Origin of the sequence: Mycobacterium sp. D16Q16 (assembly GCF_002013745.1) — a bacterium.
Classification (GTDB): Bacteria; Actinomycetota; Actinomycetes; order Mycobacteriales; family Mycobacteriaceae; genus Mycobacterium.
Genome location: NZ_MAEY01000001.1, coordinates 573,545 through 628,908, shown reverse-complemented (window position 1 = coordinate 628,908; position 55,364 = coordinate 573,545). Strand labels below are relative to the sequence as shown.

Genomic DNA, 55,364 nt, shown 5'->3' with positions numbered 1-55,364 from the left:
AATGGTCGACTCCGCGTGCCCAGAAGACGGGAATCCCGGTCATCGCGCTGGAGGCGTATGCCTACGCGGCCAAGGTTGCCGAGCAGGAGAACCCGCGCTGCAAGATCGCGTGGACGACACTGGCCGGAATTGGCACCGTCGAGAGCCACAACGGCACGTATCACGGCGCCCAGCTGCAACCCAATGGCGACGCACTGCCGCCGATCCGTGGAGTGCGCCTGGACGGATCCAATGGAAACCTGCGGCTACCGGACACCGACAAGGGTGCGTTGGACGGTGACGCGAACCAGGATCGCGCGATGGGACCCATGCAGTTCATCCCCGAGACCTGGCGTATCTACGGTGTCCGGGCCGCCGGTGAGGGCGACCCCAGCCCCGACAATATCGACGACGCCGCGCTGTCGGCGGCGGGTTACCTGTGCTCCCGCGGTGGTGACCTGAGTACCACCGAGGGCTGGATCAAGGCGCTGTGGGCCTACAACATGTCGGACGTGTACGCCGAGCAGGTACGGGACTGGGCCACGGCCTACGCCAAGGGCGGCTCGCTGTAGCACTAGTCTGTACCCGATGTTCTTCGCCCTGAGCGGCTCATCCCCGTACGACGTCGGAACCGCAGCACACCAAAGGAGAGACAGTGCCGATTCTTGAGCAGGTAGGCGCCCGCGAGATCCTCGATTCACGCGGCAATCCGACCGTCGAGGTCGAGGTTGCCTTGACTGACGGCACCTTCGCACGGGCGGCCGTCCCCTCGGGCGCCTCCACCGGTGAGCACGAGGCCGTAGAACTGCGCGACGGCGGCGCGCGTTACGGCGGCAAAGGCGTCACCAAGGCCGTGAACGCCGTGCTCGACGAGATCGCCCCGGCCATCATCGGCGAGAGCGCCGATGATCAGCGCCTCATCGATCAGGCTCTGCTCGACCTTGACGGCACCCCCGACAAGTCGCGCCTCGGCGCCAACGCCATCCTGGGTGTCTCGCTGGCCGTCGCGAAGGCCGCTGCCGACTCGGCCGGACTGGCACTGTTCCGGTACTTGGGCGGCCCGAACGCACACATCCTGCCGGTGCCGATGATGAACATCCTCAACGGTGGGGCGCACGCCGATACCGGGGTCGATGTCCAGGAGTTCATGGTCGCGCCCATCGGCGCGCCGAGCTTCAAGGAGTCGCTGCGCTGGGGCACCGAGGTCTACCACTCGCTCAAGTCCGTGCTGAAGAAGCAGGGCCTGTCCACCGGCCTCGGGGATGAGGGTGGATTCGCGCCCGATGTCGCCGGCACCCGGGCCGCGCTGGACTTGATCAGCATCGCGATCGAGGCGACCGGCCTCAAGCTGGGCTCGGATGTGGCGCTGGCGCTGGATGTCGCGGCCACCGAGTTCTACAGCGCCGCAGACGGTTACAGCTTCGAGAAGGAGAAGCGCACCGCTGAGCAGATGGGCGCGTTCTACGCCGAGCTGCTCGACGCCTATCCGCTGGTGTCCATCGAAGACCCGCTGTCCGAGGACGACTGGGACGGATGGGTGGCGCTCACCACGGCGATCGGTGACCGCGTTCAGCTGGTCGGCGACGACCTGTTTGTCACCAACCCCGAGCGCCTGGAAGAAGGCATCGAGCGCGGTGCCGCTAATGCCCTGCTGGTCAAGGTGAATCAGATCGGCACCCTCACCGAGACCCTCGACGCGGTGACATTGGCGCACAGCAGCGGTTACAAGACGATGATGAGCCACCGCAGCGGCGAGACCGAAGACACCACCATCGCGGACCTGGCGGTCGCGGTGGGTAGCGGTCAGATCAAGACCGGCGCCCCGGCGCGTAGCGAGCGGGTGGCCAAGTACAACCAGCTGCTGCGCATCGAAGAGACGCTCGGGGATGCCGCCCGCTTCGCGGGCGACTTGGCCTTCCCGCGTTTCTCGATCGAGACGTCCGACTAGCGGACAAGCTGGCGGGCTGAGGCCGAGCTATGGCTGAATCCAAACGCCGCCCCGCGTCCGGTAGGTCGCGGGGTCCGGCTCCGGCTGCCCGTAAGCGGACGCCGGTCAAACGGCCGGCGCAGAAGGTTGTCAGGGGTCCCGCGCGCAGCGGTCCGGCGGCACCGGCCAAGGCACCCAAGGCCGGCGGGGCCACCGGCTCGGTGGCCGCATCGATCGAACGCAGCGCGGAGCATCAGTCCGAGCAGCGCCTCGGGTCCACCGCGCGGCGAGCCGCCATCCTGGCCGCCGTGGTGTGTGCGCTGACCCTCACCGTGGCGGGTCCGGTCCGCACCTACTTCTCGCAGCAGGCCGAGCGGAATCAGCTCGCGGCCGCGGAAGCCCAGCTGCGGGACCAGATTGCCTTGCTCGAGGACAAGAAGCGCCGACTGGCGGATCCGGCCTATATCGCGGCCCAGGCGCGTGAGCGGCTGGGGTTCGTGATGCCGGGCGAAGTGCCGTTCCAGGTGCAGCTGCCGAACACCCCCGTCGATGCCAAGCCGCAGGGTCAGGGGCCGGTGGACAACGGTAATCCGTGGTACACCAATCTGTGGCACAACATCGCCGACTCTCCCACCGCCGTACCGACTGCGCCGTCGGCGTCACCGGCTCCGCTGCCGTGATCTCCGACGACGACATCGCCGCGGTCACAGGGCAATTGGGCCGCGCTCCGCGAGGAATGCTGGAGGTCTCCTACCGTTGCCCCAACGGTGAGCCGGCCGTCGTGAAGACCGCTCCGCGGCTACCCGACGGCACGCCGTTTCCCACGCTCTACTACTTGACGCACCCGGCCCTGACGGCGGCGGCGAGCCGCCTGGAATCCGGTGGGCTGATGCGCGACATGACCGATCGCCTTGCCTCCGATGAGGATCTGGCCGCCGCGTATCGGCGCGCCCACGAGAGCTACCTCGCCGAGCGTGATGCGATCGAACCGCTCGGCACCACGGTGACCGCGGGCGGAATGCCCGACAGGGTGAAGTGTTTGCATGTGCTGATCGGGCATTCGCTTGCCGTGGGACCGGGAGTCAATCCCTTGGGGGATGAGGCGATTCGAGAGTTGGCGGGCACCATGCCCGGCGTGCTGCCGGAGGTCTGGTGACCGCCGTTCGGGTGGGCGCCGTGGATTGCGGCACCAACTCGATCCGTCTGCTGATCTCGGATATCGATGACTCCGGGCGGTTGAGGGATGTGCATCGCGAGATGCGGATCGTGCGTCTGGGACAGGGCGTCGACGCGACGGGCGAGTTCGCGCCCGAGGCCATCGCGCGCACCCGGGTGGCACTCCGGGCGTATGCCGACCTGATGGAGTCTCGTGGAGTACAGCGGGTCCGCATGGTGGCCACCTCGGCCGCGCGGGACGTCTCGAACCGCGAGACATTTTTCGCGATGACGGCCGAGTTGCTCGGATCCGTCGTTCCGGGGGCGGTGGCAGAGGTCATCACGGGCACCGAGGAGGCCGCGCTGTCGTTCGCTGGCGCGGTGGGGGAGCTGGACTCGACGGCCGCGCCCTACGTGGTTGTGGACCTCGGCGGTGGGTCCACCGAGACGGTGATCGGTGATACCGGCGGGGTTAAGGCCAGCTTCTCGGCAGATATCGGTTGTGTGCGGCTCACCGAGCGGTGCCTGCACTCGGACCCGCCCACCGCAGCGGAAATCGCGGCGGCACGCGATGTGGTGCGGGCACAGTTGGCGCGGACATTCGCCGTGGTGCCGGTCGAGCAGGCGCGAACGTGGGTGGGGGTCGCGGGTACGTTCACCACGCTGGCGGCGCTGGCGCACCGGCTGGACGCGTACGACCCGGCCGCGATCCACCTGTCGCGGGTGCCGTTGGGGCGCCTTTCGGAGGTGACGTCCGAGTTGATCGCGATGCCCCGAGCGCAGCGGGCTGCCCTGGGGCCGATGCACGAGGGGCGTGTCGACGTCATCGGCGGTGGATCCATCGTCGTCCAGGAATTGGCGCGCGAGTTATCCGGCCGCGCCGGGATCACCGAGCTGGTGGTCAGCGAGCACGACATCCTCGACGGGATCGCGATGTCCTTACGCAGGTAACTGGGCCTTAACACGCGCCCCTGTGACCTGCGTAACAGTTGACAGTCTTGCCCCTCCTCCGGTTGACAAGTTGGTCAAATCAACTGACAGTTGATATATCAACACGGCTCGATAACGGACAGTTGAAGTCCGGTAAACGGTCAGTTGAGAGGCGCAGCGTCGCGCACGAGCCCGGATCAGCAGATGTTTGATGACGTGCGGAAGGTTTGGATTCCTAATGTCCGGATTGATGTCGAACGCCGAAGTACGCGAAATTGGGCTCTTGGAAACAGGTTTCGTGCGACGGCCCGACCCGGATGGTGCCGCGGTTGCCTACCGGACATATGGACGCGCCCGGCCTGGTGTCGCCGATGTGGTGCTGGTGCATGGCAGCCTGCAGAACTCGGCGGTGTGGTCCAAACACGGCTACATCGCGCAGCTGTCTCAGCAGTACCGGGTGACCACCATCGACGTGCGCGGGCACGGCGCGAGTGAGAAGCCCGACCACCCCGGTGGATATGCCATCGCCTCGTCGGTGCGGGATGTCTGCGCGGTACTGGATCACCTGGGCATCCATCGGACCCACTACATCGGCTACTCGCTCGGCGGGCGCATTGGGCTCACCCTCGCGGCCACGGCCCCGGAGCGGCTCACCTCGCTGGTGGTGGCGGGGTCCTCACACCGGCCGCAACGCGGCGCGGTGGACGTTCTCATCTTTCCCAACGCCGTTCGTGTGGTGGAGGAGTCCGGTCTGGAGGCATTCGTCGACGGCTGGGAGGCGCACCGCGGTCAGCAGATGGGCTCAGGATTTCGGGCGACCATCGAGGCCCTCGGCCAGCGTGGCCTGGCGGCGCTGCTGCGGCAGTGGGATGCCGAGCCGGGTGTCGCCGAAGACGCCTTGCTGCAAATCGAAACGCCCACACTGTTTTTCGCCGGGTCCGAAGACCCTATGCGGCTGGCCGAATCGCGGGAGGCGGCGGTCCGGATGCCGCGTGCCTACTTCGCCCTGCTGGACGGTTGCAACCACGGGCAGACGGTGACGATGCGCGAGCGCATTCTGGATCGCGCCGAGGCGTTCTTCCGCCTGTCGGAGTTCTCCGATATCGAGAAGCTGCGGGTGGCCGGGTGACCGGAGATTCTGGGCTGCGCCCAAGCACAGCGACACTTGCCCGCATCGGTGTGCTCGGCGGTATGTCGGGCGGGCTGTTAGGCGGTGGCACCGGGGTGATCACCGTGCCCTCGCTGGCACGGGCGACCACGCTGAGCCGGGCCGTTATTCACGGCACCTCGACGCTGCCGAACGTTTCCGCCGCGATCGCGGGCAGCACCGTCTACGCGCTGCACGGGGCGAAGGTGGATGTGGTGGCCGGCGCCGGACTGATGGCGGGCGGTGTGATCGGCGCGGTGGTGGGGGCCAAACTGGTGGCACGCATCCCGGAGTGGATCCTCAAGGCGCTGTTCGTATTTGTGCTGCTGGCCACGGCGCTCAAGCTGTTATTGAGTGCCGCCGGGATTGACCCCTCGGCGGGTGAGGCGTTGCTTCCCGACGGTGTGCTCGCCCATGTCCCATCGGTCGTCGCTATCGGGGCTGTGGTCGGTTTCGTGGTCGGCGCGTGGTCTGCCGCGCTGGGTCTCGGCGGTGGGCTGCTGACGGTTCCGGCGATGCTGGTGCTGTTCGGTTCCGACCTGCACGTGGCGGAGGGCACCTCGTTGATGGTGATGCTGCCCAACGCGTTGGTCGCGGCGACCACACACCTGCGCCAGGGCACCGCTGATGCTCCGATCGGCTTTCGGTTGGCGGCATTCGCGTTGCCGGGAACCGTGATCGGGGCGCTGTTGGCGCTCGCCCTGAACGCGCGATGGCTCGCGTTGGTGTTCGGCTCTTATCTGGTGTTCATCGCCGTGCGCGAGATCGTGCGGGTGTTTACGAGCTCGCCTGCCCGTACGACGACGAAACCAAGTCCGGCGCCGGCGTCGCAGGCGTGTGTTGGCGGTTGATCTTCTGCAGCTCTCGGGCGACGTCCAGGAGCCAGCTCAGTTCTTCCTTGCGATTGGCGCCCGTGCGTTCACCGATGATCTTGGTGCCGGAGGTCTTGTCGTTCTGCGGTGCGGTGCGCTGTTGTTCGATGGCCGAATGAATCTGGCGCGCTGCTGATGTGGTGGACGCGTCTTCGGTGAGGTAGGGGCGGATGGCGCTCAGACCGTCACGAATCTCGACGATTCTGCGGTAGAGCCGGTAATTGTGATCACCGATTGAGGCCTGCGGCGGTGCCAGCGCGATCTGGGTGTTGCCCTCGTACAGCGCGGTCCACAGCGGCTCGAGTTGACGGTGCTGCCGGTAGGCCTGGATGCGTTGGTGCGCCGATGTGACCAGCTGTGAGAAGGACGGTCCCGCAAGGCCCACCACGATGAGGATTTGCCCGATGGTGGCGGCCAGTGGGGCCAGACGCTGCCAGGAGAAGCTGTCGTTGGTGATCATGCCGTAGATGGCCGAGTGCGCCCGCATGAGGCAGAACAACAGGCACATGGCTGCTCCGGCGGCGGTGAGCAGCATGCTGCGTCGCAGCCAGGCCACATCATGAAAACGGGCGTACTGCAGGCATTTGACGGTGATCAGCAGCGCGCCCAGGCCGTAGGTGATCAGATAGATCAGCATGTAGAGCACCCAGGCGGGCTTGTTGCCGTGCGAGGCGTAGAAGTCCTGTGGCAGTTCGGAAGTCGGTGCCACAAACCAGCAGAGAACCAATGCACCGCCGATGGCTACTGCCATGCCGACCCAGAGCCGCGCGCGCTGCACCGCACGCGGACCGGATTCACCCCAGAAGGTGATGACCGTGAGGACGCATGCTGTCCACGCCATCCCGCCCGAGAGGTTCAAGACGAGCCGACCCATGTTGTGCACGCCGACCAAGTTGTCGAACTTCTCGTACAAGGGTGGAGTCGCCAGGGTGACGGCGATCCCCTTGAAGAGGAAGGACAACAACAGTGCCACCGAGGCGGGTGGGCGGACTCGAGAGCGCAGCATCGCTGCGGCGACAATCACCACGGCGGCAAAGCTGAAGACGGCCGCTACCGAATACGCGGCGGCGGAGTCTTCGAAAACTGAGGTCACGGCGCCGCCGGTGAGCCTTCCAGCACGAGTGATGCCAGGATGCGCCGGAGGTTGGCGTTCGTGACCGCGATGGGGCGATGACTATCGGGACTGACGCGCTGCCCCATCATCGAGGCGAGCATCTCTGCCTCGACTTCTTGATCGTCCAAGTAGCTTTCGCGGCACAGGATTTCGGCTAGCTCGCGGCTGCTTGCCCCGGTGTGTCCACACATCACATGGCTCAGTTCATGCAGGATGATGTGCTCGCGATGCATGGTGGTGGTGTCGCTGTCGTACACCACGTAGTCGGTGGCGTCGGTGCGGACCAGCAGGCCGTGAACGCCGCTGCCGGAGAGCGCGTAAGGCACGAGCTGGATATCGCGCTCGCTGAGCTCACTGGCCCGGGCGCGGATGTCCTCGACGGTGGTCAGCGTATCCAGGCCCAGATCCGCGAGCTTGCGGGTGCATTGCTTGTGGATCGCCTGAAGTTCGCGAGTGGACCGTAGATCTGTTGTGAGACAACGCATCTTCGGCATGTTTACTGCCCGTTATTGACCGAGTTGTCTACCGTGGGCAGGCCCTGCAGCGCGCGCACGTGATCGAGCACGGCGGCGACAGTTTCCAGGCTCTGCTTGTTCAGGCCGATCGCGCGCAACGCGATCAGCTCCACCTCGTCCCGGGTGGTCTCGTCCAGGGCGCCGAGGCGCTCATCGAGCGAGTAGGTGCGCTCGGGGTCGGTGAGTACCGAGAGCGGTACGCGGAAGAAGTCGGCCAACGCGCCGAGCAGGTCGATGGCGGGACGGGCGCGCTTACCGGTGCGCAGCGCCGAGAGGTAGGCACCGCCGACCTTGATGCCGGGATGGGCTTTCTTGATGCCGTTGGCGACCTCGTCATTGGTCCACATGCGCCCGTCGGGCCGGCGATGCGAATGGAAGAGCGCATTGATGCGATCAGCGAGATTCGCGTCGGCGGATTTGGCGTCCTGAAGGGACACCTGCGGCGGGCTCGTAGTGGCCATCTACTAAGTCAAACATCGATGTCGCGAGCCCTCAACGCGAGGGGGCAGACTCACAGTGTGATTCAACCCACAGTTGAGGCGTAAATTAGCCGTATACGCCAGCGAGGTACTCGGCCTGGCAGGCTCGGCGTGCGAGCTTTCCGCTGGTGGTGCGGGGAATCGCGCCGGCGGCAACCAGCCGGACGTCGGCGACTGGCAGGGCATGCGTGCGTGAGATGGCGGCACGGATGACTTCGGCTACCGGTGATTGCTCCACTCGGCCGGATCCGGGCGCGCGTTCGGCGACGATCACCAGCCGCTCGCTGGTGTCGGCGATGGCGGCCTCGGCGAGCTGATTGGCTGCGACGGAGAACGCCGCGACGTATCCGGAGCGGACGGCGGGCGAGGATGCCGAGGCGGTCGCCTCGATGTCCTGCGGGTAGTGGTTGCGTCCGTCGATGATGACGAGGTCTTTGATGCGGCCGGTGACGTACAGGCTGTCGTTGAGGTACACCCCGAGATCCCCGGTGCGCAGCCAATGGCTATCTGCCGAGGTTCCGGTGGCATGGCTGCGGTGTTCGAGCCGTGAGCGCAGCCTGTTGTGGAAGGTCGCCTCGGTCTCCTGGGTGCGGCCCCAGTACCCGCGGCCGATGTTGTCGCCGTGCAGCCAGATCTCACCGATTTCGCCCTCGGGGAGTTCGGCTCCGCTTCGTGGGTCGACGATCACCAGCCACTGGCTCGAGATCACCTGACCGCACGAGACGTGGGCTACCGCGGTCGGGGCGTCAGCGGACACGGGGACGGCACGGTCCTCGGCGAGCTGGGCGCGGTCCAGATAGATCATGCTGGGGCGTTCGTCGGGGGCGATGGTGGCCACGGAGAGCGTCGCCTCTGCCATGCCGTAGGACGGCTTGATGGCGGTGGGCGGAAATCCGTAGGGGGCGAAGGCCTCGTTGAATTTCTCGATCGCCGAGAGAGTGACCGGTTCGGATCCGTTGAGCAGGCCCGCGACATTGGACAGGTCCCAGGTTTCACCGGCCGGTGGGCGGCCGCGCTGCGCAGCGAGTTCGAAGGCGAAGTTGGGGGCGGCGGCGAACACCCGCCCGTACGCGGACTCGGTAGCGAGCTGTTTGATCCACCGCCGCGGGCGCCGCACGAAGGCCAATGGCGACATCAGGGTGATGTGACCGCCACACAGCGGGGGAAACAGGATCATGATCAGACCCATGTCGTGATACAGCGGCAGCCAGCTCACACTGCGGATGTTCTGATCCAGGCCGCCGGCCAGAATCATCTGAAGAACATTCGTACACGCCGCGCGGTGGGTGATTTCCACGCCTGCCGGGGTCCGTGTGGAACCCGAGGTGTACTGCAGGTAGGCGAGATCGTCGGTATCGAGCGCTGCGGGGATGAACGTTGCGCCCACCGAGTCCGGTACCGCGTCGATCGCGATGACCCGTGGTCGACGCTGACGAGGAAGCTTGCGCAGGAAGGCGTTCACCGATTCGGCGGCGGCATCGGTGGTCAGGATGACCGAAGGTGTTGCGTCCGCGAGTACCGCATCGAGGCGTTCGGTGTGTCCGGGCAGCTCGGGGGCGAAAAGGGGAACCGCGATGTTTCCGGCCTGGATGGCGGCGAAGAACCCGATGACGTAGTCAATGCCCTGCGGCGCCAGGATCGCGACACGATCACCCGGTTGCGTGACCTGCTGCAGCCGTGCGCCGATGGCCCGCATCCGGGCGCTGAGGGTGTTCCAGCTCAGTTCGATGGCCACACCGTCGTCGTCACGCGTGAAGTCCAGGTAGCGGTAGGCGGCGGTGGTGCCGAACTCGGCGATGTTGTGTTCGAAGTTTGAGAGCAGGGTGGTGCCGGGAGGAAGGTCGATCGCGCCATCGGCGTCGAGGTAATCCTCAATTCCGTTCTGGCGAATGGCCACTCCGTCTGACATATCTAACTCCCGACTCACGATGGAAAACACTACCTGCGCTAACTAAGCTATCTCTTGGTTCGCAGGTGACCCGTCGTGCGAGGAGCGGGCGGCAACTGTCAATGTCGGCGATCGCGCGATCTGGTGACGAATCACACCAGAGCTCAATCGAATTCCGGTGGTGTACAAGGGGTATCACTATCTGCCGGAAACATTCAATGTGACGCCGGGGTGTGTCGGGCAGGGGTGTGATTTTTGTCGTATGTGTGAGGGGGTGGGGCGGAAGTTGGCGCCAGGGGAAGCGCCGGGTAGAACTAGGGCTGATCTGCGAGGCCCCCATAGCCCAATTGGCAGAGGCAGCGGACTTAAAATCCGCCAAGTGTCGGTTCGAGTCCGACTGGGGGCACTCTGTTGGGGCGGCTAGATGGGCTGGCCGCATAGGGGAATGGTCGCGATAGGTCCGCTGTCTACGGTCGTGTTTCTGTCGATGCTTGCGGTATGGCTCATCTTGGGGCTGGCGGCGTACACCCTGGCACCAAAAGATCGTCCGTAGCATTTCTTCTGGGCGACGTTGCTACTGCTGGGGCCGCTCGGGCCCATCTTGGCTCTACGCCTTTGAATACCTGACAGCCTGATACCGAAATCTCGTGGCTGATACTCGACTGGTCCGAACCCCTGCGGCACCCGTCGTTCTACGAGGCCGTGTACCGGCCTGCTGTACTGCGGGCTAACCAGGCCGCTACCGCCAGCGAGAGCCGTTCGGCAGCCTGCGCTGAATTTCATGCGCTTAGACACACGTACGCGAGCTTGATTATTGCTGCGGGCCGACCGATGTTTGAGATTGCGCGATTCATGGGGCATTCCAGGCCGAGTACCACTGAAACCGTCTACACGCGCCTACTCGCAGATGACCATGCCGACGCTATGGCGGCCCTCGGTTCGATGGGTGCCGAACCTGACTACGGCCCGAATGTCGTGAAGTTACGGGGCTAAAACGGAGGTGTGTCCGCCGCAACTCGAGCCAGTATCTCTCCCACATCCCCGTGTGTAGCGAGATTGACGACGCGCTCAATATCCATGGACGTAACCGTCCGTTTGTCGGACAGGTCCCGGATCAACCTCGCCATAGCGAGTTGCGCTTCATAGCTTTGAGTTAGTTCCCGACGCATGTCGACTATTTTCTTGTCGGTTGCGGCCATGTTCTTCGGCGATCGGCGTTCCTCACGCAACGAACTAATTTCGGAGTTCAGTGTCTGGAGCGCAGCGGCTAATTGAGCAGTTTCGATTTTGTTCGGGTCGCCCGACTGTTCGAGGGTCCGCAGGTCAACGGCCGTCACGACGGGCGACTCAGGCTTGTTGCCGCTTTCGATGTCACGAACCATTTCCGTTAGGTCAGTCTTAGCTTTCGCGGCGCTTGCTAGGTCGCGATAGTCGAGATGGAGCGTTCGCATGTCGCGAACGTCGAACGGTATGACTTGCCCGTCCTCGATGAGCTGGACGTAGGGCTTGTCGAAGGCATGCCGTATCGCAAGTTCGTAGAAGACATTCGCGTTCTGATCGGTTAAATCAGCTATCAGAAGGTCGGCTTCGATGATGTTGGTGACGATCTGGGTTGTGATCCGGCCCGCCGAATTGATTCGGTCGGCACGCACCGTCTTGTACCCCAGCGGTGTCAGCGCCTCCTCGATGACATAGGTCATCACCCGGTCGCTTCTTTCGCGAGTCTCACTCCCGACAGCGCCTATGGGGCACGCGAGGAAGCAGATTTTTTCCTTCGGCGTTGCTACACCGTTTGAGCTGACGGCAGAGGCAACGGCTAGTTCTGGGTCGGCCGTCATGTGGGTTATGTTCCCACGCCCGAGCAAGCCTGTTGTCGGGATTACTCCGGTCCGCCAGACGTCGCGCAAGACCGCCGCTCCTCGCAAGGGCCCGTTAAGGGACGGACCCCGCCGCTGCGCCGACGTAGACAGCAACTGGCTACCGCGTATTGCTCGGCCCTGGCAGCGCTTCTACGTCAGCCCGATCTACTGCTGCGTCTCGGTGCAGACTGTGAACTTGCGTACCGGGTGTTTGTAGCCGCAGTCTGGGCATCAGTCGAACGTGGTGGTGTCCGGGACAATCTTGACCGGCTTAACGCGATTCGGCGCAGTGGTTTCAGTGCAGGCCACTTTGGATACAGGCTGGCCCAAGCTGATACACGACGAGCTGTCCCAGGCTAAGTCCGAAACATCTCCAGTACGAACCGACAATTTGGTGCCGTTATCCTGGCCGGGAGCCAGCAGGACGGTCACACCCTCGACGTGTACCGCGACTACATCTCCGAAGAGGATGGCGGTGCGCTGAACGCACTGTCTGAACCACCAGCCCCGGCCAAGCAAGCCGAGCTACCGAAGAATGTTGTCAGTCTTTTTGGGCGACAGGCGAATTAGTGGGAAAATGAGGCAGCCAGTGCTAGCACCAGCCGGTTCGAACGGCGTGTCTGAAGCTCCTTGATGGAGCTGACTAGAAAATTCGTCGCCTGTGTTGATGCCGCACCGACGAGACCCGCCGCCATGGGGCTGCCGGTAGCTATTCCTGCCGACATGGCACCGACCGCCCCGACCCCGAACTGAACGAAACCAGTCCTTGCCGCACTTGCCGCAGATGATTTCTCCGTCGATGCTTTTATTCCTGAAAGGGCGGACATCAGTTCGGTTTTGACGATAGATGATGCGTCGGCAAGATTGGCTGAGTCTGATAGTTGGCCTACATAACTTAGCGCACCACCCAGTGTCTGCCGCCAGGCGTTGAATTTTTCATCGTTGTTACGTAAGGAGATTAGGAGCTTGGGATCGGTGGTGAAATCCGGCACGCTCAATTGCGCGAGCGTGCTCACGGCCGCTTGTCGCTTTTGATCGACAGCTGAAATCAGTAGCGCACTTAGAAGTTTTCGCTCTGAATCGGACCGTATCAATGGATTGGCCCTCCCTCGTGCCATGCTTATCAGCCCCATCTTCAGTGAGGTGAAATAGTGCATCAGCAGGCCCCGTAACAGCAGTTCATCGATCTCATCGGTCGGGATGTCGAGGTCCGCCGCTAGATCCAGAGCCTGCTGACGAACATCGGCGTTTGCGAGAACGGCGCTCTCCCATCCCGAGGCGGCGGGGTGCCTGGCGGGTGAATGGACGTGTGTGAAGTGAAGTATGCCCTCGGATATGAAAGGGCGGAAGGCCGATAGTTGCGTTAGTACCTGCTGGGCTGTTCGTCGAGAGAGTTCATCGACTGGCGCATGGCGTACGGCCAGCATTGCGCCTATCGGCTCGGCCTGTATCGCTACCTCGTGAGAGTAGAGGAGCAAACGTAGTGCAACTGCGCCGCTTGAACTCCAACCGGTTGGATCGGCTGCGTTAGAGCTGACCAGGGGCCGAAGCGTGCCGCTTGTCATTCGGGGCAGCTGAGGGTTGCCCTTGTAGATCAATGACTCGTCGGCCAAGTCTTCGAGGAATCTTCGAAACTGGTAGTCGGGCATCTTGGATGCCTTCATTGCGAGACTTGGTGAGAGTTCTTCGCCCCACCATGCCTCGATGGTCTGGTACAGCGACTGAGTCCACGTATCCGGACAGTTGTATTCGTCCTTCACGGTTGAATTGTCGCAGGGAAAGTGCTTGGCCCCGGGTAAAACCCGTTACCCCGGCGACTCAGGGCGATATGGGGCCGTACCGGTACGCCTTCGGTACGGCCCCATATGTTCTCTTACAGCGTTTTTGCTGTCTTCTGCAACCCTGTTTCGCCTGTTCGCGCTAGGCGGCCCGTGCGGACTTAAATCCGCCAAGTGTCGGTTCGAGCCCGACTGGGGGCGCTGAGTAGTAAGCGGTAAAGGCACTGAACTGGCGGTCGTTTCGGTCCAGCCGCCGCGCTAGGCGCAAACCGTGTACGGGGATCTCCTCGCAGTCATACATTGAGCCGTGGAGCCAAAACGGCTCACGAGCCGACCCACGAAGCTGATGCCAGCAGCGCAGGCGCCGTCGTTGCGGGTCCTGGTGGTCGGCGCCGGTGTCGGCGGTATCTCCATCGCGCGGGGGCTATTGCGCGACGGCCATGACGTGACCGTCTACGAGCAGCGCTCGGACGTGCACGCCGGTGGCGGTGCGGTGACCATCTGGTCGAATGGCGCCACGGTGCTGCGGCAGCTGGGCGTGGACATGGACCGGGCCGGCCAGCAGCTGTCCACGGTGCGGGTCATGACATCGACGGGGCGCGCGCTGGCCACGTTGGACGTGGCCTCGATCGCCGACCGGCTGGGCGAGCCGGTGCGGATGGTCCCGCGTCATGTCCTGCTCGAGCGGCTGCTGAAAGACTTTCCGGCGGAACGTATTCGGTGTAATTCCCGGGCCGTCGGAGCGGTGGGCAACGGCGACGGGGCTCGGGTCGAGTTCGCGGATGGCAGCGTGGCCGAGGGAGACCTGGTGATCGGAGCCGACGGCAGGCATTCGATGGTTCGCGATGTTGTCGGTGCGGGGCGCGGGGAGCCGACCGGCTGGTGCAGTTGGCAGGGACTGGCAACCCTCCCGAACGGCGTCGATCAGCACGTCGCCTTCGTCGTCATCGGTGAGCACGGGAGCCTCGGCCTGTGGCCGGCCGGAGGCTCCGAGGTGCAGTGGTGGTTCGACCTGCCCTGGTCGTCTGGTTTTGTCCGGCCGGCACGCCCGATCGACATGATCCGGTCCACGTTCGCCGGGTGGTCGGAGCCCGTCGATCGGGTGCTCGCGACGCTCACCGACGACGATCTGGCGCATTCGCCCTATCCCCATTTCCGCCATCCCATTCCCCGGCCGGGCCACGGCGCGCTGACCCTGCTTGGCGATGCGGCTCACACCATGCCGCCCACCCTGGCGCAAGGGGCCAACCAGGCGCTGCTCGACACGATGGTGCTGTGCAAGGCGGTTTCGGAATTTCAGCGCGGCGCCAACACGGACCTGCCCGATGCGCTGCGCTGGTATGAGAAGACCCGCCGACGCCGTGCCGCGGCCGTGTCCCGGGTTGCCTCGCTGCAGGTTTCGCACGGTGAGGCCGTGCTGAGGACGGCGGCGATGGTCTCGGACCGTTTCATGACGTGGGCACTAGCGACGTTCTTGCAGTCGGTGAGTCATCGCCGGATGGCCGCTGACATCGACCGGGGCCATGCCGCCGACACAGCCTGCCGGCCGTGATGGCCGTGCCGGCCGGCGCCGTCCGTGTGCGAGGTGCGATCGACGCGCCCTCACGCTGGCTCTTTCTCGTCAAATGGTGCGTGCTGGCGGTTCCGCACTACCCCATATTGATCGTCCTTTATGTCATGTATCCGGTATTGACGGTCGTCGCCGGTATCGCGATCTTGTTCACCGGGCGATATCCGCGGATCATCTTCGACGTCAACGTCGGGGTGCTGCGCTGGTCCTGGCGGGTGATGAACTACCGGTTTCCGATGAACAGCACCGATAGGTACCCGCCTTTCACGCTCGCCGCGCGGCCCGACTATCCGGGCGAACTGGACGTCGACTATCCGGAACAACTTTCCCAGTGGGCGGTGCTGGTGAAGCTGATACTGGCACTGCCCCAGATCATCATCTGCTGGGCCATGGAGCCACTGCTGCAGGTTCTGGCCGTGATTTCCGCGGTGCGGTTGTTGGCCAGAGGCACGGTGTCGCCAGGCATGTTCGACCTCCTCATGGGAATCGTGCGGTGGCGTTACCGGGTGGCGGTGTACGTCTCGTTGATGTGCGACGAATATCCGCCATTCCGAATGGATTTGGGTGGTGGTGACACATGAAGCATCGTAATCCGTTGTTCCCCTACGTATATCGGCTCGGCATGCCGATATTCGACCGGCTGTTCTATCGCCGATACCGGCGTGAGGCGATGAGTCTCGCGATGGGCAGACTGCTGATCGTGGGCGTTGGCCCGGGAACCGACCTCATGTTTCTTCCGCCCGCGGTGACATCGGTCGCGGCGGTCGAGCCGGAGGCGGCGATGCGTCGGATGGCTGGCGCCCTTGCGCGCCGCCGCGGCCTGGACGTCGACATCCTGGACGGAGTCGGAGAGTCGATACCATTCCCGGACAACAGTTTCGACTCGGTGCATGTCGGCCTGGTGCTGTGCTCGGTGGACGATGTGGCCGCAACCCTCGGCGAGATCCGGCGGGTGCTCGTCCCGGGAGGCAGGTTGGTGGTCCTCGAGCATGTCCGCGGGGACGGCGTGATGGGGCGATTCCAGGATCTGATCGCCACGCCATGGTCGTGGCTTGCCTCCGGGTGCGAGCCGAACCGCCGGACCGTCGAAGCGATTGCCGCAGCCGGATTCGATACCAGGGGACTGCGCAACGTTCGGCGAACCCTGGTGCCGCCGCCGTGCACACCTCACCTGCAAGGCGTCGCCACTGTAGTCGAGTAGTGCTGTTCGACATCGTTATTCGACACTGACGGCCTCGATGATGTTGAGCCGTGCCGCGCGCCGTGCGGGTGGGACCGAGCCCAGCAGGCTGATCGCCAGCGCGCCTACGGTGAAGACCACCGCCATGGGGCTTGGCTGGAAGGTGACGGTGAAGTTCATGACGGTGCCGCTGACGAGGCTGAACAGCCACTGATCGACCAGACCGGCCAGCAGCCCCGAGACACCGCCGACGACGCCGATGGCCGCGGCCTCGGCAAGAACCATGCCCAAGGTGTACCGGCGGCTGGATCCCATCGCCCGCAGCACACCGATTTCCCGGCGTCGTTCGAGTACCGAAAGCGTCAACGTGTTCAGCAGCGCGACCGCGGCGACGAACACCACGATGATCCACACGGCGTTGGCGATCAGCATGCTCTGGTGCAGCGGGGCTTCCAAACCGGCCAACGCCGCGCGGCCGTCGTACACGTAGTTCGGTGCGGGCACCACAGCGCGAACGTCGGCCAGCAGCCGTCCCGGATCAGTGCCCTCGACGGCGGTGACTTGCAGTGTCGTCGTGCCCGGGCGGTCAAACCATGCCCGCATGCGTTCCAGGCTCATCCCGACGGTGCCGATGACCGTCGAGAAATAGGGAACCAGGGCCAGCACGGGCGTCCGCTGCGGGCCGTGGGGTGTTTGCAACTGCAATTCGTCGCCCACCCGGACGCCGAGAGTCTTGCCCAGGTTCTGGGAGAGCACCACGCCCCGGCCGGCGAGCACGTCATGACGTACCCGATCGTCGAGCGCACGGAAAAGCGGATCGTGGGTGCCGGCGGAGAATCCATTGAGCATCACGCGCGTGCCGCCGACCACGGCGAATCCAGAGGCGCCTTCGACGACATTCGCGACGCCAGGGACCGCAGCCACCTTCTCGGTAAGACGTTGCGGCAGAACGTCGGTGGGGTAGCGGTCGGGTGAGTTGGCGCTCACCCAGACATCGACATCGGCGACGGGCGCGAAGATGTCGCGCGCGGATCGGATCATGTCGTTGTTCGTCCCGGTGATGACCACGGTGGTGACCACGGCGATGAGCACGGTCATCACGGTGGCCCACACCCGCCGCGGCGCGCGCTGGACCGTCGGCGCCGCCAGCGCCCCGGGTGAACCGAACACTCGTGCCACCGTGGCTGTCGCGCGGACGATGGGTCCGGCGAGCGCGAAGCCCAAGGCGATCTCGGCGACGAATAGGGCGGCGATCGCGACGAAGGCGAGCGCCCCTGGTCGGTAGAGCACTGTCAGGAGCGACGCTGCCAACACTGCCACCGCCACGACTCCGCTGACGATACGCAGCCAACGCGGCACGTTGTCGGCCACGGAAACTCCGACGGGCGCCAGCGCCTCGATCGGTGACACTTTGTATACCTGCCGTGCGGCCATCGCCGACGCGGCAACGCTGGTGAGTACCGTCGCGGCGATGGCGGCCGGAATCGCGTAGTCGGGCAGCCAGTACTCGATACGGGCTTCGAGCCCCTGGGTTACCGTCGGCGGCAAACGGCCAATCGCTTTTCGTCCCAGCAGTATTCCGAGGGCCGAACCGATGGCGCCGCCGATCAGCCCGAGGATCGCAGCCTCGGCGAGCATGTCGCGAACGATCGTCACGCGGCCGCCGCCGATTGCGCGCAGCATCGAGATGACCGGGCGGCGTTGGGCAATCGCCATGGTCATCGTCGTGTAGATCAGGAAGGCCCCGACCACCAACGCGACGGCCGCGCCCATCAGGGCCATGTAGTTCATGAGCTTGACACCGTCGCCGGCCCGGACCGCCCGCAGGCTCGGATCGGCGACGATCGCCCGTCCGTTCACGGCGGCCGTGACCTCATCCCGGACTGCGGCGAGATCCGCACCCGGTGTCGTGGTGACCAAAATCGAATCGAGCTGACCTTGCCGTCCGGTGACCTCCTGCGCCAACGGCAGTGCGGCAAGCACGTAGTGCCCGCCGTTGAGATCCGCGAGTTGCTTGCCCTGGAGCACCTCGGCGACGGTCACCGAACCTGAGCCGAGCCGGAATGTATCGCCCTTCGCATGACCGACGGACGGTCCGATCTGGACACCGGCGGCCGTCCGCGATGGTGCGTCAACCTTGACTCCGACAGCATCTTTCAGGGCGCCTTCCAGTGCGGCGCTGCGGTCGTCGGCGCCGAACAGCAGGACCGGTTCGGAATCTGTGGGTGCGGACATCCGGATCATCGGTGCCGCGGTCGCCACTCCGGGAATCTTGGCGACATCGGCCAATACCGCTTCGGGGAACCCCGCATCGGTGATACCCGATACCTCGAGTGCTGCCACTCCGGCGACTCCGTCCGCCAACCGGTTGACCGATCCGGTGATCGACCCGAAGATGCCGAATATCGCGACGAGATACATTGCGGAAACTGCCATTACGGCGATCGAGGCGATGGTGCGCCGACGATGCACGGTCAATTCGCGCAGACTGAACACGCGTAGCCTGCTCGCTGCGGCGGCGATGGTGGCTCCGGGGCCGTGCTGCTCCTGGCGTCCGCGGCCACTCACCCTGGCGCCACCGACATCTCGTCGGAACCGAGCCGGCCGTCCTGCAGGGTGATGACCCGATCGGTTGCCGCGGCGGCGTCGGCGTTGTGGGTCACCATCACCACCAGGCGGCCGGAGCCTTCTTCATGGGCGACCTCGGCGAGCAGAGCCAGGATGGCAGTACCCGTATGGGAATCCAGGTTCCCGGTGGGCTCGTCGGCAAGGATCAGCGGTGGGTCCATCATCATGGCTCGCGCCACCGCGACGCGTTGCATCTCGCCGCCGGACAGTTCGGCCGGGCGGTGTTCGGTCCGCTTACCGAGGCCGACCCGGTCCAGCAGCCGAACCGCGTCCGCCTTCACCTTGCCGAGGCGGATGCCGTCGAGCAGCTTCGGCACCGCCACGTTCTCCCACGCCGAGAGCGTGGGCAGCAGGTTGAAGAACTGAAAGACGAACCCGACCCGATGATGGCGGAACTCCGACTGTTGCTCGTCGCGGAGCCTGCCGATCTCTTCACCGTCAAAGGTGATCGATCCCGAGTCGGGGGAGTCCAACGCCCCGAGCAGATGCAGCAGTGTGCTTTTCCCCGCCCCTGATGGCCCGACAATCGAGACGAACTGGCCGCCGGACAGGCGCAGGCTGATCTCGTCGAGGGCGCGCACCGTCTGCCCGCCAACCCTGTACTCGCGCACCACATTGCGCAGTTCGATGGCCAGTTCGCGCTGGGGTGTATCGGCGTTGTCCAGTTGTCTCAAGGTGGCCTCCCGCGAGACCGAGTTACCCGGCGCGCGGAGGCGCGGTCGGGATATGCGGAGCCTACTCCCGGCGTTCTCGCCACATATGGTCTTACGCGAGGTTCTTCGGTGAGCCCGGCAACCCCATTGGTCGAGCACCGCCCACCGGTTCATGCAAGATGGGTGCCATGCCGCAGGAGCTCACCGCCGAACAAGCCGCTGCACTGTTGAACCCCACCGATACGCTGGGAATCCCTCTTGGCCCTGGCCAGCCACCGGCCTTACTGCGTGCCCTCGGTGTGCGCACGGACTGGACGGATCTGCGGGTGTACGGCGCGCTACTTGCCGTCGGCACCGAGCTGTTCTCTCGCCAGGGTGTGCACTACCTGTCGGGCTTCTTCGGCCCGATTGAGCGCGCGCTACGAGACATGGGCGCCGATATCGAATTCGCCGCCGCGGACTTCCGCCGGTTCGGGCCATTACTTGAGCGCCAGTCGCCGCGGGTGATGACGACCGTCGCGACGCCACCGGATGCCGACGGCTGGTGTTCCCTGTCGCTACACGCGGGCGGGACCATCGGTGAGTTGCGCCGTGCGGGCGCCGATCCGGAGCGACTGCTCATTGTCGAAGTCTCCGAAGGGTATCCGCGCACATTCGGGTTCGGGGAGCAGCATCGCCACGCGCTGCACATTGATGAGATCGACATTCTGGTGCACTCGACGGATGCGCCGCTGGCGCTGCCCGGGGGCGATACGGCGCCGTCGGATGTCGACAGGGCCATCGCCCGGTACGCCGTGAGCTTCATCGGCTCGGGGGCGACATTGCAAACCGGAATCGGGGCTATTCCCAACCAGATTGCGACTCTGTTGGCCGAGGGGGACGGCGGCAGCTATGGGCTGCACAGTGAGATGTTCACCGACGGCTGCATGCGACTGCACCGCGCCGGCAAGGTCACCAACACCGGTAAGGGGCAGTACGACGGCGTGAGTGTGACGACCTTCGCCTTCGGGTCGCCGGATCTCTATGCGTGGCTAGACGACAATCCCGACGTCGCGTTCCTGCCCGTCGAGATTGTCAACGCGCCGGACGTTATCGGCGCCAACAACGACATGATCTCGATCAACGGTGCGCTCTCCATCGACATCCAGGGGCAGGTTGTCGCCGACACCATCAACGGAGGGCAGTTCAGCGGGATCGGTGGCGCCGAGGACTTCGTGGCCGGGGCCGGGCTGGAGCTGTCGGACCGCTCGCTGATCTGTCTGCCCTCAACCTTCGAAAAGGATGGTGTGGTGCAGTCGCGCATCGTGCCGTGGTTCGGTCCCGGTGTCGTGATCACCACACCGCGTCATCAGGTCGACGTGATCGTCACCGAGTACGGCGCCGCGGAGTTGGAGGGCAGAACGGTCCGTGAGCGCGGCGAGGCGCTGGCATCCATCGCCCACCCGCAGTTCCGGGATGACCTGTTGGCGGCTGCTGAGCGTGCGTCGAATGGCCGCTCACCGGTCAGCTGAGCTCAGCCCTGCTCGACGGTGTTGTTGTTACCGGACGTGGAGACTTCCGGTTCCCCGGAGTGGTACGTGACTTTGTTGTCGAAACCCGACGCGCCGATCGTGCGCGCCGCTTCCACGGTCACTGTGTTCTCGACACCCGATACCGTGAGGGCGTCGCAATTGCCCACGATGTCAACGGTATTGGACACTCCGCTAACGTTCACCGAGCAGTCGTCGCAGTTGACCGTTATCTGCTTGTGCGTACCAGAGACGCTGAAGGTTGAGCCGGGCGGCGCATACGTGGGGCCGGGGGTTGACGTGGTCGACGGTGTCGCACTGGTCCGAGTCGGGAGCCTGACGACGGTTGACCTCACGGGACGTGGGGTTGAGGGGCCCGAGCTCGTCGGAACATTGTGCGGGAGTGTGGGTTTGGCGGCGTAGAAGATAAGTCCGGCCACTCCCGCGGTGATGACGGCGAAGAACACCATGAATCGTCGGCGGAACTTGCGGAGGGGAGAACGGGGCGGATACGGCGTGCCGTACACCGGCGGTGGATACGGACTCGATACCTGCGGCGGATACGGGCTCGGGTTGGTGACGCCCAGTTCCGACCTCCGGGCCGTCTCGCTCAGTGAGCGTTCCAGCTCCCGGATTCGGGCTTCGGGGTCACCATCCGGCTCCACCTACAGATGGTCGCACACTGAGACTCACACGGCGATAGCCTTTGGCAATGACAGACGCGGGGGATGGCGCGAACAACGTTCGCTGCACGCAATGCGGCACCGAGGGTTCCGAGATTGGGTTCCTGGGACAAAATGGGCAAAACTCCGCCGGGCATGTGTGGTGGGTGGAAGGTCCTATCAAGATCGGGTTTTTTGGTGCCAGGCGCCGCGGTGCTCGTCGGGTGATTGATGCGTGGCGTTGCCCCAACTGTGGGCATCTGGAGTTGTTCGCGGGTACATGGTTGTAGCGTTTTGGTCATGGGTTCCACCGAGGTTGTGACTGCTGAACCACAACTCTTCGTCACCGACTTTGACCGCGCCGTTGGCTTCTACGTCGATACGCTCGGATTCGAGCTGGCCTTCACTTACGGTGAGCCAGCGTTCTATGGGCAGGTCCGTCGCGGCGGCGCGAGTCTGAATCTGCGCAAGGTCAAAGGACCGGTTTTTGACGGTAATTTCCTTGCTACTGAACGTGATCCGATTTCCGCCACGCTGACGACGTACAAGCTGGGCCCGCTCCACGATGAATACCAGGCGGCGGGTGTGTCCTTCCATCAGCCCCTGCAGACCGAGGAATGGGGCAGCGTCACTTTCATCGTGAAGGACCCCGACGGGAACCTGCTGTTGTTCTCGGGTGCGGAAGCCTGAAAAGAAGCTCTCGCCATCGGGGCGCTGAGCGATGACAATGAGGCATGCGATTGCCAACCTCATTTGAAGGACTTGTGACCGACGGCGGCAAGTCCATCGTCTATGGCGAGCCGTACACGACGGCCGACGGCACCCTGGTCATCACGGTTGCCAAGGTGCGCACCCGGGGCAGCGGCGCGGACGGCGCACCCATGGAAACGCGGGCGAGACCACTGGGCGTATTCGTCGTCAAGGACGGGAATGCTCAATGGCAGCCCGCCTTTAACGCCGACCGCGCCTCGACACTGGGCATACTGACCGGCTTGATCTCTGCGGTGTTGGGACTGACAGCCCTGATCCGGCGGCCACCGTGGCCGGATCTCACCTTGCCGGGTTGGTCGCCAGCGGAGAACCCGCACTGGTTCCGCGACAGGCGCTGACTGCTCAGCGCCCGTCGCGGTAGCCCATCCGCTACTTCGGGGTGACGGTTTCTTTGAAGGTTCCGTCGCCCTGGTTCAGCCAGGTGATGGTGCCCTTCTGGAATTCGCCGATCCAGCCGCCCTTGGCGACATCGGGTCCGCCGGCAGTCTCAGCTTCGTCGGCGGTGGGGAAGCCGAGCGTGCCGCCCGCTCCGCCCTGTTCGGTGTACACCTTCAGGATTTCGCCCTGTACCAGGTGTGCGCCGGTGGCCGGCGAACTGAAAATGGTGCCCTTGGCGAATGCCTGCACCGTGCCGTCGCCCACCTTTTCGGGCTGTCCGGTCGGCAGGCCGAGCTTGGCCTCGCCGCCGGCCTTGGTGTACGCCTCGGCAACCGGCGGCTCCAGCGTCACATCGCCGACACCCGGCACGTTGACGGTGGAAGGCGCCCCGGCGACGACGGAGGACACCGCACTGCTTGCCGACGATGCGGCACTCGATGCGGCGCTACCACCAGCGCTGATGGCCGACGATGCCGCACTGGTCGCGCTGGATAGCGACTCTTTGGCGGCGTTTCTGTCATCTTGAGAACACGCGACAACGACCGCCGCGGATAAGGCGACGATGGAAACCGCGCCTGCTGCTCGTTTCATCAGATTGGTATCCATGATCCGAACGTAACAACATAAACGCGCCATTTAGGTGAGTTTGTCGATGTTCACCTATTGGCCATTGAGTGATTTCGTTGCAAATACCGGTGCTATTCGCCCCGAAAATGCACCGAAATGGCGTGGCCGACTACGACGCCGGAGTCAGCTCGCAGACGTAATCGCCGACATCAATATGTACCTCGGCCGCATCCGGAACCGTGGGAGTGGGCACGACGTTCAGCTGAAACTGCTCGCGGCCGAAGTCGTCGGTGGTTCCCGGCCACTGTTCCTGCAGGATGTCACTGATCAGGCCCGCGACCGCCGGCTCGGTGACCCGGTAGGTCTCGGCCTGGCAGAACTTCGAGTACACCTCGGTGACCCGGATGCGCGCCTTCTCGATAGGCAGGGTGCCCAGGTCATCGCCGGTTTCGGGATCGCGGACAGCGGTGCCGGTGGCCCCGATGACCGAGAAGATCATCCCGACCTCGACGCCCGCGTCATCACCCTTGTTGACCAGCACGGAGTAGCGGTCGACGATATCGGCGACCTTTCCGATGATGGGGTCGACGGGCTCTGGCTCCAGATCACCAGCCGATTGCTCCACCGGTTTTGTCTCTTCAGGCATTGCCCACGCCGACCGTGTAGTTGTTGGGGCGCGCAGCGGTCTCGATCTTTTGCCGCTCCGGCTGTCCGGCGGTCTCGGCCGTGGCGAAATCAGTCTTGGCCTTGGCCACCGCGGTGCTCGAGACATTCTCCGACTCGCGCAGTGCCTGGAAGGCGTGGCGCAAAGTCAGACGGCTGATCGTCAGCGCGAGGTTCAGGGCGCTGGAGGCGGACTGCTTGTTGCCCTCGTTGAGATCGTTGGACGCGCTCGCGAGGTGCTTGTCCACGTCGATCATGCCCTGCAGCGTCACCATGGTGGAGTACGCCGACTGCCCGACATTGCGGTCAAGCTTGTTGCTCTGCTGAATGCGGTGATAGAGATCGGCAATCAAGATTCCGGAGACGAGGGCGAGCAGTGGCGTGACGATGCCCTGCACGAATCGGACGAGTTCGGTGTCACCCGCCGTAAAGCCGACAACCGCTGCGACGATGGTTGCGACAACTGCCGCTCCGACGATCGTCCAATGAACCAGCGTGGGCTTCGGAGGAAGCTGATCTGAATTTGCCAACGTCGTTACCGTCCGTTCGGTGAGTGGACACATTCGTTGCATCCGTGACCCCATGAGCACTGACCGGAGCATGCTAACACCGCGTGCGGGTTCGTCCAAGGTGAGGTTACGTGCATTACTCGATGTTTGCTGAGCGATGCGTTCGTGTCAGATTCTTCCGAATTCTGTTGAATCGCAAAGGAAATCGATGAGCGCCTTAGCGGGCTGTGCTTAGCACTGCTGCTCGGCGGCGGCATTCGTCGCCACGATCACCGCAGCTTGCCGGTCCGCGGGCAGCTCGTGCCAGGACTTGTGAAAGGTCCCTGGGCCCACGTTCCCATTGGTCTGAATGGATTGCAGGTATCCCTCGACGAGCTGGGCGGGGCCATCCTGCTTCCCGGTCATCCAGTCGGCCGCCGCGCGGCAGGCTTGGTAGTACTCCTCCTCCAGGGAGCTGGGCGCGGCGTCCACGGACGTCGTGACGCCCGCTGGGGACAGCCCAGAGCCGGAGGCGGGGGGTTGGGCGGCGGGTTTCTCGATGGGTGTGGTGGTGCCGCCGGTGGAGGCGGGAGTCACCTTGTCGTCGGATGTGGACGTACATGCCGCACCGATCAACGGGACGCAGAGGGCCATCAGGGTCGCGGCGATGCGGGTTGGGACGGTCACCACTCCAAAGTAGCAAGTGCCTACCAGCGACAACATTTACTCACTCAGAGCTTTTGCTCGGAGGGGAAAACCGCTGGAAAACGCCGGTACCATTTCAGCTGTGATGGGACACAGGGGTTTTCAGGGGTGGTGTTGCGGCTAGCCGCCACCATCCCTGCCCCTGCCATCGATTGAGCCTTCATGACCACTGCATCTGTCCTGGATCTGCGTCGCCCGTCCTCTGCCGGATCCTCACCCACCCGACTGCGACTGCCGGATCTGCTCCGCATCACCGATGAGGGTGCCGACGACGCCCTGCACGGCCGCTTCGACCATCTGCTGCCCGCGGGCGGGCTTCCTGCCGACGAGCGCTGGGCCACCCGCATTCATGCCGACGACGAGCTCGATGTCTGGCTGATCAGCTGGGTGCCCGATAAGTCCACCGAATTGCATGACCACTGCGGGTCGCTCGGCGCGCTGACTGTGCTCAGCGGTTCGCTGCACGAATATCGCTGGGACGGAAGTCAACTGGTGCGCCGTCGGCTCGACGCGGGGGATCAGGCCGGATTCCCGCTGGGCTGGGTGCACGACGTCATGCGGGCACCCTTGAGATCCATCGAAGCGCCGGTTCCTGCCGAGATCGGACCCACACTGAGTGTGCACGCGTACTCGCCGCCGCTGACCGCGATGTCGTACTACGAAGTGACCCAGGCCAAGACGCTGCGACGGAGCCGCACCATCCTCACCGATGAGCCCGAAGGGCCGGCGGCATGACGATCCATGATCTGCTGGCGACGGCGCGCGGCCGCCTGCGCCGTCTGCCCGCCGACGAGGTGCCGACCGCGCTGGGCCGCGGCGCATTCCTTGTCGACATTCGCCCCGCCGCGCAGCGTGCCGAGGAGGGCGAAGTGGTCAATGCCCTCGTCATTGAGCGCAATGTTCTGGAGTGGCGCCTGGACCCGGAAAGTGACGCCCGGATCCCGGAGGCGGGCAATCACGACGTGGAATGGGTCATCCTGTGCCAGGAGGGCTATACGTCCAGCCTGGCTGCCGCCTCTCTGCAGGAGATCGGCCTCTACCGCGCCACCGACGTCATCGGCGGATACAAGGCTCTCAAGGACAACGGCATCCTGATCTAGCCCGGATGCTTATCCGAAGTCACCGGCGTCGCGCCGCAGGTGCGTCAGCACCGACACCAGCGTGCGGGTACGCGCGGGCGAGAGCCCGATCTGTGCGAACACTTTCGCGTTCAGGTCGGCGGTCGCCACCGAACCGAGATCGCGTCCGGCGCGGGTGATCTCCACCAGCGTGCCGCGACCGTCGGCGGGGTTGGGAACCCGGCGCACCAGTCCCGCCTCCTCCAGGCGGTCCACCGTGTTGGTCACGGATGTGGGGTGAACCTGAAGGCGCGCACTGGCTTTGGCCATGGGCATGGAGCCGGCCCGGCTGAACGACAGCAGCATCAACAGCTCGTACCGTGAGAAGGTCAGTCCGTGTGGGCGCAGCACATCTTCGACGCGCGCCAGCATGATCTGGTGAGCCCGCATCACCGATGTGACGGCGGCCATCCCGTCGGCGACCTCACCCCAGCCGTTCTCAACCCAATGGCGATGGGCATCGTCGACGGGATCGAACGGCAGGGTCATGATCCGACGAGTCTCTACCGGTGAATGAAGTTGGCAGGACGCTTTTCGACGAATGCGGCCATACCCTCTGACTGGTCAGCGGTTCCGAACGCCGAGTGGAAGATCCTGCGCTCGAACAACAATCCTTCGGTCAGGCTGGACTCGAAGGCCCGGTTGACGGCTTCTTTGGCCATCATGGAGGCCGAGAGTGACATCTCCGAGATGGCCTTGGCGACGGCCTTGGCCTCGTCGAGCAGGCTTTCGGTGGGGACCACACGCGACACCAGACCGCTGCGCTCGGCCTCGGCGGCATCCATGTTGCGCCCGGTGAGAATCATGTCCATGGCCTTCGCCTTGCCGATGGCGCGAGTGAGCCGCTGCGATCCACCCATGCCGGGCAGCACGCCCAGCTTGATCTCGGGCTGGCCGAACTTGGCGTTTTCGGCGGCGATGATCAGGTCGCACATCATGGCCAGCTCACATCCGCCGCCCAGGGCGTACCCGCTCACGGCCGCGATGGTCGGGGTGCGTACGGCGCCCAACTTGCCCCAGGCGGCGAAGAAGTCGGAGCCGAACATGTCACTGAACGACTGGTCGGCCATTTCCTTGATATCCGCGCCCGCCGCGAATGCCTTCTCGCTACCGGTGATGATGATCGCTCCGATGCCGTGGTCGGCGTCGAATTCTGCTGCGGCGGTGGTGACCTCGTTCATCACCTGCGAGTTCAGCGCGTTGAGCGCCTTGGGCCGGTTCAGGGTGATGACGGCGACCCGATCGATCTGCTCGGTGAGGATGGTTTCGAAAGTCATGACACTCCTTGAATTCGCGTGAAGATCGCCGAGAAGTCTAGGGCCGAGCCGCCCGAGGTATTGAAGTCGTCGTAGATGTGGGCTGCGGCGAGGCCGAGCTGCGCGTCAACTCCGTTGGTGCGTACCGCGTTGGCAGCCAGTCCCAAGTCCTTGGCCATCAGGGCGACCGCGAAGCCGGGCGTGTAGTCGCGATTGGCGGGGCTGGTGGGCACCGGACCGGGCACGGGACAGTTCGACGTGAGCGCCCAACACTGGCCCGAGGCGTTGGCGGCGACATCGAAAAGAGCCTGATGGGTCAGGCCGAGCTTTTCGCCGAGCACGAACGCCTCACTGATCGCGATCATCGATACGCCGAGGATCATGTTGTTGCAGATCTTCGCGGCCTGACCCACGCCGGGGCCGCCGCAGTGCACGACGCGCTTGCCCATCACTGCCAGAATCGGTTCGGCGTCGGCGAATACGGCGTCATCGGCGCCCACCATGAACGTCAGGGTCGCTGCGGTGGCGCCGGGCACTCCGCCGGACACCGGAGCGTCTGCGAAGCGATGTCCCGCGGTGGTCGCCGCCTCATGTGCGGTGCGGGCATCGGCCACGTCGACGGTGGAGGAGTCGATGAACAGCGTGCCCGGACGTGCCGCGGGAAGCAGATCCTGGTACGCCGAGAGCACGTGCTCGCCCTTGGGCAGCATGGTGATCACCACATCGGCCGTCGCGGCGGCCACCGCGCCCGACTCCGCCAGCGGCACCCCTGCCTCGGTGGCGGCGGCGCGTGCCTGCTCGGACAGGTCGAAGGCGGCCACGGTGTGCCCGGCCTTCGTGAGATTGACCGCCATCGGTAACCCCATGTGGCCCAGGCCGATAAAGGCAACATTGGTCATGACCACTCCAAATCATCGCTGACTGGCTGGAAGAAGGCCTCAACATCGGCCTCGGTGACCGCGGCGAGTGTCTTCGGGTCCCACTGTGGGTTGCGATCCTTGTCGACCAGCTGCGCCCTGATGCCCTCGACCAGATCGTGGGAACTCACCGATTGGCTGGACACCCGATACTCCTGGGTGAGAACTGCTTCCAGCGAGGGCAATTCGCGGGCCCGTCGCACCGCGGCGAGTGTCACCGACAATGCGATGGGGGAGCGGGTCAGGATCTGATCGGCAGCCGCGCGGGCTCGCTCGTCGCCGTGCGATTGCAGCGCAGCCACGATATCGGAGACGGTTTCCCCGGCGTAGCACTCGTCGATCCAGCTGCGTTGGGCCACGAGGTCACTCGAAGGAGCTATGGCGCCGTGCACCGCGAGCGCGGTGGCCAGGTCGCTGTCGATGATGGCCTTGGTGAACTTTTCCAGCCGGTCATGGGGCACGTAGTGGTCGGCGAAGCCCAACGCGATGGCGTCGGCGCCGGAGAACGGGGCGCCGGTGAGTCCGGCGTGCAGTCCAAGCTGACCCGGGGCGCGGGAGAGCAGATAGGTTCCGCCCACATCCGGGATGAATCCGATCCCCACCTCGGGCATGCCGACCTTGGAGGTGTCCGTGACGATGCGGGTGTTGGCATGCCCGGCCACTCCCACGCCACCACCCATCACGATGCCATCCATCAGCGCCACATACGGTTTCGAGAACCTGCCGACCTGGGCATTGAGTTGGTATTCCTCGCGGAAGAACCGGCGGGCAACCACACCGTCGATCTTGGCGCTGTCGTGGATCTCTACCACGTCGCCACCCGCGCACAGGCCGCGTTCCCCGGCGCCGGAGAGCACCACCGCACGCACCGCGTCATCGGCCTCCCACTCGGACAGGGCCGCCGACATCGCGGTGATCATGTCGTTGGTCAGCGAGTTGATGGCCTTGGGGCGGTTGAGCGTCAGCAGGCCGACACCCTTTTCGACCCGCGTCTGGATCTGATCCGTCACCGGTGCTTGATGGTCTTCACCCAAGAGGCTCATCCGGCGAGCCCCTCTGTCATGAGCTTGCGGGACACAATGACTCGCATGATCTCGTTGGTTCCTTCCAGAATCTGGTGCACCCGTAGGTCACGCACGATCTTCTCGATACCGTATTCGGCCAGGTAGCCATAGCCGCCGTGGAGCTGCAACGCCTCGTTGGCCACCGTGAAACCTACGTCAGTGGCAATGCGTTTGGCCATGGCGCACAGCTCGGCCGCGCGTGGATCGCCCTCATGTACCGCCGAGGCCGCACGCCAGACCATGGTGCGGGCCGCCTCCAGCTCGGTGGCCATATCCGCGAGCCTGAACTGCAGCGCCTGGAACTTGATCAGCTCGTCGCCGAATGCCTTACGCGTGCGCAGGTACTCGATGGTCCTTTCCAGTGCCGAGCGGGCACCACCGAGCGAGCAGGACGCGATGTTGAGCCGGCCGCCGTTGAGGCCGCGCATCGCGATGGTGAATCCGATGCCTTCCTCGCCGATACGGTTGCCCACCGGAACCCGGACATCGTCGAAGACAACCTGTGCGGTGGGCTGAGCATGCCAACCCATCTTGCGTTCCGGGGGCCCGAAGGACAGTCCCGGCGTGTCCTTGGGCACCACGATGGTGGAGATGCCCCGTGGGCCGGGGCCCCCGGTGCGCGCCATCACCACGTAGAGGTCCGCGGCCCCGGCGCCCGAGATGAACTGCTTGACGCCGTTGAGCACATACTCGTCCCCCTGGCGAACCGCGCTGGTTCGCAAGGCCGATGCGTCACTTCCGCATTCGGGCTCGGTCAGGCAGTACGCCCCAAGCGTCTCCATGGTGCACATCGAGGGCAGCCACCGTTGCCGCTGCTCCTCGTCGCCGAATTCGTCGATCATCCAGGCGGCCATGTTGTGGATGGAGATGAACGCCGAGACGGCGGAGCATCCGGTGGCCATCGCCTCGAAGATCAACGAGGCATCCAGACGAGTGAGACCGGAGCCGCCGACATCGGGATCGATGTAGATGCCGCCCATGCCCAATGCCGCGGCCTTGGGAAACACCTCGACCGGGAAGTACTTGTCGCGGTCCCATTCCAGGGCGTGGGGCGCGATGTGGATATCGGCGAATTCCCGCGCCGTATTCCAGATTTCACGCTGCTCGTCGGTGAGATTGAACATGGATAGCCCACTCAGTCCATGGTCGGAATCACGAAGGAGGCGCCTTCTTTGGTGCCCGAAGGCCAACGCTGGGTCACCGTCTTGGTCTTGGTGTAGAACCGGATCGAGTCGGGCCCGTGCTGGTTGAGGTCGCCGAATCCGGATCGCTTCCAGCCGCCAAACGTGTGGTACGCCACCGGAACTGGAATCGGCACGTTTACTCCGACCATTCCGGTGTTGACCTTGGCGCAGAAGTCGCGCGCGGTGTCGCCGTCGCGGGTGAAGATCGCGACACCGTTGCCGAACTCGTGCTCCGAGGGCAGCCGCACTGCCTCGTCGTAATCCTTGGCACGCACCACCGACACCACCGGACCAAAGATCTCTTCCTTGTAGATGCGCATATCCGGCGTCACGTGGTCGAAAAGTGATGCACCGATGAAGAACCCATCCTCGTGGCCGTCGACCGTGAGGTCGCGGCCATCCAGAACCAGCTGCGCACCTTCCGCGATGCCGATGTCGATGTAGTCGCGCACCCGCTTGAGCGCGTCCGCGCCCACTAGCGGGCCGAAGTCCACACCATCGTCCAGCGACGGTCCGACCACCAGCTCGCGGGCGCGCTTGGTGAGGCCGTCCACGAGCCGTTCGGCGGTGGATTCACCGACCGGCACCGCGACCGAGATGGCCATACAGCGCTCGCCGGCCGAGCCGTAACCCGCTCCGATCAGCGCATCAATGGCCTGGTCGATGTCGGCGTCCGGCATGATGATCATGTGGTTCTTGGCGCCGCCAAAGCACTGAGCCCGTTTGCCATTGGCAGTCGCGGTCTCGTAGATGTACTGCGCGATCGGGGTGGATCCGACGAATCCGACCGCGGCGATGCGCGGATCGTGCAACAGCGCGTCCACGGCAGTCTTGTCACCGTTGACGACGTTGAAGACGCCGGGTGGCAGGCCTGCTTCGAGGAACAGCTCGGCAAGGCGTAGCGGCACCGAGGGGTCACGCTCGGAGGGCTTGAGCACGAAGGCATTTCCACACGCCAGTGCCGGGCCGGCCTTCCAGAGCGGAATCATGGCGGGGAAGTTGAACGGGGTGATGCCCGCGACCACGCCGAGGGGCTGGCGGATGGAGTACACGTCGATGCCCGTGCCCGCTCCGCTGGTGTACTCGCCCTTGATGAGGTGGGGGATGCCGGTGGCGAATTCGCACACCTCAAGCCCGCGTTCGATATCGCCCTTGGCGTCGGCGTGGGTCTTGCCGTGTTCCTGGGACAGCATCGTGGCCAGCTCGTCGATCTCCGCGCGGACCAGGTCGACAAACTTGGCGAGCACGCGTGCGCGTTGCTGGGGGTTGCGGGCGGCCCAGCCGGGCTGAGCTTCCGCGGCGTTCGCGATGACCGCCTCGACTTCGGAAACGTCCGCCAGCGGCACCTGTCGTACCGGCTTGCCCAGTGTGGGGTCGTAGACGTCGGCGAAGCGGCCGGAAGTGCCGGGAACGCGCTTACCGGTGACGAAATGCGTCAATGTGGGCAGGGAATCAGGTAACGAACTCATGGTGTAGCCCCTTGGGAAGCGGTAGGAAATCCGGGAGGTCGGCACCTCTGAATCTAGTTGGACATCCATGTAATGTCTAGTAGGACTTCCAGCTAAAAACCCCACTGTTCACAGGGATCTCACAGGGATTTGCCACAACTGTGGAGTCGGGGCGGTAGTCTGAGCTCAGACGTGGCCGGACAGTCTCGCGGACCAGTGGCGTAAGCGCGGAACTCTTGCACTTTCCTGCTCGTTGAATCACCAGTTGACTCGTTAGACGTCATCTGCGGAGGCCGCACCTCGCGGTACCGCACTTCCAGGAGAGGATCACGACGGTGCGAACCACCAGCAATCCCATTCTTCGGACGCTGCCCGGAAAAGAGGGTGGCGGCTATGCGCAGTTCGGGGCGGGCGCGGCAGGTGCCGGTGCCATGGCGGCCCAGCAGATGCGGCAGGACCCGTACACCGCTTACCCGGAGGCTCAGGCCGGCGTATCCCGCCCGCTGACGATCGACGACGTGGTCACCAAGACCGGCATCACCCTCGGTGTCATCGTCGCCGTCGCTATCGCCTCCTTCTTCCTGGTCAGCGCCAACACCGCGCTGGCGCTGCCGTTCCTGCTCGTAGGTGGGCTCGGCGGCCTGGTGATGGTGATGATCGCGAGCTTCGGGCGTAAGCAGGACAACCCGGCGATCGTGCTGAGCTATGCGGCGTTCGAGGGCCTGTTCGTCGGCGCCATCTCATTCGCCATCGCGGTCCCGGTTGCTGGGGCCAACGCCGGAGCGCTGATCGGTCAGGCGGTGCTCGGCACCGTCGGTGTGTTCATCGGCATGCTGTTCGTGTACCGCTCGGGTGCCATCCGCGTCACGCCCAAGTTCCAGCGGATGCTGCTGGCCGGTCTGGTCGGCGTGCTGGTACTGGCGCTCGGCAACATCGTGCTCGGATTCTTCGGCATCGACATGGGCCTGCGCAGCGGTGGACCGATCGCGATCATCTTCTCGCTCGTCTGCATCGGTCTGGCTGCGTTCAGCTTCCTGATCGACTTCGACGCCGCCGACCAGATGGTCCGTGCCGGTGCACCGGAGAAGGCCGCCTGGGGCATCGCCCTCGGCCTGGCTGTCACCCTGGTCTGGCTGTACGTCGAGATCCTGCGACTGCTGAGCTACTTCCAGAACGACTAGTACTCAACAAAAAGGGGCGTCCCGCCAGGGGCGCCCCTTTTTTCGTGTCAGTGAGAGACGCGGACCCGCTGTGCGGCCTCGGTGGCATTGCGCCGCGCTGTCTGCACGTCCTCGTCGTATGCCAGCGCCACGCCCATGCGGCGTGTGACGAAGCTTTCCGGCTTGCCGAACAAGCGCAGATCGGTACGCGGCACCCGCAGAGCGGTCTCGACACCGTTGAATACGACGCCTTCCGCGTCGACCCCGCCGTAGATGACCGCGCTGGCGCCCGGTGTCTTCAACGTGGTGTCGACGGGAAGCCCGAGGATGGCGCGGGCGTGCAGTTCGAACTCGTTTTGCCACTGCGTGATCATGGTGACCATGCCGGTGTCGTGTGGGCGCGGGCTCACCTCGCTGAAATACACCTGGTCGCCCTTGACGAAGAGCTCGACGCCGAAAATGCCCTGCCCGCCCAAGTTTTCGGTAACGGCGAGGGCTATTCGCTGTGCACTGTCCAAGGCGGCATCCGACATGGGGTGCGGCTGCCAGCTCTCGACGTAGTCGCCGTTGGCCTGTCGATGCCCGATCGGCGCACAAAAGCTCGTCTCGATGCCCCCGCTGTCGCCCAGCGCCCGGACCGTCAACAACGTGATTTCATAGTCGAAGTCGACAAATCCCTCGACGATCACACGGCTATTGCTTACCCGGCTGCCTGCCATGGCGTACTCCCAGGCGGCGCTCACATCGGAGGGTTCGTCCAGCTTGCTCTGCCCCTTGCCGGAGCTGCTCATGAGTGGCTTGACGACGCATGGGTAACCGATGCCGCCGTCGATGGCGGCCTGCAGTTCGGCGAGTGAGTCGCAGAATTGGTAAGGGCTGGTGGGCAATCCGAGTGTCTCCGCCGCCAGGCGGCGGATGCCTTCGCGATCCATGGTGAGCCGTGCGGCACGTGCGGTGGGGATCACCCGTACGGAGCCCTCGGCCTCGAGTGCTTCCAGCGTGGGGGTGGCGATCGCCTCGATCTCCGGTACGACCAGATCGGGCTTCTCCGCTTCGATCAATGCCCGCAGCTGCTCCGGATCGGACATCGAGATGACGCGCGCATGATGGGCGACCTGGTGGCCAGGGGCGTTCTGATAGCGGTCGACGGCGATGGTCTCGACGCCCAGACGTTGTAGGGCGATCAGCACCTCGCGGCCGAGCTCGCCGGAGCCGAGCAGCATGACCCGCGTCGCGCGCGGTGACAGGGGAGTTCCGATAGTGGTCATCGCGACTGAATCTTAGTGTCGCCGAGACCGAGGTTATGGCGGGAACGTGCGAGACGAACTCGCCACAACCTCGGTTTCGGCGCTGACGGGCTTGTTAGGCGAGCCGCTCGATGACCATCGCCATGCCCTGGCCGCCGCCGACGCACATGGTCTCGACGCCGAAGGTCTTGTCGTAGGTGGTCAGGTTATTGAGCAGCGTGGCGGTGATGCGCGCACCGGTCATACCGAAGGGGTGACCCAGGGCGATCGCACCGCCGGACACGTTGAGCTTGTCCTCCTCGATGCCGAGCTCGCGAGCCGAACCCAGCACCTGCACCGCGAACGCCTCGTTGATCTCGAACAGGTCGATATCGCCAATTGACTTGCCGGCGTTCGCCAGTGCGCGCTTGACGGCCTCGATCGGTCCCAGACCCATGATCTCCGGGGACAGACCGGACACACCGGTGGACACGACGCGCGCCAGCGGGGTCAGGCCCAGCTCCTTGGCGCGGGTGTCGCTCAGGATGACCAGTGCGGCCGCACCGTCGTTGAGCGGGCAGGCGTTACCGGCGGTGATGGTGCCGTTGGGGCGGAACACCGGCTTCAGCTGGCTGATCGCCTCGTAGGTGGTGCCGGCGCGCGGGCCGTCGTCCTTGGATACGACGGTGCCGTCGGCCAGAGTCACCGGGGTGATCTCACGCTCGAAAAAGCCGTCGGCGATGGCCTTTTCGGCCCGGTTCTGGCTGCGCACGCCCCAGTGGTCCTGGTCCTCGCGGCTGATGCCGGTGTGCAGTGCCACGTTCTCGGCGGTCTGGCCCATCGCGATGTAGACATCGGGGGTCAGATCGTCGTTACGCGGATCATGCCATTCGGTGGCGCCCTGCGCGGCAGTGACGGTGCGGGCCTCGGCATCGGCGTACAGCGGGTTGTGGCTGTCCGGCCAGCCATCGGAGGTGCCCTTCGGGAAACGCGAAACTGTCTCCACGCCAGCGGAAATGAAGGCATGGCCCTCGCCGGCCTTGATGGCGTGGAAGGCCATCCGGGTGGTCTGCAGCGAGGACGAGCAGTAGCGGTTGACGGTGGTGCCGGGCAGGAAGTCATATCCCAACTGCACGGCCACGGCGCGACCGATGTTGAAACCGGCCTCACCGCCGGGCTGACCGCAGCCCAGCATCAAGTCGTCGATGTCCTTGGGGTCCAGTGCGGGCACCTTGTCGAGGGCGGCGCGCACCATCTGGGCGGCCAGGTCATCCGGCCGCATGCTCACCAGCGAGCCCTTGCCGGCGCGCCCGATGGGGGAGCGGGCGAGGGAAACGATCACGGCTTCGGGCATGAAAACTCCTGATATAGGGGAATTAGTACGGGTTCTACTCCCCTGGAATCTAATGCAGCGACGCGACGGGCAGATTGTCGGGCTGCGCAGCGGGCTGGCCGACCACCACCCCGATCTCGGTAGCGGCGCGCCGCCAGATCCTTCCCATCACGCGCATTCGGGCGCCCATGGTCTGGGACTCCGCGGCGGCGGACACCCATGGCAAATCTGGAATCGGCCCACCCGTCCATTCGCCGAGAGCATGTGCGACGGCCGGTAGCAACAGCCGCGCTGCCAGCGCATATCCCGCGGCCGACGGGTGGTAGTGGTCGTCGGCGAACATCTCCTCGGGAGCCTGCAGAAACTCCGGCGAGAGCAGATCAGCAAGCGGGACGGGTACGCCACCGGCGGCCCGCACCGCCGCCGCCTGGAAATGGGCCAGGCGCAGCCCACGGGAGCGCACCACGGCCCGCAGTGGCTGCGGTATGGCGGTGATCACCCCGAAATCGGGGCAGGTGCCCACCACTACTGCCGACCCGGCCGCGCGCAGACGCCGCACGGCCAGACCCAGGCGCTGTGCGGAGGCACGCACCGCGTTGAGCGAGGTCACGTCGTTGGCGCCGATCATGATCACGGCGAGGTCCGGCGGCGGGCCGATGATCGACATGGCGTCGATCTGCGCCGCCAGCCCCTTGGATGTCGCGCCCGATATCGCCTTGGTGGACAACCGGATTCGTTTCCCGGATTCTTCGGCCAAACCGCGCGCCAGCAGCACCCCGGGCACCTCGTCGGGTAGGTGGCAGCCGTAGCCGGTGGCTGTGGAGTCTCCGAAGATCGCCAGGTGCAGGTCGTATTGCACGCCGCGGCTATATCTGGTGACCGGACCGCCACCGGGTTCGTACACGCCATCGGCAACCGGGGGAGCATCGTGAGTCTTCGGAATCACCAGGCGTACCTGTCTGGCCTGCGCATTCAGGAAGCTGTACGCCCCCCAGAGCCCCGTACCCATCGCCGCGCCCGCGGCCCCGGTGCTCAGGGCCGCCCAGATCGTCCGTCTGCGTGTGGCGAGGATGCTCACGGTGGCTATTTTCACGGAAGGCGACACACCGCGCCAGTCCTCTGACCAGCATCACGCGAAATGAGGCGTGGACGATGCGGTATCGAAAGCGGTTTGTTGCCTGTTGATAGGTATAGTCCATCGGGCGCTAGCTCCCAGCTAGCAGCCTGAGTAACGCAGGACACTGGCTAGGCAAAGGAGCCTGAACAGATGACCGCACCGAAGCGCACCCCCGATTACGGGCATGCGGGATCCGTGGGATCTTCGCTGAACACGCTGGTACGCGCCCTTCCGATGAGTGATGGCGCCGCTGTCGAAGTGATTGAGGACGCGGCGAGTATGGCCGCGCGGCTGCTGGGATTCGGTGTCCGGATGACGGTGCGCACGGTGCTGCAGATTGGCAGCCACGCCCCCACACTTCCTTATCCGTTTGGGCTGATCGAAGAACTCGGCCGGGTGCTGGTTCCCGCGCGCGGCACGGTCAAGGCGACCGTCACGCTGCCCAACACCAACGCGCGCCTGGTTCGCGCCAAAGGTGTCGGACCGGTGGACGGTACGGGCCGGGTGGTGCTGTATCTGCACGGCGGCGCGTTCATCGTGGGCGGCCCAAACACTCACAGCGCCATGGTTTCCACGATCTCCCAGCACGCCGACGCGCCGTGTCTGGTGGTCGACTACCGCATGCCGCCCAAGGCCTCACTGGATCAGGCTGTCGACGACTGCCTTGACGGGTACCGCTGGCTGCGCGCGCAGGGATATGCGGCGGATCAGATTGTGCTGGCGGGCGATTCGGCCGGCGGATTTCTCTCGGTGGCAGTGACCGAACGCTTACTGGCCGAGGACGGCGAAGCTCCGGCCGCGCTGGCACTCATCTCGCCGCTCATCGAGCTGGATCCCGCGCCCAAGGTCGCGCATGAGAACGCCAAGGCCGACGTGATGTTGCCGCCCAACTGCTTTGAGGCACTGGAGAAGATTCTCACCAAGGCCGGTGGCGGTGTGCCACCACGGGAGATCATCGACAAGGTCGACGGCCGGATGCCGCAGACGCTGGTGCATTGCTCCGGATCGGAGATGCTGCTGTACGACGCGCGCCTGCTGGGACAGCGCCTCGCCGAGCAGGGTGTGCCGGTGGAGATCAAGATCTGGCCCGGTCAGATGCACGTCTTCCAGGTGGCCACCAAGATCGTGCCCGAGGCCAAGAGATCGCTGGCGCAGATCGGCCAGTACATCCGCGACGCGGTGCCCGAAACTTCCTCGGCGGAGTTCGTCGCACCTGCGGCGGTTTGATCCCTCCGTTAGCTCCCCTGTTCGCGGACCGGTCGCCGGTCTAATAGCGTTACCGGTATGCGCATCGCCCAGCATGTCTCCGATCTGATCGGTAACACCCCTCTCGTCCAGCTCAACTCCGTGGTGGCCGAGGGCAGCGGGGTGGTGGCCGCGAAGATCGAGTACCTCAATCCCGGCGGTAGCTCCAAGGACCGCATCGCCGTCAAGATGATCGAGGCCGCCGAGGAAGCGGGCCTGCTCAAGCCCGGTGGCACCATCGTCGAACCCACCTCGGGTAACACCGGCGTCGGATTGGCGCTGGTGGCCCAGCGCAAGGGTTACCACTGCGTCTTCGTGTGCCCGGACAAGGTCAGCGAGGACAAGCGGAATGTGTTGCGGGCCTACGGGGCCGAGGTCGTCGTGTGCCCCACGGCCGTGCCACCGGAGCACCCGGACAGCTACTACAACGTCTCGGACCGTCTGGTGCGCGAGATCGACGGCGCCTGGAAGCCCGATCAGTACTCCAATCCGAACGGACCTGCCAGCCACTACGAGACCACCGGCCCGGAGATCTGGGCCGACACCGACGGCAAGATCACCCATTTCGTCGCCGGCGTGGGAACCGGCGGGACGATCACCGGTGCGGGCCGGTACCTCAAAGAGGTTTCGGGGGGCGCCGTGAAGGTCGTCGGCGCGGATCCGGAGGGGTCCGTCTACTCCGGCGGTACGGGGCGCCCGTACCTCGTCGAGGGTGTGGGAGAGGACTTCTGGCCGACCGCCTACGACCCCAGTGTTGTCGACGAGGTCATCGCGGTATCTGATGCCGACTCGTTCGAGATGACACGCAGGCTGGCGCGCGAAGAGGGATTGCTGGTCGGTGGATCCTGCGGGATGGCAGTAGTGGCGGCAATTCGATTGGCTGAGAAGGCCGGACCCGATGCCGTGATCGTGGTGCTGCTGCCCGACGGGGGCCGTGGATACCTGTCCAAGGTGTTCAACGACTCGTGGATGTCCTCCTACGGGTTCCTGCGTAGCCGCCTCGATGGCAGCAAGTCCGAGCCCACCGTCGGCGATGTTCTGCGCGGAAAGTCTGGTGCGCTACCGGATTTGGTGCATACGCACCCATCCGAGACGGTGCGCGACGCCATCGAGATCCTGCGCGAGTACGGGGTGTCGCAGATGCCGGTCGTCGGCGCCGAACCGCCGGTCATGGCCGGTGAGGTCGCCGGGTCGGTGTCCGAAAGGGAGCTGCTGTCAGCGGTATTCGAGGGCCGGGCACAACTGGCCGACGCCGTGTCCCAGCACATGAGTCCGCCGTTGCCACTGGTCGGTGCCGGCGAGCCGCTCAGTACCGCGGGGTCCATGTTGCGCGACACCGATGCGGTGATGGTTATCGACGAGGGTAAGCCTGTCGGTGTCATTACCCGCCATGACCTGCTCGGATTCGTCTCCTCGGGTAGAGGCGTGCGGCACTGAATTTGGTCCCAAATCGTTTCACGGAAGCCAACCTGTGGAAACGCTGAAAGCGTAATGTGCTCTGTTGCTCGCCGCTGATGCGTGCCATACGAATTGGAGGACAACCGTGACTGAAGTTCCACCACCCTCGCCGCAGGATCCGGGCGGTTACCCGCCGCCTCCGCCGGCGGCCGGTGCACCAGCTCTACCGGGCGGCAATTTCGAAGTCTGGATCCGGCGCGTCGGTGCCTACATCATCGACGTCATCCCGGTGGCGCTGCTGAGCGGTATCGGCGGCGGAATCGCGGGTGGAACCGCTACGACCGCTGATTGTGTCGGCGAGTCCTACGGCGATCCCATGACCGGCGGAATGAGCTACATCAGCTGCCAGCCGGAGTACACCGGCGTGGGCTGGGCCGCCTACATTCTGTTCACCCTCGCGGCGATCGCGTTCGCGGTGTGGAACTGGGGCCTGAAGCAGGGCACCACCGGATCGAGCATCGGCAAGGGCTTGCTCGGTATCCGGGTCCTGGGTGAGGCCACCGGTCAGCCGATCGGATTCGGCATGTCCGTCGTCCGCCAGATCGCGCACTTCCTGGACGCGGTCATCTGTTACATCGGCTTCCTGCTGCCGCTGTTCACGGCCAAGCGGCAGACGATCGCCGACATGCTAGTGAAGACCGTCGTCGTTCCCAAGTAGAAGTAACCCGATTGGCGGCGCTGGGCTGTCTCACTTCCACGGGTCCGTATAGGCTCGGACCCGATGAGTGAGCAGCGCAGCGCCGCCGACGCGTCTCGGTGGCAAGGGTTTTCCACAAGAGCCATCCACGGTGGCTTCCATGCCGATCCGCAGACCGGTGCCGTCAACGTGCCGATCTACGCCAGTTCGACGTTCGCCCAGGACGGTGTCGGGCAGCTGCGCGGCGGTTTCGAGTACGCCCGCACCGGCAACCCCACCCGTGCGGTTCTCGAATCCTCACTGGCGGCATTGGAAGACGCCCACTTCGGTCGGGCGTTCAGCTCGGGGATGGCGGCCACCGACTGCGTCTTGCGCGCTCTATTGCGCCCGGGTGATCACCTGATCATCCCCAACGACGCTTACGGCGGTACCTTCCGGCTCATCGACAAGGTGTTCTCGCAGTGGGGAGTTACTCACACTCCGGTCCCGGTGGCCGATGTCGACGCCATTCGTGCGGCGATCACTCCCAGCACCAAGCTGATCTGGCTCGAGACACCCACCAACCCGCTGCTGAGCATCGCCGATATCGCGGCCGTCGCCCAGGTGGCAACTGAACATTCCGTGAAGCTTTTGGTGGACAACACCTTCGCGTCGCCGGCGCTGCAACAACCGCTGAATCTCGGTGCCGATATCGCGTTGCACTCCACCACCAAATACATTGGCGGGCACTCCGATGTGGTGGGCGGCGCGCTGCTCACCAATGACGAGGAGTTGGACACCGCATTCGCCTTCTTGCAGAACGGGGCGGGCGCCGTGCCGGGCCCGTTCGACGCCTATCTGACCTATCGGGGCATCAAGACATTGGCGCTGCGCATGCAGCGACACAGTGAGAACGCTCAAGCGGTGGCGGAGTTCCTGGCCGGTCATTCGGCGGTCGCGCACACTGTCTACCCGGGGCTGGACAGTCATCCCGGGCATGCGGTGGCCGCTAAGCAGATGCGTGGATTCGGCGGGATGGTCAGCGTGCGGTTGGCTGGAGGGCGTCAGGCCGCACTCGATTTGTGCTCGCGAACAGAGCTTTTCATTCTCGCTGAGTCCTTGGGAGGTGTGGAATCCCTCATCGAACATCCGGCTGCCATGACGCATGCGTCCACCGCTGGGTCACTGCTGGAAGTGCCCGAGGATCTGGTGCGGCTGTCGGTGGGTATCGAAGAGGTGGGCGACCTGATCGGCGATCTCGAACAAGCCTTGCGGTAACCGCTAGTTCATCGAATGCAGGGCCGCCGAGATCACCGCGGCAGTCACCGCGAGATTGACCGCAGATCCGCGATTGTCGCGGATCTGAGCCGACCATCCGCCGTCGGCGATGGTCTGCGACCATCGGGACACCTGCTGCTTGCCGACGGGGTCGAGACTCAAGATCGCGTCGAATCCGTTGACCCCGTGCAGCACTGCGATGATGGCGGCAGTGCTCGGAGCGGGCGGGGCGTAGTGGAACAACACATCGGTGACGCCCTGACGCACCGCGTTCGCACGCTCGTTGTTGGTCACCGGCCAGTACTTCTCCGGGAAGAGCCGGCTGCCCATGCGGACCGTGTGGATATCCCCGGTGATCTCCAGCCTATGCAGCAGCTGGGAGTTCACGCCGCGGCCAACCTTGGTGATCGCCTCAACCGGGCTCATCGGTCGTCGTCGCAGCCGGTGCACCGCCCGGTCCAGCACCGGATCCCCGATATCCGGCGCCTGCAGCACCAGCAGATTCCCGGCCTTCGCCGGTTCGCCCTGGGTGGCCGGTCGGACGCGTTGCGCCAGAGCAAGATCCAGGATGATCGCGGCGGCAAGGGCTTGTGTGCGCCGATCCTTGTCCAGGAGGGGCCGTCCGGAGGCATTGTTCAGCAACAGAAGCAGGAGGTCCTCCGCAATCTGTGGCATGAGGGGACAATAGCGGCAGAACTGGTGACATGATGCCTGGCATGGGCATCCAGGCAGCGGGAGCAACAGGGTTGGTGACGGTCCAGGAGATCCAGGAGGTGGCCGAGCGGCTTGCTCCTGTGATGCGGCGCACACCGGTGGTGGCCTTCCGTGCACTCAGTGAGCGCTGCGGGCACGAGGTGCGCCTCAAATGTGAAAACTTGCAACGCACAGGATCTTTCAAACCGCGCGGCGCCTACAACCGGATCAGTCTGCTGCCCGATGACCAACGAGTGAACGGGGTGGTGGCCGCCAGCGCGGGTAATCACGCCCAGGGCGTGGCCTGGGCAGCGACCACGCTGGGCATCCCCTCGACGGTGTTCATGCCGGTGGGGGCCGCGCTGCCCAAGATCGTCGCGACCCGCGCCTACGGCGCGACCGTGCACCTCACCGGCACCACCATCGATGACGCGCTGCTCGCCGCGACGGAGTTCGCGGCAGAGACCGGCGCGGTGCTCATCCATCCCTTCGACCACCGGGATGTCGTGGCCGGGCAGGCCACCGTCGGGCTGGAGATTCTGGAGCAGCTTCCCGACGTCGGCACCATCGTGGTGCCCGCGGGCGGCGGCGGGCTTGTCGCGGGTGTCGCGGCGGTAGTCAAAGCTGCGCGGCCCGAGGTGCGGATCGTCGCGGTGCAGGCCGCGGGTGCTGCCGCCTGGCCGCTATCGCTGCAAGCCGGGCATCCGGTGGCACTGCAATCGATGGACACCATGGCGGACGGCATCGCTGTCGGGAAGCCGGGAGCCGTGCCGTTCGAGCATGTGGCCGCCCTGGTCGACGACGTGGTCACGGTCAGTGAGGAGGCGCTGTCGCGCGGGCTACTGCTGTGCCTGGAGCGGGCCAAGCTGGTGGTGGAACCCGCCGGCGCCGCCGCGGTGGCCGCGCTGCTCACACTGTCCGCCGAGGAACTCCGTCTCAGCGGCCCGGTGTGCGCGGTGCTCTCCGGCGGAAACATCGACCCGCTGTTGCTCACGCATGTCATCACGCATGGTCTGCGGGCCGCCGGACGCTACCTGACGGTGCGGGTGACTATCGCGGACGCGCCGGGTGGCCTGTCGGGTCTCCTCGACGTCTTTCGGGCATCAGGTGCCAGCGTCGTCGACGTCACTCACTGGCGTAACAGCGAGCGTCTGCGGCTCGGTGAGGTGGATGTGCTGGCCACCGTCGAAACACGGGGCCCAGAACACCGTCAGGCCGTCCTCGACGCAATCGTCGCGGCCGGCCTGACGGTTCAGGAAGAGCGGTAAACCCCATACGGTCGAGTGCGAGCTAGGCGCGGTTTTCGGCCTGGTTTTCCACGTGAGGCTCGCACTCGATTGGGCGGAGGTGGCTTGTCGGTCGTCGGTGTGATGCTGCGGGCCATGGGGGAGATTCCGTGGCCGTTCCGCTCCAGCGAGACGCTTTCCACCGGGGCAATGACCGAGCACTACCTGCGCACCCGATACCGGCAGCTGTATCCGGGCATCTACGTTCCGCGTGATGTGGAGGTGAGCGCGACACAGCGCGCACACGCGGCGTGGTTATGGACAGAGCGCGGTGGGGTGATCGCCGGGGCGGCGGCCTCGGCCGTGCATGGTGCCAAATGGGTCGACGCGGGTGTGACCGTCGACCTGATCCATCGTCACCACAAGATCGCGAGCGGCCTACGGATCCATCGAGATACGTTGACGGACAACGAGGTTGGTCGCGTTGAGGGGCTTGCCGTCACGAGTCCGGCGCGCACCGCCTTCGATGTGGGCAGGTGGTTGCCGCAGGCCGCAGCCGTTGAGCGCATAGATGCCCTGATGGCAGCGACCGGCTTGATAACTGCGCAGGTCGAGGACGTCATGAAGATGCATAAAGGGGCCCGCGGCCTGGCTCCGCTGAAGAGCACGTTGGCACTGGTCGACGGCGGTTCCGAATCGCCGCAGGAGACTCGAACCCGGCTGCTGTTGGTGAAATCGGGGTTTCCGCCGCCGCAGACGCAGATACGGGTGTTCAACCGCTACGGCGATTTCATCGCCCGCATCGACATGGGGTGGGAGGACCTGAAGGTTGGTGTCGAATTCGATGGAGCTCAACACTGGTTGGACTCTCGCCAACGATCCCGTGACATCGATCGGGCCTCAGAGTTGGCGGCCGAGGGTTGGGCAATCGTGCGGGTGAGTGCCGACATGCTTCGTCACCGGGCGGGCACCGTGGTCGCTCGCGTTGACGAGGCGCTCAGAAATGCCGCCAAGCCCACAACGAGCGCGAGCCTCACGCGGATTTCGGGTCAGATTTCCGCATGAGGCTCGCGCTCGTTCGACAAATTGGAACTTTTAGTCGTGGTACGGCTCGGCGCTGACGAGTGTCACCTTGACCTCGGCGCCGTTGGGCACGGTGTAGCTGCGAGTCTCGCCGACCTTGGCATCGATGAGCGCGCCACCCAGCGGTGAGCTGGGGGAGTACACCTCGAGCTTGCCGTCCTTGACGCCCTCCTGGCGGGTCGCGATGAGGAACGTCTCGGTGTCGTCTTTGTCGCCGTCGTAGTACACCTTGACGACCGAACCGGGCAGTGCGACACCGGACTGCGTCGGGACCTCACCGACCTTGGCGTTGTTGAGGAGCTCTTGTAGCTGACGAATGCGCGCCTCCTGCTGACCCTGCTCTTCACGAGCGGCGTGGTAGCCGCCGTTCTCGCGCAGGTCTCCCTCTTCGCGGCGCTCGTTGATCTCTGCGGCGATGACGGGGCGGTTGGCGATCAGTTGGTCGAGTTCCGCCTTGAGCCGATCATGTGATTCCTGGGTCAGCCAGGTCACCTGGGTGTCGGTCATGGTGCAGGTACTCCTTGTCTCAGGCCAGCAACGTCCACTGGCGCTCCTCTATCGGGTGCCGGGTCGGGTGCATTGCTGCGGGATTCACTCTCCAGAATGCAGCAATACACGGTCCCAGCAGGGATCCGTGTATCCGCCCAGCATACCACTGTCGCTGTGATGTTCAGCCTATTTTTGGGCGAGGTTTGCCCGATGTGAACGTTGCCGACGTCTCTCTGGCGGCCCTCGGTGCCGTCCCATGGCACCGGCGCTCAGGAAATTGGGTTAGGACGCGATCAGATACGGCGGAACCGCCAGGCTGCAGCCGTAAACGTCCCCGGTCACCGGCGGTCGGGTCGACTTCACCAGCGCTGTGACCGGCACGGATCGCTGTGAGGACGCTGGCACCAGCACCTCGCGCCGTCCGGTCTCGCTGCCGTCGATTGAACGCGCCCGCAGGATGCAGACCGCCGGCTTTGACGGGTCTCTCCGTTCCACCGAGGCGGTGACGGAAACCGTCGAAGAGTCCACGAGTTTGTACGCGGAAAGTTCGCCCTTGACATCTCCGGGGCCCAACCGGGCATATCCGATCGCGGCGATCCCGACCCCGGCGACGATGACCAACGCGGTCAGCCCCATCGCGATCCAGCGGCCGCGGCGGGGCTTGGCGGGCTTGGTCCCGTAACGGTCCTCTGGTCGCTGCACGGGTCAACGGTATGACGTGTATACCCGGGATGAAACGATGGGGGCGCGAGAGCAGTGACGGCTGACAGAAAGAGGCGGGCGCGCGGGTGACCGGATGGCGATTGATGGCGGTGCACGCCCACCCCGATGACGAGGCCAGCAAGGGTGCCGCCACCACGGCGCGGTACGCCGCCGAGGGCAACGACGTCATCGTGGTGACCCTGACGGGCGGGGAGCGTGGTGACATCCTCAACCCGGCAATGGACCGCCCCGAGGTCGCCGCGAACATCGGGACCATCCGTCGCGAAGAGATGGCCAAGGCCGCGGCCGAGCTGGGCGTGCAACACCGCTGGCTCGGCTATGTGGACTCGGGGCTTCCGCAGGGCGACCCGCTGCCGCCGCTGCCGAGCGATTCTTTTGCCTTGGTGCCCATCGAAGAGCCGATCGCCAAGTTGGTCGCCGTGGTCCGGGAATTCCGGCCTCACGTCATGACGACCTACGACGAGAACGGCGGCTATCCGCATCCGGATCACATTCGGTGCCACGAGGTGTCGATGGCTGCCTTCGAGGCCGCGGCAGACCCGGAGCAGTTCCCCGAGGCAGGTGAGCCGTGGACCGTCAGCAAGATCTACTACAACCATGGATTCATGCGCGCGCGTATGCAGTTGCTCAACGATGAGTGCAAGAACCATGGATACAAGGGCCCTTTCGACGAATGGCTTGAGCGCTGGCCCGCCGATGACGACACTTTTGATCGCCGAGTGACCACCCGCGTGCCCTGCGCCGACTTTTTCGATGCCAGGGATGCCGCGCTGCGTGCGCATGCGTCTCAAATCCCCCCGGACAGTAGTTTTTTCGCAGTCCCGCGCGAGTTCGAGCGACGGCTGTGGCCCACCGAGGACTTCGAGCTCGCGAAGTCACGCGTGCCGACGAGTACCCCAGAGGACGACTTGTTCGCAGGAGTTGAAGCCAAATGATGTTGATGGACGCCGTGCTGGTACTCGCCGACGAGAAGAGCCCGACCAATGTCGGACCCGATTTCGGTAAGGCCGGCCCGTTCGGTTTGACGGTGGTGGTGCTGCTGCTGGTGGGCACCTTCTTCCTGGTTCGGTCGATGAATGCGCATCTGCGTAAGTTGCCGGAGACATTCGACCCCGAGCACCCCGAGCCGGATCAGGCCGTCGACGACGGCACGGTCGGAACCTCCGCCGAGGAACCCGAGACGCCTTCGGGTTCCACCGATCAGCGGGGCGATGACCGTTAACCGGCTGGGCGAGGCGACCAGTCCTTATCTGCGCCAGCACGTCGACAACCCGGTGCACTGGCAGCAGTGGACGCCAGAGGCGTTGCAGGAAGCACAGTCTCGCGATGTGCCCATCCTGCTGTCGATCGGGTACGCGGCCTGTCATTGGTGCCACGTGATGGCCCATGAGTCCTTTGAAGACGACGAGGTCGCCGCCGTCATGAACGCCGGGTTCGTCAACATCAAGGTCGACCGCGAGGAGCGTCCGGACCTGGACGCCGTCTATATGAATGCCACCGTCGCGATGAATGGGCAGGGCGGGTGGCCCATGACGTGCTTTCTCACCCCGGACGGCCGTCCCTTCTACACCGGGACCTATTACCCGAAACAGGGTTTTCTGCAGTTACTTTCGGCGGTCCGTGAAACCTGGGATCAGCGCCGAGACGAGGTGGAAGAGGCGGCTTCGAGCATCACTGGCCAGCTGCAGGCGATGTCCGGACGCCTGCCCGCCGGGCCCGGGGTAGATATCGCGCTGTGCGATACCGCGATCGCCGCGATTCTGCCCGCGGAGGATATGCGCTTCGGGGGATTCGGTGGGGCGCCCAAGTTTCCGCCCTCGTCTCTGCTGGAGGCACTGCTGCGCGGATACGAACGAACCGGAGACGCCGCGGTGCTCGGGGCGGTATCCCGGACTGCGACGGCGATGGCACGCGGCGGTATCTACGACCAGTTGGCCGGAGGCTTCGCGCGGTACAGCGTGGACGCGGCCTGGGTGGTGCCGCACTTCGAGAAGATGCTCTACGACAACGCACTCCTGCTGCGTGTCTACGCGCATTGGGCTCGCCGCACCGGCGATGCGCTGGCGCGGCGAATCGCTTCCGAGACGGCCGATTTCCTGCTGCGCGAGCTGCGGGTGGGTAACTTGTTCGTCTCGTCGCTGGACGCCGACGCCGATGGCTCCGAAGGCTCCACATATGTGTGGACGCCCGAGCAGCTCGCCGAGGTCCTGGGGCCGCAAGACGGCGACTGGGCCGCAACGCTTTTCGAGGTGACATCGGCGGGAACCTTCGAGCACGGGAGCTCGGTGCTGCAACTGTTGCGCGACCCCGAAGGCAACGCAGACGTGGACCGGTGGCGTCGGGTGCGCGAAGCGCTGCTGGCGGCGCGGCAGCACCGGGTGCAGCCCGGCCGCGACGACAAGGCAGTCACCGCCTGGAACGGGTTGACCGTCACCGCGCTCGTCGAAACCTCGATCGCACTGGGCCGTAACGATCTGTTGGATGCGGCCGCGGGGTGCGCCGCCGAGCTGCTGGATCTACATCTGCGCGACGGGCGCTTGCGGCGCGCAAGTCTGTGCGGGCAGGTGTCCGAGGGGGACGGTGTCCTCGAGGACTACGGCACGCTCGCGACCGGTCTGTTGTCCCTCTATCAGGTGACCGGTGAATGGCGCTGGCGTGAGGCCGCCGCGCAGCTGCTCGATACCGCGCTCGATCATTTCGCCGATCCGGATTCGCCCGGCGCCTGGTTCGATGTCGCCGACGATGCCGAGCAGCTGGTGCTCAGGCCGAGCGATCCGCTGGACGGCGCGACCCCGTCCGGGGCGTCCTCGGTGACCGAGGCGCTGCTTATCGGCGGTTATCTGCTGGAAGACGCTCGCTACCGGGACGCCGCGCACGCCTCGCTGTCGGCGGCATCGATGGCGCTGGCACGCGCACCACGCTCGGCCGGCCATTGGCTGGCGGTGGCCGAGGCCGCGGTGCGGGGTCCGATCCAGGTCGCGGTGGCGTGCGGCGCCGAGACCTCGCCACTGTTGCGAAGAGCCCGACTGTCCGCACCCGGCGGTGCGATTGTGGTTGGCGGGGTTAAGGATTCGAGCGAGCTATTGCGGGACAGGGGGCAGGTGGGCGATGTCGACGCGGCCTACGTGTGCCGGGGAACCGTCTGCGATCTCCCGGTGACCGGGACCGAACAATTAGACGCCGCGTTGGGTAGGTAGCGTCCGGGAGCATGACCGTAACCCGCGAAGATGTTCTCGCTGTCGTCCAGAGCTATTGCGACCTGCTCACCACGGGCACCGCAGCACAGATCGCCGACCTGTACGCCGAGGACGCGACCGTCGAAGATCCGCTGGGCGCCGACGTGCTGAAGGGCCGTGAGGCGATCCAGGGCTTCTACGCCACCATCGAGCCGCTGGACCGTCATGGCGAGCTGAAGTTGGTGCGGGCCACGAACAACGAGGCCGCCTTCCACTTCGAGCTGACCATCAAGCATGAGAACGGTGGCATGGTCATCGCGCCGATCGACGTGATGACCTTCGACGACAACGGCAAGATCAGCTCGATGCGGGCCTTCTGGACCCAGGACGACATCAAGCAGCTCTAGTTCCTGTTGCCTGCTGGTTCGCCGTCAGAAGACGGCGAACCAGACAGCGATGTAGTGGCAGGTCGCGGCGATAACGGTCGCGGCATGGAAGAACTCGTGGTGACCGAAGTGCAGCGGCCAGGGGTTGGGCCATTTCACGGCGTACAGAATCGCGCCGACGCTGTAGAAGGCCCCGCCGACGATCAGCAGCACCAGTGCCGGCACCCCAGCGCCGTGCAAGAGCGTCGACGAGAAGCCGATCGCCACCCACCCCAGCAGCAGGTACAGCGGCACCCCCACCCAGCGTGGTGCCGTCGGCCAGCACATCTTGAGAATCACCCCGGCGAGCGCGCCGCCCCACACGATGGCGAGCACCAGATTGCCTTCCGAGGGCGGCATCGCCAGCATCGCGAACGGGGTATAGCTGCCCGCGATGAAGATGAAGATCATCGAATGATCCATCCGCTTCATCCAGGTGCGGGTGGTTTCGGATTTCCAGTTCACCCGGTGATAGGCGGCGCTGACCCCGAAGACGCCCAGCACCGTCAGGCTGTAGATGGCGGTGGCCAGGCCTGCTTGCGGTGAGCGCACCGACCAGGCGACCGACACCAGCACAATGCCCGCGACCACGGCGGTGACACACGCGTAGAAATGGATCCAGCCACGCGCCTTGGGCTTGATCGGGAGAGTCTCGATACCGCCGACGAATGCGGCCATGGGTAGGGAATGCTCAGAACCTTGCGCTTCGGGTGCAAGCTGGGGGTCCGTCCCGCTTGCGGGGACCTCATCGGTCTGCATGCGTCACAGTATCCCTTCCCGTCAGGACCCTGATTGTGAACGTTCTGTGCAGATCCATATCTGCTGCTCCGGCGCGCGGTCGGCTCGCTAGGCTGGGTCCGTGGAGATTATCCCGCCGAGGCTGAAGGAACCGCTGTACAAGCTCTACGAAATGCGGCTCCGGCAGGAGTTGGCCAAGGCGTCGAAACCACGGCACATCGCCGTCCTGTGCGACGGGAATCGCCGCTGGGCCCGGTCGGCCGGGTACACCGATGTCAGCCACGGATACCGGATGGGCGCGCGCAAGATCGGCGAGATGCTCGGGTGGTGTCAGGACGCCGGTGTCGAGATGGCCACCGTGTATCTGCTGTCGGCCGAGAATCTGACCCGCGACCCCGATCAGCTCGGCGAGCTGCTGGAAATCATCACCGACGTCGTCGAGGAGCTGTGCGCCCCGCAGAACAAGTGGAGCGTGCGCAGCGTCGGCGACCTCGACCTGCTGCCCGACGAGGTGGCGGAGCGCATGCGTCAAGCGGTGAAGTCCGCACCTGCGGATGCGGCTTTCCATGTGAACGTGGCGGTCGGCTACGGGGGCCGTCAGGAGATCACCGATGCGGTGCGCACGCTGTTGAACAAAGAGCTGGCCAACGGGGCCAGCGCCGAGCAGCTGGTGCAAGCGGTGACCGTCGACGCTATCTCCGAGAACCTGTACACGTCCGGGCAGCCGGACCCGGATCTGGTCATCCGGACATCGGGGGAGCAGCGGTTGTCAGGATTCCTGCTCTGGCAGAGCGCCTATTCCGAGATGTGGTTCACCGACGCGTACTGGCCCGAGTTCCGCCGCGTGGATTTCCTGCGCGCGCTGCGCGACTACGCCGCGAGAAACCGGCGGTTCGGACAGTAACTGCCAGGGTGATGGCGCGTGCTCGGGAGGCTGTGTGCCCTGTTCACTCTGATGTTTGTGCAGTTCGGCCGGCTCTTGCCGGGCGATCAGCGCGAGACCGGGCAGTAGTCCGTGTCGAACTTCTTGATGCCGTTGATCCAGCCCGAATGGAACCGGGGCGCATCCCCGATCCGCGAGATGTCCGGCATGCGATCGGCGATCTTATTGAAGATGATCTCCAGCTCGACCTTCGCGAGGTTGGCGCCCAGGCAGTAGTGGGCTCCCGTGCCGCCGAAGCCCAGATGCGGGTTCGGATCGCGGCTGATGTCGAAGGTATGCGGGTTCTCGAACACTTCCTCGTCGAAGTTGGCCGATGGGTAGAGCATGACCAGTCGTTCACCGGCCTTGATGGACACGCCACCGATCATGGTGTCCTGTAACGCGGTTCGCTGTTGAGAGATCAGCGGTGAGGTGTACCGGACTATCTCGTCGACGGCGGAGGCCGGCCTGCCCTTTTTGAACAGTTCCCATTGGTCGGGGTGTTCCAGGAAGGCCATCATGCCCATGGTGGTGGCGTTGCGGGTGGTTTCGTTCCCGGCCACCGACAGCATCACGACAAAGAATCCAAACTGTTCCGGGGTGAGTTGTTCACCGTCCACCGTCCCGGTCAGCAGGCGGGAAACCACGTCATTGCCCGGACAGTCGCGGCGCCGCTCGGCGAGCTGATATGAGTACCCGAGGATCTGCGCGGCGCCGACACGTGGGTCGATCTCAACATCTGCCTCGTCGTACCCCGTCATCTGGTTGCTCCACTCGAAGAGCTTGACGCGGTCTTCCTCGGGAACGCCGATCAATTCGGCGATGGCCTGCATAGGCAGCTCGCTGGCCACCTCGCGCACGAACTCACCGTGCCCACCTTCGAGGGCTGCCCGGACGATCCGCTCCGCCCGGTCCTCCAGCGTGATGCGCAACGCCGCGATGGAGCGTGGGGTGAACATGCGGGACACCAGTCCACGCAGTTGGGTGTGTTCGGGGGCATCCTTGTTGATGAGGACGGACAGCGTGGCTTGGAACTCCTCCGGGCTGATGTGGTCTTCGAGGCGCGGGATGGCACCCTTGCGGCCCGATGAAAAGATGTCGGTGTGCAGCGAAACCTCGCGTACGTCGCGGTGTTTGGAAATCACCCAGTAGCCGTCGTCGGCGAATCCACCCACCGTGCGCGGCTGCGGGTTCCACCACACTGGTGCCTCGCGGCGCAGGGTCGCGAACTCTTCGTGTGGCATTCGTTCCCCGTACAACCCGGGATCGGTGAAATCGAATCCTTCCGGAAGGCCAAGCTCCGCAGCGCTTTTCATGGTGGTCACCAGAGGGGTACCGGGGTCTTGCCCAGGGGGTAGTAGCCGGGCACCTTCTCGCCCGAGAGGCCCCGCTGGATGCGTCTCTGCATTCCCTCGCTGAGCCTGCCCGCCTTGATCAGGTCCATGTAGAGGGCGGACACATGACCGAAGTCGAAGAAGTCGCGTTGCCAGTTCCACTGTCCGTTACCGGCATACCGGAACCAGCTGCCGCCGATACCGTAGATCTCGGACTCACCGCCGTTGGAGTCCGTGGCGATTTGCTTCCAGAATCCGATGACCTCGCCCTGTTTGTCGTCGACGATCACCTTCTGATAGGGGTATGTCCAGCCCTCCAGGCCCTCCATCTCCTGGCCGAGGGCGATATCCCGTATCTCGTCGATACCGACGCACATCACGTCTTCCTTGGGGCCGATGTTCCAGCCGTAGGTGGCATCGTCGGTGTAGAAGCGCGCCAATGGTTTCCAGTCACCAGCCATTTCGGCATCCAGATTGGCCTGCAGCCAGTCCGCGACAACGTCATCGAGTTCTTGGCGGGGGAATTCGGGCACAGTCGGCACTCCTAATACTTTTCTGTGATGAATAGGGCTCTGGCGGGACATTCCTCGACGGCCCGCTCGATCTCGTCGCGAGCGTCCTCGGGCGGTTCCGGGTTCAGGATGTCGACGGTGCTGCGTTTGGGAACGCGGAAATAGTCCGGGGCCTCCAGCTCGCACATGGCGTGCCCCTGGCATAGATCCCGGTCGACTTCGATCCTGTAAGGCATCAGGTGCTCCGGCGGCGGTAACGAACTTTGGCCGGCTGGGCCAGCTGTACCACCATCTTGGAATGGTCGTTGTGGTACGAGTCGGCAGGCTGCGCCATCTCGAACTCGTACTCGCGCAACAATACCGAGAAGATTGCCTTGATCTGCATGGTGGCGAACGCGGCGCCGACGCAGCGGTGCCGGCCTGCGCCGAACGGTATCCAGGTCCAGCGATTGACGATGTCTTCTTGCCGCGGCTTGTCGTAGCGGTCCGGTACGAATCCGTCGGGGTTGGGGAAGTCCTCGGCGATTCGGTTCGACACGGCGGGGGAGGCCGCCACCATGTCTCCGTCGTGGATCGGGAACCCGCCCACCTCGAATTCGCCCTTGGCGACCCGCATCAGGATGATCAACGGCGGGTGCAGTCGCAGCGTCTCCTTGAGCACATTTTCCAGCTTCGGGATCTGGCGCAGTGCATGGAAACTCACCTCGCTGCCGTCCGCATACAGCTCGTTCAGCTCGTCGACGACCTGCGTGTGGATATCGGGGTGGCGCAGCAGTTCGATGAGCACCCACGAGGCAGTGCCCGAGCTCGTGTGGTGCCCGGCGAACATCATGGAGATGAACATCCCGGTGATCTCGTCGGCGGTGAAGCGGGGATTGCCCTCCTCGTCCTTGATCGTGATCAGCACATCGAGCATGTCGCGCTGACTCTTATCCGTCGGCGGGTTCGCGATCCGGTTGTTCATGATCTCTTGAACCAGTGCCACCAAGCCTTTTCGCGCTTCATCGCGTAGACGGAAGCTCTCGATCTCCAGGTACGGGTCCACGTAGCACAACGGATCGGTGCCCTGCTCAAGCTGGTGGTACAGGTGGGCGAACCTGCCGTCTAGCTCGTCACGGAATTTCTTGCCAATCAGGCAGGCCGAGGACGTGTAGATGGTCAGCTCCGCGAAGAAGTCGAGAAGGTCGATCTCACCGCTTTCTCCCCAGCGCGAGATCATCTGCCGGACTTCGTTTTCAATGGTGGCCGCGTGCCCCTTCATCTGTTCGCCGCGCAGCGCCGCGTTGTGCAGCATCTCCTTGCGGCGTTCCGGGTCCGCGTCGAATACCACCCCCTTGCCGAAGATCGGTGTCATGAACGGGTACGCCTCGGCCTGGTCCAGATCTTCGTCGCTGGACCGGAAGAAGAACTCGTTGGCTTCAGCGCCGGAGAGGAATACCACCTGTTTGTCGGCGAGCTGGAACGTGCCGACGTTTCCGCACTCGTCCCGGATGCGTTTCATCAGCGCGATGGGATCGGTGCGGAATTCTTCCAGATGGCCGTACTGGTCCTCGCCGCCGGAGACCCGCGGAACGGTGCTTGATCCCGGGTCGCTGCGCTCCTGCCCTCCGATCAGGGGTTGTTTCATGACGGCATGCCCTCCTCGCCGAGTTCAAGCTTCTGTTTGTCGGCCGGGGCGTCCCTCAACGGAGCCTCCGGCTGCACTTCCATCTCCGCGATATGTGCGCCCCTAGGAGTTTCGGCGACAAAGGTAACTGCACGCGCGATATCGGAGGGACGCAGAAAATAGGAGTGACGCGCCTGTCCCCAGGCTTTCCAGTCCTCCAGCATGGGGCCGACCTGTTCGGCGGAAAGCTGCCAGCCCATCGCGGTCAATGTCGGGCCCGGGTGCACAATCGAGGCCCGAACGCCGGTGCCCTCTAGCTCCATGCGCATGGTGTTCACCATGGCGAGCAAGGCCGCCTTCGCCGCCCCATAGGCGCCCATGTGCGGACGCTGGTGCAACGCGACGTCAGACCCGATGAACACCACATCGCCGCGCTGCCGAGTGACCATGTCGGGGACGATCGCCGTGGCAAGCCGATTGGCACCCAACAGGTGCACTTGAATCTGCGCGGCGAAGGTGTCTGCGCTCATTTCATGGACCCGGCCGGGGTACATGTCGCCTGCGCCAGACACCAGTAGATCAATCTCACCCAGGGCATCAA

Annotated in this window: 60 protein-coding genes, 1 tRNA gene and 1 pseudogene (2 of these 62 running past the window's edge); 29 read left to right on the top strand and 33 right to left on the bottom strand. The window is 64.8% G+C overall.

Going from position 1 to position 55,364, the window contains the following annotated elements; all coding sequences use genetic code 11:
* The 7 genes from B4394_RS03060 to B4394_RS03030 all read left to right on the top strand — a co-directional run.
* On the top strand, positions 1–551 hold the 3' portion of the coding sequence (locus B4394_RS03060) for a lytic transglycosylase domain-containing protein (protein ID WP_078314248.1). 169 nt of this gene lie to the left of the window's left edge; 551 of the gene's 720 nt are visible here — the last part of the coding sequence; its start codon lies beyond the left edge, outside the window; the stop codon is at positions 549–551.
* 83 nt (positions 552–634) lie between these two features.
* Positions 635–1,927, top strand: a complete 1,293-nt coding sequence (gene eno / locus B4394_RS03055; protein WP_078290586.1) for a phosphopyruvate hydratase — start codon at positions 635–637, stop codon at positions 1,925–1,927.
* A gap of 29 nt (positions 1,928–1,956) precedes the next feature.
* Positions 1,957–2,586 carry an FtsB family cell division protein gene (locus B4394_RS03050; protein ID WP_078314099.1) on the top strand — a complete coding sequence of 210 codons (630 nt, stop codon included), beginning with the start codon at positions 1,957–1,959 and terminating at the stop codon, positions 2,584–2,586.
* Positions 2,583–3,062, top strand: coding sequence for a DUF501 domain-containing protein (locus tag B4394_RS03045; protein WP_078310100.1), 480 nt, complete (start codon positions 2,583–2,585; stop codon positions 3,060–3,062). The genes B4394_RS03050 and B4394_RS03045 overlap by 4 nt, the downstream gene beginning before the upstream one ends.
* Positions 3,059–4,012 (top strand): Ppx/GppA phosphatase family protein, encoded by a 954-nt coding sequence (locus tag B4394_RS03040; protein WP_170915048.1) that lies wholly within the window; start codon positions 3,059–3,061, stop codon positions 4,010–4,012. The genes B4394_RS03045 and B4394_RS03040 overlap by 4 nt, the downstream gene beginning before the upstream one ends.
* Positions 4,013–4,229: 217 nt before the next feature.
* On the top strand, positions 4,230–5,120 hold the full coding sequence (locus B4394_RS03035; protein ID WP_078310093.1) for an alpha/beta fold hydrolase: 891 nt from the start codon (positions 4,230–4,232) through the stop codon (positions 5,118–5,120).
* Positions 5,117–5,989, top strand: coding sequence for a sulfite exporter TauE/SafE family protein (locus tag B4394_RS03030; RefSeq protein ID WP_286141880.1), 873 nt, complete (start codon positions 5,117–5,119; stop codon positions 5,987–5,989). The genes B4394_RS03035 and B4394_RS03030 overlap by 4 nt, the downstream gene beginning before the upstream one ends.
* Here B4394_RS03030 and B4394_RS03025 read toward each other — a convergent pair.
* The 4 genes from B4394_RS03025 to B4394_RS03010 form a co-directional block, all read right to left on the bottom strand.
* Positions 5,916–7,103: an MAB_1171c family putative transporter gene (locus B4394_RS03025; RefSeq protein WP_078310088.1), complete on the bottom strand. Its 1,188-nt coding sequence runs from the start codon at positions 7,101–7,103 to the stop codon at positions 5,916–5,918. The two genes, B4394_RS03030 and B4394_RS03025, sit on opposite strands and share 74 nt — an antisense overlap.
* The gene (locus B4394_RS03020; RefSeq protein WP_078310084.1) at positions 7,100–7,618 is read right to left on the bottom strand and encodes an ImmA/IrrE family metallo-endopeptidase; all 519 of its coding nucleotides are present in this window, start codon (positions 7,616–7,618) and stop codon (positions 7,100–7,102) included. The genes B4394_RS03025 and B4394_RS03020 overlap by 4 nt, the downstream gene beginning before the upstream one ends.
* Positions 7,619–7,620: 2 nt before the next feature.
* Positions 7,621–8,100, bottom strand: a complete 480-nt coding sequence (locus B4394_RS03015; protein ID WP_078290593.1) for a transcriptional regulator — start codon at positions 8,098–8,100, stop codon at positions 7,621–7,623.
* A gap of 85 nt (positions 8,101–8,185) precedes the next feature.
* Positions 8,186–10,027 carry a fatty acyl-AMP ligase gene (locus tag B4394_RS03010; protein WP_078314098.1) on the bottom strand — a complete coding sequence of 614 codons (1,842 nt, stop codon included), beginning with the start codon at positions 10,025–10,027 and terminating at the stop codon, positions 8,186–8,188.
* Positions 10,028–10,338: 311 nt separating this feature from the next.
* On the opposite strand from B4394_RS03010, the gene B4394_RS03005 reads away from it, so the two are divergent.
* A tRNA-Leu gene (locus B4394_RS03005) sits at positions 10,339–10,412 on the top strand.
* Positions 10,413–10,708: 296 nt separating this feature from the next.
* A complete protein-coding gene (locus tag B4394_RS03000; RefSeq protein ID WP_286141879.1) occupies positions 10,709–10,999 on the top strand; it encodes a tyrosine-type recombinase/integrase in 291 nt (96 codons plus the stop codon).
* Here B4394_RS03000 and B4394_RS02995 read toward each other — a convergent pair.
* The 3 genes and pseudogenes from B4394_RS02995 to B4394_RS02985 all read right to left on the bottom strand — a co-directional run bounded on the left by B4394_RS02995 (position 10,996) and on the right by B4394_RS02985 (position 13,625).
* Positions 10,996–11,844, bottom strand: a complete 849-nt coding sequence (locus tag B4394_RS02995) for a hypothetical protein (RefSeq protein ID WP_139359881.1) — start codon at positions 11,842–11,844, stop codon at positions 10,996–10,998. The genes B4394_RS03000 and B4394_RS02995 overlap by 4 nt on opposite strands.
* 186 nt (positions 11,845–12,030) lie before the next feature.
* Positions 12,031–12,228, bottom strand: a pseudogene (locus B4394_RS25600) (LppU/SCO3897 family protein); the annotation flags it as partial.
* Between the two features lie 203 nt (positions 12,229–12,431).
* Positions 12,432–13,625 carry a hypothetical protein gene (locus B4394_RS02985; RefSeq protein ID WP_078314095.1) on the bottom strand — a complete coding sequence of 398 codons (1,194 nt, stop codon included), beginning with the start codon at positions 13,623–13,625 and terminating at the stop codon, positions 12,432–12,434.
* A 364-nt stretch (positions 13,626–13,989) separates the two neighbouring features.
* Between B4394_RS02985 and B4394_RS02980 the strand changes: the two genes are divergently transcribed.
* Genes B4394_RS02980 through B4394_RS02970 form a run of 3 tightly spaced genes read left to right on the top strand, consistent with a single transcriptional unit; the run spans position 13,990 to position 16,414 of the window.
* On the top strand, positions 13,990–15,195 hold the full coding sequence (locus B4394_RS02980) for an FAD-dependent oxidoreductase (protein WP_078314094.1): 1,206 nt from the start codon (positions 13,990–13,992) through the stop codon (positions 15,193–15,195).
* A 26-nt stretch (positions 15,196–15,221) separates the two neighbouring features.
* Complete coding sequence (locus tag B4394_RS02975) at positions 15,222–15,794, top strand: DUF4389 domain-containing protein (protein ID WP_078314247.1); 573 nt, start codon at positions 15,222–15,224, stop codon at positions 15,792–15,794.
* Positions 15,791–16,414 (top strand): class I SAM-dependent methyltransferase, encoded by a 624-nt coding sequence (locus B4394_RS02970; protein ID WP_078314093.1) that lies wholly within the window; start codon positions 15,791–15,793, stop codon positions 16,412–16,414. The genes B4394_RS02975 and B4394_RS02970 overlap by 4 nt, the downstream gene beginning before the upstream one ends.
* A 15-nt stretch (positions 16,415–16,429) precedes the next feature.
* Here B4394_RS02970 and B4394_RS02965 read toward each other — a convergent pair whose 3' ends face one another.
* Complete coding sequence (locus B4394_RS02965; RefSeq protein WP_286141893.1) at positions 16,430–18,829, bottom strand: FtsX-like permease family protein; 2,400 nt, start codon at positions 18,827–18,829, stop codon at positions 16,430–16,432.
* 128 nt (positions 18,830–18,957) lie between these two features.
* Positions 18,958–19,656 carry an ABC transporter ATP-binding protein gene (locus B4394_RS02960; RefSeq protein ID WP_078310564.1) on the bottom strand — a complete coding sequence of 233 codons (699 nt, stop codon included), beginning with the start codon at positions 19,654–19,656 and terminating at the stop codon, positions 18,958–18,960.
* 206 nt (positions 19,657–19,862) lie between these two features.
* On the opposite strand from B4394_RS02960, the gene B4394_RS02955 reads away from it, so the two are divergent.
* Positions 19,863–21,185, top strand: a complete 1,323-nt coding sequence (locus tag B4394_RS02955) for an acetyl-CoA hydrolase/transferase family protein (protein WP_078314092.1) — start codon at positions 19,863–19,865, stop codon at positions 21,183–21,185.
* Positions 21,186–21,187: 2 nt separating this feature from the next.
* On the opposite strand, the gene B4394_RS02950 is transcribed toward B4394_RS02955, so the two are convergent.
* On the bottom strand, positions 21,188–21,847 hold the full coding sequence (locus B4394_RS02950) for a DUF3060 domain-containing protein (RefSeq protein ID WP_078314091.1): 660 nt from the start codon (positions 21,845–21,847) through the stop codon (positions 21,188–21,190).
* 297 nt (positions 21,848–22,144) lie between these two features.
* Here B4394_RS02950 and B4394_RS02940 point away from each other — a divergent pair, with 297 nt between their 5' ends.
* Both B4394_RS02940 and B4394_RS02935 read left to right on the top strand, forming a co-directional pair.
* The gene (locus B4394_RS02940) at positions 22,145–22,534 is read left to right on the top strand and encodes a VOC family protein (RefSeq protein WP_078314089.1); all 390 of its coding nucleotides are present in this window, start codon (positions 22,145–22,147) and stop codon (positions 22,532–22,534) included.
* Positions 22,535–22,578: 44 nt separating this feature from the next.
* Positions 22,579–22,953, top strand: coding sequence for a hypothetical protein (locus B4394_RS02935; RefSeq protein ID WP_078314088.1), 375 nt, complete (start codon positions 22,579–22,581; stop codon positions 22,951–22,953).
* A 31-nt stretch (positions 22,954–22,984) separates the two neighbouring features.
* On the opposite strand, the gene B4394_RS25895 is transcribed toward B4394_RS02935, so the two are convergent.
* The 4 genes from B4394_RS25895 to B4394_RS25005 all read right to left on the bottom strand — a co-directional run bounded on the left by B4394_RS25895 (position 22,985) and on the right by B4394_RS25005 (position 25,434).
* Entirely contained in the window at positions 22,985–23,599 is a 615-nt protein-coding gene (locus tag B4394_RS25895) for an LGFP repeat-containing protein (protein WP_139359880.1), read from the bottom strand.
* Positions 23,600–23,729: 130 nt separating this feature from the next.
* Positions 23,730–24,206 (bottom strand): hypothetical protein, encoded by a 477-nt coding sequence (locus tag B4394_RS02920; protein ID WP_078310059.1) that lies wholly within the window; start codon positions 24,204–24,206, stop codon positions 23,730–23,732.
* Complete coding sequence (locus tag B4394_RS02915; RefSeq protein WP_078310056.1) at positions 24,199–24,786, bottom strand: hypothetical protein; 588 nt, start codon at positions 24,784–24,786, stop codon at positions 24,199–24,201. Before B4394_RS02915 ends, B4394_RS02920 begins: the two co-directional genes overlap by 8 nt.
* A gap of 177 nt (positions 24,787–24,963) precedes the next feature.
* Positions 24,964–25,434 (bottom strand): lipoprotein LpqV, encoded by a 471-nt coding sequence (locus B4394_RS25005; protein WP_139359879.1) that lies wholly within the window; start codon positions 25,432–25,434, stop codon positions 24,964–24,966.
* 144 nt (positions 25,435–25,578) lie between these two features.
* Between B4394_RS25005 and B4394_RS02905 the strand changes: the two genes are divergently transcribed.
* Together B4394_RS02905 and B4394_RS02900 are read left to right on the top strand one after the other, a co-directional pair.
* Positions 25,579–26,151: a cysteine dioxygenase gene (locus tag B4394_RS02905; RefSeq protein WP_078310052.1), complete on the top strand. Its 573-nt coding sequence runs from the start codon at positions 25,579–25,581 to the stop codon at positions 26,149–26,151.
* Entirely contained in the window at positions 26,148–26,516 is a 369-nt protein-coding gene (locus B4394_RS02900; protein ID WP_078292932.1) for a rhodanese-like domain-containing protein, read from the top strand. Before B4394_RS02905 ends, B4394_RS02900 begins: the two co-directional genes overlap by 4 nt.
* Before the next feature lie 9 nt (positions 26,517–26,525).
* Here the strand turns inward: B4394_RS02900 and B4394_RS02895 are convergent, their stop codons facing one another.
* Genes B4394_RS02895 through B4394_RS02870 form a run of 6 tightly spaced genes read right to left on the bottom strand, consistent with a single transcriptional unit; the run spans position 26,526 to position 32,424 of the window.
* On the bottom strand, positions 26,526–27,023 hold the full coding sequence (locus tag B4394_RS02895) for a MarR family winged helix-turn-helix transcriptional regulator (RefSeq protein WP_078314087.1): 498 nt from the start codon (positions 27,021–27,023) through the stop codon (positions 26,526–26,528).
* A gap of 14 nt (positions 27,024–27,037) precedes the next feature.
* Positions 27,038–27,811: an enoyl-CoA hydratase gene (locus tag B4394_RS02890; protein ID WP_078314086.1), complete on the bottom strand. Its 774-nt coding sequence runs from the start codon at positions 27,809–27,811 to the stop codon at positions 27,038–27,040.
* Positions 27,808–28,689: a 3-hydroxyisobutyrate dehydrogenase gene (gene mmsB / locus B4394_RS02885; protein ID WP_078310043.1), complete on the bottom strand. Its 882-nt coding sequence runs from the start codon at positions 28,687–28,689 to the stop codon at positions 27,808–27,810. Before mmsB ends, B4394_RS02890 begins: the two co-directional genes overlap by 4 nt.
* Positions 28,686–29,717 (bottom strand): enoyl-CoA hydratase/isomerase family protein, encoded by a 1,032-nt coding sequence (locus tag B4394_RS02880; protein WP_078310556.1) that lies wholly within the window; start codon positions 29,715–29,717, stop codon positions 28,686–28,688. The genes mmsB and B4394_RS02880 overlap by 4 nt, the downstream gene beginning before the upstream one ends.
* A gap of 29 nt (positions 29,718–29,746) precedes the next feature.
* Positions 29,747–30,895: an isobutyryl-CoA dehydrogenase gene (locus B4394_RS02875; protein WP_078314085.1), complete on the bottom strand. Its 1,149-nt coding sequence runs from the start codon at positions 30,893–30,895 to the stop codon at positions 29,747–29,749.
* Between the two features lie 11 nt (positions 30,896–30,906).
* On the bottom strand, positions 30,907–32,424 hold the full coding sequence (locus tag B4394_RS02870; protein WP_078314084.1) for a CoA-acylating methylmalonate-semialdehyde dehydrogenase: 1,518 nt from the start codon (positions 32,422–32,424) through the stop codon (positions 30,907–30,909).
* A 314-nt stretch (positions 32,425–32,738) separates the two neighbouring features.
* On the opposite strand from B4394_RS02870, the gene B4394_RS02865 reads away from it, so the two are divergent.
* Positions 32,739–33,584, top strand: a complete 846-nt coding sequence (locus B4394_RS02865) for a Bax inhibitor-1/YccA family protein (RefSeq protein ID WP_078310034.1) — start codon at positions 32,739–32,741, stop codon at positions 33,582–33,584.
* A gap of 47 nt (positions 33,585–33,631) precedes the next feature.
* On the opposite strand, the gene purT is transcribed toward B4394_RS02865, so the two are convergent.
* The 3 genes from purT to B4394_RS02850 all read right to left on the bottom strand — a co-directional run bounded on the left by purT (position 33,632) and on the right by B4394_RS02850 (position 37,200).
* Entirely contained in the window at positions 33,632–34,831 is a 1,200-nt protein-coding gene (gene purT / locus B4394_RS02860) for a formate-dependent phosphoribosylglycinamide formyltransferase (protein ID WP_078314083.1), read from the bottom strand.
* 94 nt (positions 34,832–34,925) lie between these two features.
* A complete protein-coding gene (locus tag B4394_RS02855) occupies positions 34,926–36,143 on the bottom strand; it encodes an acetyl-CoA C-acetyltransferase (protein ID WP_078310025.1) in 1,218 nt (405 codons plus the stop codon).
* Between the two features lie 49 nt (positions 36,144–36,192).
* Positions 36,193–37,200, bottom strand: coding sequence for an SGNH/GDSL hydrolase family protein (locus B4394_RS02850; protein ID WP_078310020.1), 1,008 nt, complete (start codon positions 37,198–37,200; stop codon positions 36,193–36,195).
* Between the two features lie 189 nt (positions 37,201–37,389).
* Between B4394_RS02850 and B4394_RS02845 the strand changes: the two genes are divergently transcribed.
* The 4 genes from B4394_RS02845 to B4394_RS02830 all read left to right on the top strand — a co-directional run bounded on the left by B4394_RS02845 (position 37,390) and on the right by B4394_RS02830 (position 41,836).
* Entirely contained in the window at positions 37,390–38,466 is a 1,077-nt protein-coding gene (locus B4394_RS02845) for an alpha/beta hydrolase (RefSeq protein WP_078314082.1), read from the top strand.
* Positions 38,467–38,523: 57 nt separating this feature from the next.
* Positions 38,524–39,921, top strand: coding sequence for a cystathionine beta-synthase (locus B4394_RS02840; protein WP_078310013.1), 1,398 nt, complete (start codon positions 38,524–38,526; stop codon positions 39,919–39,921).
* A 106-nt stretch (positions 39,922–40,027) separates the two neighbouring features.
* Positions 40,028–40,600, top strand: coding sequence for an RDD family protein (locus tag B4394_RS02835; protein ID WP_078310010.1), 573 nt, complete (start codon positions 40,028–40,030; stop codon positions 40,598–40,600).
* 63 nt (positions 40,601–40,663) lie between these two features.
* Positions 40,664–41,836, top strand: a complete 1,173-nt coding sequence (locus tag B4394_RS02830; RefSeq protein WP_078310007.1) for a cystathionine gamma-synthase — start codon at positions 40,664–40,666, stop codon at positions 41,834–41,836.
* Between the two features lie 3 nt (positions 41,837–41,839).
* On the opposite strand, the gene B4394_RS02825 is transcribed toward B4394_RS02830, so the two are convergent.
* Entirely contained in the window at positions 41,840–42,511 is a 672-nt protein-coding gene (locus B4394_RS02825; protein ID WP_078310004.1) for a GOLPH3/VPS74 family protein, read from the bottom strand.
* Positions 42,472–42,687 (bottom strand): hypothetical protein, encoded by a 216-nt coding sequence (locus B4394_RS25595; protein ID WP_286141877.1) that lies wholly within the window; start codon positions 42,685–42,687, stop codon positions 42,472–42,474. The genes B4394_RS02825 and B4394_RS25595 overlap by 40 nt, the downstream gene beginning before the upstream one ends.
* Between B4394_RS25595 and ilvA the strand changes: the two genes are divergently transcribed.
* Together ilvA and B4394_RS02815 are read left to right on the top strand one after the other, a co-directional pair.
* Positions 42,649–43,797, top strand: a complete 1,149-nt coding sequence (gene ilvA / locus B4394_RS02820) for a threonine ammonia-lyase (RefSeq protein ID WP_286141876.1) — start codon at positions 42,649–42,651, stop codon at positions 43,795–43,797. The two genes, B4394_RS25595 and ilvA, sit on opposite strands and share 39 nt — an antisense overlap.
* 114 nt (positions 43,798–43,911) lie before the next feature.
* The gene (locus B4394_RS02815) at positions 43,912–44,820 is read left to right on the top strand and encodes an endonuclease domain-containing protein (protein ID WP_139359926.1); all 909 of its coding nucleotides are present in this window, start codon (positions 43,912–43,914) and stop codon (positions 44,818–44,820) included.
* Positions 44,821–44,850: 30 nt separating this feature from the next.
* Here B4394_RS02815 and greA read toward each other — a convergent pair whose 3' ends face one another.
* Both greA and B4394_RS02805 read right to left on the bottom strand, forming a co-directional pair.
* Positions 44,851–45,345: a transcription elongation factor GreA gene (gene greA, locus B4394_RS02810; protein WP_057967215.1), complete on the bottom strand. Its 495-nt coding sequence runs from the start codon at positions 45,343–45,345 to the stop codon at positions 44,851–44,853.
* Between the two features lie 264 nt (positions 45,346–45,609).
* Entirely contained in the window at positions 45,610–46,029 is a 420-nt protein-coding gene (locus tag B4394_RS02805) for a DUF4307 domain-containing protein (RefSeq protein ID WP_078314079.1), read from the bottom strand.
* A gap of 86 nt (positions 46,030–46,115) precedes the next feature.
* Between B4394_RS02805 and mca the strand changes: the two genes are divergently transcribed.
* The 4 genes from mca to B4394_RS02785 are packed head-to-tail and all read left to right on the top strand — an operon-like array spanning position 46,116 to position 49,633.
* Complete coding sequence (gene mca, locus B4394_RS02800) at positions 46,116–46,985, top strand: mycothiol conjugate amidase Mca (protein ID WP_078309861.1); 870 nt, start codon at positions 46,116–46,118, stop codon at positions 46,983–46,985.
* On the top strand, positions 46,982–47,272 hold the full coding sequence (locus B4394_RS02795; protein WP_078292912.1) for a hypothetical protein: 291 nt from the start codon (positions 46,982–46,984) through the stop codon (positions 47,270–47,272). The genes mca and B4394_RS02795 overlap by 4 nt, the downstream gene beginning before the upstream one ends.
* Positions 47,262–49,247 carry a thioredoxin domain-containing protein gene (locus B4394_RS02790; protein WP_078314077.1) on the top strand — a complete coding sequence of 662 codons (1,986 nt, stop codon included), beginning with the start codon at positions 47,262–47,264 and terminating at the stop codon, positions 49,245–49,247. The genes B4394_RS02795 and B4394_RS02790 overlap by 11 nt, the downstream gene beginning before the upstream one ends.
* An 11-nt stretch (positions 49,248–49,258) precedes the next feature.
* Positions 49,259–49,633, top strand: a complete 375-nt coding sequence (locus B4394_RS02785) for a nuclear transport factor 2 family protein (RefSeq protein WP_078309853.1) — start codon at positions 49,259–49,261, stop codon at positions 49,631–49,633.
* Between the two features lie 24 nt (positions 49,634–49,657).
* Here B4394_RS02785 and trhA read toward each other — a convergent pair whose 3' ends face one another.
* A complete protein-coding gene (gene trhA, locus B4394_RS02780) occupies positions 49,658–50,410 on the bottom strand; it encodes a PAQR family membrane homeostasis protein TrhA (protein WP_078314074.1) in 753 nt (250 codons plus the stop codon).
* A gap of 100 nt (positions 50,411–50,510) precedes the next feature.
* On the opposite strand from trhA, the gene B4394_RS02775 reads away from it, so the two are divergent.
* Positions 50,511–51,293 carry an isoprenyl transferase gene (locus tag B4394_RS02775; protein ID WP_078309844.1) on the top strand — a complete coding sequence of 261 codons (783 nt, stop codon included), beginning with the start codon at positions 50,511–50,513 and terminating at the stop codon, positions 51,291–51,293.
* Between the two features lie 86 nt (positions 51,294–51,379).
* On the opposite strand, the gene B4394_RS02770 is transcribed toward B4394_RS02775, so the two are convergent.
* The 5 genes in view from B4394_RS02770 to B4394_RS02750 are tightly spaced (at most 5 nt apart) and all read right to left on the bottom strand, a layout consistent with a single transcriptional unit that may run on beyond the window.
* Entirely contained in the window at positions 51,380–52,627 is a 1,248-nt protein-coding gene (locus B4394_RS02770) for a cytochrome P450 (RefSeq protein ID WP_078309984.1), read from the bottom strand.
* Positions 52,628–52,632: 5 nt separating this feature from the next.
* The gene (locus B4394_RS02765; protein ID WP_502688511.1) at positions 52,633–53,229 is read right to left on the bottom strand and encodes a Cif family virulence factor; all 597 of its coding nucleotides are present in this window, start codon (positions 53,227–53,229) and stop codon (positions 52,633–52,635) included.
* A complete protein-coding gene (gene fdx, locus B4394_RS02760) occupies positions 53,190–53,393 on the bottom strand; it encodes a ferredoxin Fdx (RefSeq protein WP_078314071.1) in 204 nt (67 codons plus the stop codon). Before fdx ends, B4394_RS02765 begins: the two co-directional genes overlap by 40 nt.
* Positions 53,393–54,784, bottom strand: coding sequence for a lanosterol 14-alpha demethylase (gene cyp51 / locus B4394_RS02755; protein WP_078314069.1), 1,392 nt, complete (start codon positions 54,782–54,784; stop codon positions 53,393–53,395). The genes fdx and cyp51 overlap by 1 nt, the downstream gene beginning before the upstream one ends.
* On the bottom strand, positions 54,781–55,364 hold the 3' portion of the coding sequence (locus tag B4394_RS02750; protein ID WP_078314067.1) for an SDR family oxidoreductase. Its footprint extends 244 nt past the window's final position; only the last 584 of its 828 coding nucleotides appear in the window; its start codon lies off the right edge, out of view; its stop codon occupies positions 54,781–54,783. Before B4394_RS02750 ends, cyp51 begins: the two co-directional genes overlap by 4 nt.

Coding starts and splice junctions, on each gene's coding strand:
- B4394_RS03050 (WP_078314099.1), top strand. CDS start 1,957: ATGGCTGAATCCAAACGCCGCCCCGCGTCCGGTAGGTCGCGGGGTCCG.
- B4394_RS03035 (WP_078310093.1), top strand. CDS start 4,230: ATGTCCGGATTGATGTCGAACGCCGAAGTACGCGAAATTGGGCTCTTG.
- B4394_RS03020 (WP_078310084.1), bottom strand. CDS start 7,618: ATGCCGAAGATGCGTTGTCTCACAACAGATCTACGGTCCACTCGCGAA.
- B4394_RS03015 (WP_078290593.1), bottom strand. CDS start 8,100: ATGGCCACTACGAGCCCGCCGCAGGTGTCCCTTCAGGACGCCAAATCC.
- B4394_RS03010 (WP_078314098.1), bottom strand. CDS start 10,027: ATGTCAGACGGAGTGGCCATTCGCCAGAACGGAATTGAGGATTACCTC.
- B4394_RS02995 (WP_139359881.1), bottom strand. CDS start 11,844: ATGACGGCCGACCCAGAACTAGCCGTTGCCTCTGCCGTCAGCTCAAAC.
- B4394_RS02980 (WP_078314094.1), top strand. CDS start 13,990: ATGCCAGCAGCGCAGGCGCCGTCGTTGCGGGTCCTGGTGGTCGGCGCC.
- B4394_RS02970 (WP_078314093.1), top strand. CDS start 15,791: ATGAAGCATCGTAATCCGTTGTTCCCCTACGTATATCGGCTCGGCATG.
- B4394_RS02965 (WP_286141893.1), bottom strand. CDS start 18,829: ATGGCAGTTTCCGCAATGTATCTCGTCGCGATATTCGGCATCTTCGGG.
- B4394_RS02955 (WP_078314092.1), top strand. CDS start 19,863: ATGCCGCAGGAGCTCACCGCCGAACAAGCCGCTGCACTGTTGAACCCC.
- B4394_RS02940 (WP_078314089.1), top strand. CDS start 22,145: ATGGGTTCCACCGAGGTTGTGACTGCTGAACCACAACTCTTCGTCACC.
- B4394_RS02935 (WP_078314088.1), top strand. CDS start 22,579: ATGCGATTGCCAACCTCATTTGAAGGACTTGTGACCGACGGCGGCAAG.
- B4394_RS25895 (WP_139359880.1), bottom strand. CDS start 23,599: ATGGATACCAATCTGATGAAACGAGCAGCAGGCGCGGTTTCCATCGTC.
- B4394_RS02920 (WP_078310059.1), bottom strand. CDS start 24,206: ATGCCTGAAGAGACAAAACCGGTGGAGCAATCGGCTGGTGATCTGGAG.
- B4394_RS02915 (WP_078310056.1), bottom strand. CDS start 24,786: ATGTGTCCACTCACCGAACGGACGGTAACGACGTTGGCAAATTCAGAT.
- B4394_RS25005 (WP_139359879.1), bottom strand. CDS start 25,434: ATGTTGTCGCTGGTAGGCACTTGCTACTTTGGAGTGGTGACCGTCCCA.
- B4394_RS02905 (WP_078310052.1), top strand. CDS start 25,579: ATGACCACTGCATCTGTCCTGGATCTGCGTCGCCCGTCCTCTGCCGGA.
- B4394_RS02900 (WP_078292932.1), top strand. CDS start 26,148: ATGACGATCCATGATCTGCTGGCGACGGCGCGCGGCCGCCTGCGCCGT.
- B4394_RS02895 (WP_078314087.1), bottom strand. CDS start 27,023: ATGACCCTGCCGTTCGATCCCGTCGACGATGCCCATCGCCATTGGGTT.
- B4394_RS02890 (WP_078314086.1), bottom strand. CDS start 27,811: ATGACTTTCGAAACCATCCTCACCGAGCAGATCGATCGGGTCGCCGTC.
- mmsB (WP_078310043.1), bottom strand. CDS start 28,689: ATGACCAATGTTGCCTTTATCGGCCTGGGCCACATGGGGTTACCGATG.
- B4394_RS02875 (WP_078314085.1), bottom strand. CDS start 30,895: ATGTTCAATCTCACCGACGAGCAGCGTGAAATCTGGAATACGGCGCGG.
- B4394_RS02870 (WP_078314084.1), bottom strand. CDS start 32,424: ATGAGTTCGTTACCTGATTCCCTGCCCACATTGACGCATTTCGTCACC.
- purT (WP_078314083.1), bottom strand. CDS start 34,831: ATGACCACTATCGGAACTCCCCTGTCACCGCGCGCGACGCGGGTCATG.
- B4394_RS02855 (WP_078310025.1), bottom strand. CDS start 36,143: ATGCCCGAAGCCGTGATCGTTTCCCTCGCCCGCTCCCCCATCGGGCGC.
- B4394_RS02845 (WP_078314082.1), top strand. CDS start 37,390: ATGACCGCACCGAAGCGCACCCCCGATTACGGGCATGCGGGATCCGTG.
- B4394_RS02840 (WP_078310013.1), top strand. CDS start 38,524: ATGCGCATCGCCCAGCATGTCTCCGATCTGATCGGTAACACCCCTCTC.
- B4394_RS02830 (WP_078310007.1), top strand. CDS start 40,664: ATGAGTGAGCAGCGCAGCGCCGCCGACGCGTCTCGGTGGCAAGGGTTT.
- B4394_RS02825 (WP_078310004.1), bottom strand. CDS start 42,511: ATGCCACAGATTGCGGAGGACCTCCTGCTTCTGTTGCTGAACAATGCC.
- B4394_RS02815 (WP_139359926.1), top strand. CDS start 43,912: ATGGGGGAGATTCCGTGGCCGTTCCGCTCCAGCGAGACGCTTTCCACC.
- greA (WP_057967215.1), bottom strand. CDS start 45,345: ATGACCGACACCCAGGTGACCTGGCTGACCCAGGAATCACATGATCGG.
- B4394_RS02795 (WP_078292912.1), top strand. CDS start 46,982: ATGATGTTGATGGACGCCGTGCTGGTACTCGCCGACGAGAAGAGCCCG.
- B4394_RS02790 (WP_078314077.1), top strand. CDS start 47,262: ATGACCGTTAACCGGCTGGGCGAGGCGACCAGTCCTTATCTGCGCCAG.
- B4394_RS02785 (WP_078309853.1), top strand. CDS start 49,259: ATGACCGTAACCCGCGAAGATGTTCTCGCTGTCGTCCAGAGCTATTGC.
- trhA (WP_078314074.1), bottom strand. CDS start 50,410: ATGCAGACCGATGAGGTCCCCGCAAGCGGGACGGACCCCCAGCTTGCA.
- B4394_RS02770 (WP_078309984.1), bottom strand. CDS start 52,627: ATGAAAAGCGCTGCGGAGCTTGGCCTTCCGGAAGGATTCGATTTCACC.
- B4394_RS02765 (WP_502688511.1), bottom strand. CDS start 53,229: ATGTCCCGCCAGAGCCCTATTCATCACAGAAAAGTATTAGGAGTGCCG.
- fdx (WP_078314071.1), bottom strand. CDS start 53,393: ATGCCTTACAGGATCGAAGTCGACCGGGATCTATGCCAGGGGCACGCC.
- cyp51 (WP_078314069.1), bottom strand. CDS start 54,784: ATGAAACAACCCCTGATCGGAGGGCAGGAGCGCAGCGACCCGGGATCA.